Origin of the sequence: Pseudomonas oryziphila, assembly GCF_003940825.1 — a bacterium.
GTDB classification, from domain to species: domain Bacteria; phylum Pseudomonadota; class Gammaproteobacteria; order Pseudomonadales; family Pseudomonadaceae; genus Aquipseudomonas; species Aquipseudomonas sichuanensis.
In genome coordinates, this window is the sequence record NZ_CP034338.1 from 4,078,258 (window position 1) to 4,135,392 (window position 57,135).

The 57,135-nt window shown below is 63.9% G+C and carries 49 protein-coding genes and 2 pseudogenes (1 of these 51 only partly in view); 17 read left to right on the forward strand and 34 right to left on the reverse strand.

The features are described 5' to 3' along the window. From EJA05_RS19170 to EJA05_RS19210, 9 genes and pseudogenes are all read left to right on the forward strand, one after another. Positions 1-430, forward strand: the final stretch of a protein-coding gene (locus EJA05_RS19170; protein ID WP_223811857.1) for an extracellular solute-binding protein. It extends 1,403 nt beyond the left edge of the window; the window shows 430 of its 1,833 coding nt (coding positions 1,404-1,833); the start codon falls outside the window, past its left edge; it ends in the stop codon at positions 428-430. Further along, positions 427-2,253: an extracellular solute-binding protein gene (locus tag EJA05_RS19175; RefSeq protein ID WP_125859436.1), complete on the forward strand. Its 1,827-nt coding sequence runs from the start codon at positions 427-429 to the stop codon at positions 2,251-2,253. The genes EJA05_RS19170 and EJA05_RS19175 overlap by 4 nt, the downstream gene beginning before the upstream one ends. Before the next feature lies 1 nt (position 2,254). Continuing rightward, a complete protein-coding gene (locus EJA05_RS19180) occupies positions 2,255-3,328 on the forward strand; it encodes a microcin C ABC transporter permease YejB (protein WP_125464850.1) in 1,074 nt (357 codons plus the stop codon). Position 3,329: 1 nt separating this feature from the next. Beyond that, positions 3,330-4,349: an ABC transporter permease gene (locus EJA05_RS19185; RefSeq protein ID WP_125859437.1), complete on the forward strand. Its 1,020-nt coding sequence runs from the start codon at positions 3,330-3,332 to the stop codon at positions 4,347-4,349. Position 4,350: 1 nt separating this feature from the next. Continuing rightward, a complete protein-coding gene (locus tag EJA05_RS19190; RefSeq protein ID WP_125859438.1) occupies positions 4,351-5,961 on the forward strand; it encodes an ABC transporter ATP-binding protein in 1,611 nt (536 codons plus the stop codon). A 489-nt stretch (positions 5,962-6,450) separates the two neighbouring features. Beyond that, on the forward strand, positions 6,451-6,699 hold the full coding sequence (locus EJA05_RS19195; protein WP_125463316.1) for a hypothetical protein: 249 nt from the start codon (positions 6,451-6,453) through the stop codon (positions 6,697-6,699). Positions 6,700-6,853: 154 nt separating this feature from the next. After that, positions 6,854-7,123, forward strand: a complete 270-nt coding sequence (locus EJA05_RS19200; protein ID WP_125463394.1) for a DUF3077 domain-containing protein — start codon at positions 6,854-6,856, stop codon at positions 7,121-7,123. A 228-nt stretch (positions 7,124-7,351) separates the two neighbouring features. Then, positions 7,352-8,379: pseudogene (locus tag EJA05_RS19205) on the forward strand (IS110 family RNA-guided transposase). Positions 8,380-9,222: 843 nt separating this feature from the next. Next, positions 9,223-10,275, forward strand: coding sequence for a DUF2235 domain-containing protein (locus EJA05_RS19210; protein WP_125859439.1), 1,053 nt, complete (start codon positions 9,223-9,225; stop codon positions 10,273-10,275). A gap of 18 nt (positions 10,276-10,293) precedes the next feature. Here the strand turns inward: EJA05_RS19210 and EJA05_RS19215 are convergent, their stop codons facing one another. Both EJA05_RS19215 and EJA05_RS19220 read right to left on the reverse strand, forming a co-directional pair. Beyond that, positions 10,294-10,659 carry a HEAT repeat domain-containing protein gene (locus EJA05_RS19215; protein WP_125859440.1) on the reverse strand — a complete coding sequence of 122 codons (366 nt, stop codon included), beginning with the start codon at positions 10,657-10,659 and terminating at the stop codon, positions 10,294-10,296. Positions 10,660-10,706: 47 nt separating this feature from the next. Continuing rightward, the gene (locus EJA05_RS19220) at positions 10,707-11,624 is read right to left on the reverse strand and encodes a LysR family transcriptional regulator (RefSeq protein WP_125859441.1); all 918 of its coding nucleotides are present in this window, start codon (positions 11,622-11,624) and stop codon (positions 10,707-10,709) included. A gap of 262 nt (positions 11,625-11,886) precedes the next feature. Here EJA05_RS19220 and lysA point away from each other — a divergent pair, with 262 nt between their 5' ends. Beyond that, positions 11,887-13,122, forward strand: a complete 1,236-nt coding sequence (gene lysA / locus EJA05_RS19225; protein WP_125859442.1) for a diaminopimelate decarboxylase — start codon at positions 11,887-11,889, stop codon at positions 13,120-13,122. Positions 13,123-13,343: 221 nt separating this feature from the next. Here lysA and EJA05_RS19235 read toward each other — a convergent pair whose 3' ends face one another. The 14 genes from EJA05_RS19235 to EJA05_RS19300 all read right to left on the reverse strand — a co-directional run bounded on the left by EJA05_RS19235 (position 13,344) and on the right by EJA05_RS19300 (position 27,475). After that, positions 13,344-14,042, reverse strand: a complete 699-nt coding sequence (locus EJA05_RS19235; protein ID WP_125859444.1) for a response regulator — start codon at positions 14,040-14,042, stop codon at positions 13,344-13,346. Further along, positions 14,039-16,693, reverse strand: coding sequence for a sensor histidine kinase (locus tag EJA05_RS19240; RefSeq protein ID WP_125859445.1), 2,655 nt, complete (start codon positions 16,691-16,693; stop codon positions 14,039-14,041). Before EJA05_RS19240 ends, EJA05_RS19235 begins: the two co-directional genes overlap by 4 nt. Before the next feature lie 134 nt (positions 16,694-16,827). Continuing rightward, the gene (kdpC, locus tag EJA05_RS19245) at positions 16,828-17,391 is read right to left on the reverse strand and encodes a potassium-transporting ATPase subunit KdpC (RefSeq protein WP_125859446.1); all 564 of its coding nucleotides are present in this window, start codon (positions 17,389-17,391) and stop codon (positions 16,828-16,830) included. Between the two features lie 13 nt (positions 17,392-17,404). After that, positions 17,405-19,459 (reverse strand): potassium-transporting ATPase subunit KdpB, encoded by a 2,055-nt coding sequence (kdpB, locus tag EJA05_RS19250; protein WP_125859447.1) that lies wholly within the window; start codon positions 19,457-19,459, stop codon positions 17,405-17,407. Positions 19,460-19,469: 10 nt separating this feature from the next. Then, positions 19,470-21,164: a potassium-transporting ATPase subunit KdpA gene (kdpA, locus tag EJA05_RS19255; protein WP_125859448.1), complete on the reverse strand. Its 1,695-nt coding sequence runs from the start codon at positions 21,162-21,164 to the stop codon at positions 19,470-19,472. Between the two features lie 9 nt (positions 21,165-21,173). Next, positions 21,174-21,263: a K(+)-transporting ATPase subunit F gene (gene kdpF / locus EJA05_RS19260; RefSeq protein WP_033696222.1), complete on the reverse strand. Its 90-nt coding sequence runs from the start codon at positions 21,261-21,263 to the stop codon at positions 21,174-21,176. Between the two features lie 187 nt (positions 21,264-21,450). Beyond that, the gene (locus EJA05_RS19265) at positions 21,451-22,503 is read right to left on the reverse strand and encodes an AI-2E family transporter (RefSeq protein ID WP_125859449.1); all 1,053 of its coding nucleotides are present in this window, start codon (positions 22,501-22,503) and stop codon (positions 21,451-21,453) included. 11 nt (positions 22,504-22,514) lie between these two features. Then, positions 22,515-23,309: a DUF4892 domain-containing protein gene (locus EJA05_RS19270; RefSeq protein ID WP_125859450.1), complete on the reverse strand. Its 795-nt coding sequence runs from the start codon at positions 23,307-23,309 to the stop codon at positions 22,515-22,517. Between the two features lie 102 nt (positions 23,310-23,411). Next, positions 23,412-24,266 carry an alpha/beta hydrolase gene (locus EJA05_RS19275; RefSeq protein ID WP_125859451.1) on the reverse strand — a complete coding sequence of 285 codons (855 nt, stop codon included), beginning with the start codon at positions 24,264-24,266 and terminating at the stop codon, positions 23,412-23,414. Beyond that, a complete protein-coding gene (locus tag EJA05_RS19280) occupies positions 24,263-25,051 on the reverse strand; it encodes an alpha/beta fold hydrolase (RefSeq protein WP_125859452.1) in 789 nt (262 codons plus the stop codon). Before EJA05_RS19280 ends, EJA05_RS19275 begins: the two co-directional genes overlap by 4 nt. Positions 25,052-25,149: 98 nt before the next feature. Continuing rightward, positions 25,150-25,533 carry a hypothetical protein gene (locus EJA05_RS19285; RefSeq protein WP_125464872.1) on the reverse strand — a complete coding sequence of 128 codons (384 nt, stop codon included), beginning with the start codon at positions 25,531-25,533 and terminating at the stop codon, positions 25,150-25,152. A 98-nt stretch (positions 25,534-25,631) separates the two neighbouring features. Next, positions 25,632-26,090, reverse strand: a complete 459-nt coding sequence (gene sixA / locus EJA05_RS19290) for a phosphohistidine phosphatase SixA (RefSeq protein ID WP_125859453.1) — start codon at positions 26,088-26,090, stop codon at positions 25,632-25,634. Then, positions 26,087-26,434, reverse strand: a complete 348-nt coding sequence (locus tag EJA05_RS19295) for a DUF4389 domain-containing protein (RefSeq protein ID WP_110993972.1) — start codon at positions 26,432-26,434, stop codon at positions 26,087-26,089. The genes sixA and EJA05_RS19295 overlap by 4 nt, the downstream gene beginning before the upstream one ends. Before the next feature lie 15 nt (positions 26,435-26,449). Continuing rightward, the gene (locus EJA05_RS19300) at positions 26,450-27,475 is read right to left on the reverse strand and encodes an NAD(P)H-dependent glycerol-3-phosphate dehydrogenase (protein WP_125464875.1); all 1,026 of its coding nucleotides are present in this window, start codon (positions 27,473-27,475) and stop codon (positions 26,450-26,452) included. Between the two features lie 162 nt (positions 27,476-27,637). Between EJA05_RS19300 and EJA05_RS19305 the strand changes: the two genes are divergently transcribed. The 5 genes from EJA05_RS19305 (at position 27,638) to fabB (ending at position 34,551) form a co-directional block, all read left to right on the forward strand. Continuing rightward, on the forward strand, positions 27,638-29,785 hold the full coding sequence (locus EJA05_RS19305; RefSeq protein WP_190306006.1) for a TonB-dependent receptor plug domain-containing protein: 2,148 nt from the start codon (positions 27,638-27,640) through the stop codon (positions 29,783-29,785). Then, the gene (locus EJA05_RS19310; protein WP_125464877.1) at positions 29,785-30,675 is read left to right on the forward strand and encodes an ABC transporter substrate-binding protein; all 891 of its coding nucleotides are present in this window, start codon (positions 29,785-29,787) and stop codon (positions 30,673-30,675) included. Before EJA05_RS19305 ends, EJA05_RS19310 begins: the two co-directional genes overlap by 1 nt. Then, positions 30,672-32,600 carry a response regulator gene (locus EJA05_RS19315; RefSeq protein WP_125859454.1) on the forward strand — a complete coding sequence of 643 codons (1,929 nt, stop codon included), beginning with the start codon at positions 30,672-30,674 and terminating at the stop codon, positions 32,598-32,600. The genes EJA05_RS19310 and EJA05_RS19315 overlap by 4 nt, the downstream gene beginning before the upstream one ends. Before the next feature lie 206 nt (positions 32,601-32,806). Continuing rightward, positions 32,807-33,322, forward strand: coding sequence for a 3-hydroxyacyl-[acyl-carrier-protein] dehydratase FabA (gene fabA, locus EJA05_RS19320; RefSeq protein ID WP_125464879.1), 516 nt, complete (start codon positions 32,807-32,809; stop codon positions 33,320-33,322). Positions 33,323-33,333: 11 nt separating this feature from the next. Further along, on the forward strand, positions 33,334-34,551 hold the full coding sequence (fabB, locus tag EJA05_RS19325; protein ID WP_110993978.1) for a beta-ketoacyl-ACP synthase I: 1,218 nt from the start codon (positions 33,334-33,336) through the stop codon (positions 34,549-34,551). A 191-nt stretch (positions 34,552-34,742) separates the two neighbouring features. Here fabB and EJA05_RS28840 read toward each other — a convergent pair whose 3' ends face one another. From EJA05_RS28840 to EJA05_RS19335, 3 genes and pseudogenes are all read right to left on the reverse strand, one after another. Continuing rightward, entirely contained in the window at positions 34,743-35,606 is an 864-nt protein-coding gene (locus tag EJA05_RS28840; RefSeq protein WP_374045896.1) for a methyl-accepting chemotaxis protein, read from the reverse strand. Beyond that, positions 35,598-36,368, reverse strand: a pseudogene (locus EJA05_RS28845) (MCP four helix bundle domain-containing protein); the annotation flags it as partial. The pseudogene EJA05_RS28845 and the gene EJA05_RS28840, both read right to left, overlap by 9 nt. A gap of 93 nt (positions 36,369-36,461) precedes the next feature. Next, complete coding sequence (locus EJA05_RS19335; RefSeq protein WP_125859456.1) at positions 36,462-37,478, reverse strand: amidohydrolase family protein; 1,017 nt, start codon at positions 37,476-37,478, stop codon at positions 36,462-36,464. Positions 37,479-37,596: 118 nt separating this feature from the next. Between EJA05_RS19335 and EJA05_RS19340 the strand changes: the two genes are divergently transcribed. Continuing rightward, the gene (locus EJA05_RS19340) at positions 37,597-38,460 is read left to right on the forward strand and encodes a pirin family protein (protein ID WP_125859457.1); all 864 of its coding nucleotides are present in this window, start codon (positions 37,597-37,599) and stop codon (positions 38,458-38,460) included. Between the two features lie 111 nt (positions 38,461-38,571). Here EJA05_RS19340 and EJA05_RS19345 read toward each other — a convergent pair whose 3' ends face one another. From EJA05_RS19345 to EJA05_RS19360, 4 genes are all read right to left on the reverse strand, one after another. After that, complete coding sequence (locus tag EJA05_RS19345) at positions 38,572-39,297, reverse strand: dienelactone hydrolase family protein (RefSeq protein WP_125859458.1); 726 nt, start codon at positions 39,295-39,297, stop codon at positions 38,572-38,574. A gap of 151 nt (positions 39,298-39,448) precedes the next feature. After that, on the reverse strand, positions 39,449-41,356 hold the full coding sequence (gene htpG / locus EJA05_RS19350; RefSeq protein ID WP_125859459.1) for a molecular chaperone HtpG: 1,908 nt from the start codon (positions 41,354-41,356) through the stop codon (positions 39,449-39,451). Between the two features lie 107 nt (positions 41,357-41,463). Then, positions 41,464-41,922 (reverse strand): PaaI family thioesterase, encoded by a 459-nt coding sequence (locus EJA05_RS19355; RefSeq protein WP_125859460.1) that lies wholly within the window; start codon positions 41,920-41,922, stop codon positions 41,464-41,466. Beyond that, positions 41,919-42,395, reverse strand: a complete 477-nt coding sequence (locus EJA05_RS19360; RefSeq protein WP_125859461.1) for a PaaI family thioesterase — start codon at positions 42,393-42,395, stop codon at positions 41,919-41,921. The genes EJA05_RS19355 and EJA05_RS19360 overlap by 4 nt, the downstream gene beginning before the upstream one ends. A 136-nt stretch (positions 42,396-42,531) precedes the next feature. Between EJA05_RS19360 and EJA05_RS19365 the strand changes: the two genes are divergently transcribed. Continuing rightward, on the forward strand, positions 42,532-42,804 hold the full coding sequence (locus EJA05_RS19365) for a hypothetical protein (protein ID WP_125464887.1): 273 nt from the start codon (positions 42,532-42,534) through the stop codon (positions 42,802-42,804). Positions 42,805-42,871: 67 nt separating this feature from the next. Here EJA05_RS19365 and EJA05_RS19370 read toward each other — a convergent pair whose 3' ends face one another. From EJA05_RS19370 to sdhC, 11 genes are all read right to left on the reverse strand, one after another. After that, positions 42,872-43,621, reverse strand: a complete 750-nt coding sequence (locus tag EJA05_RS19370; protein ID WP_125859462.1) for a DUF599 domain-containing protein — start codon at positions 43,619-43,621, stop codon at positions 42,872-42,874. A 264-nt stretch (positions 43,622-43,885) separates the two neighbouring features. Beyond that, on the reverse strand, positions 43,886-45,199 hold the full coding sequence (gene brnQ, locus EJA05_RS19375) for a branched-chain amino acid transport system II carrier protein (RefSeq protein WP_125464889.1): 1,314 nt from the start codon (positions 45,197-45,199) through the stop codon (positions 43,886-43,888). 425 nt (positions 45,200-45,624) lie between these two features. Beyond that, positions 45,625-46,509, reverse strand: a complete 885-nt coding sequence (gene sucD, locus EJA05_RS19380) for a succinate--CoA ligase subunit alpha (protein ID WP_110993989.1) — start codon at positions 46,507-46,509, stop codon at positions 45,625-45,627. Next, the gene (sucC, locus tag EJA05_RS19385; RefSeq protein WP_008091914.1) at positions 46,509-47,675 is read right to left on the reverse strand and encodes an ADP-forming succinate--CoA ligase subunit beta; all 1,167 of its coding nucleotides are present in this window, start codon (positions 47,673-47,675) and stop codon (positions 46,509-46,511) included. Before sucC ends, sucD begins: the two co-directional genes overlap by 1 nt. A 172-nt stretch (positions 47,676-47,847) precedes the next feature. Further along, positions 47,848-49,284, reverse strand: a complete 1,437-nt coding sequence (lpdA, locus tag EJA05_RS19390) for a dihydrolipoyl dehydrogenase (protein ID WP_012273351.1) — start codon at positions 49,282-49,284, stop codon at positions 47,848-47,850. A gap of 96 nt (positions 49,285-49,380) precedes the next feature. Further along, positions 49,381-50,604, reverse strand: a complete 1,224-nt coding sequence (odhB, locus tag EJA05_RS19395; RefSeq protein WP_125464890.1) for a 2-oxoglutarate dehydrogenase complex dihydrolipoyllysine-residue succinyltransferase — start codon at positions 50,602-50,604, stop codon at positions 49,381-49,383. Between the two features lie 42 nt (positions 50,605-50,646). Continuing rightward, complete coding sequence (locus EJA05_RS19400) at positions 50,647-53,478, reverse strand: 2-oxoglutarate dehydrogenase E1 component (RefSeq protein WP_110993991.1); 2,832 nt, start codon at positions 53,476-53,478, stop codon at positions 50,647-50,649. A gap of 246 nt (positions 53,479-53,724) precedes the next feature. Continuing rightward, complete coding sequence (locus EJA05_RS19405) at positions 53,725-54,429, reverse strand: succinate dehydrogenase iron-sulfur subunit (protein WP_008091906.1); 705 nt, start codon at positions 54,427-54,429, stop codon at positions 53,725-53,727. Positions 54,430-54,440: 11 nt separating this feature from the next. Beyond that, positions 54,441-56,213 (reverse strand): succinate dehydrogenase flavoprotein subunit, encoded by a 1,773-nt coding sequence (sdhA, locus tag EJA05_RS19410; protein ID WP_110993992.1) that lies wholly within the window; start codon positions 56,211-56,213, stop codon positions 54,441-54,443. 3 nt (positions 56,214-56,216) lie between these two features. Continuing rightward, the gene (gene sdhD, locus EJA05_RS19415; protein ID WP_125859463.1) at positions 56,217-56,585 is read right to left on the reverse strand and encodes a succinate dehydrogenase, hydrophobic membrane anchor protein; all 369 of its coding nucleotides are present in this window, start codon (positions 56,583-56,585) and stop codon (positions 56,217-56,219) included. Then, positions 56,579-56,965 carry a succinate dehydrogenase, cytochrome b556 subunit gene (sdhC, locus tag EJA05_RS19420; RefSeq protein WP_110993994.1) on the reverse strand — a complete coding sequence of 129 codons (387 nt, stop codon included), beginning with the start codon at positions 56,963-56,965 and terminating at the stop codon, positions 56,579-56,581. Before sdhC ends, sdhD begins: the two co-directional genes overlap by 7 nt. Between the last annotated feature and the right edge of the window lie 170 nt (positions 56,966-57,135).

The window sequence follows — 57,135 nt, forward strand, 5'->3', positions numbered from 1 at the left end:
CAGCATCGGCGTCGATGCTCGCTTGCGCACCGTCGACCGCGCCCAGTACAAACAACGGCTCGACCAGTTCGATTTCGACATGATCCTGATGACCCTGAACCAGACCTTGAGCCCCGGCCTCGAACAGTGGCTGTACTTCCATTCAAGCCAGGCCGCGACCAAGGGCAGCAAGAACTATGCTGGCGTGAAGGACCCGGTGGTCGACCACCTGCTCGACACCCTGCTCGCCGCCCGCACCCGCGATGACCAGATCGCCGCCGCCCGGGCCCTGGACCGCGTGCTCTCATGGCAGTACTACATGATCCCCAACTGGTACCTGGACAACCATCGCCTGGCCTACCGCAACCGGCTGGCCTTCGTCACCACGCCGCCCTATACCCTCGGGCTGAACAGCTGGTGGATCAAGAAGACTTCGGAGAAAGCCAAATGACCCCGACCCTGCGCCTGGCCTGCAGCCTGCTGCTGGCCTGCCTCACGCTCCCGGCCATGGCCGCCCCGCAACACGCCCTGACCCTGTATGACGAAGCGCCGAAATACCCGGCCAACTTCAAGCACTTCGACTTCGTCAACCCGAATGCGCCCAAGGGCGGCACGTTCCGCCAGTCCAGCTTCGGCGGCTTCGACAGCCTCAACCCGTTCATCAACAAGGGCGTGCCCGCCGACAACGTCGGCAGCATCTACGACACCCTGATGCGCCAGAGCCTGGACGAACCCTTCACCGAGTACGGCCTGGTGGCCGGCAAGATCGAAAAAGCCCCAGACAACAGCTGGGTACGCTTCTACCTGCGCCCCGAAGCACGCTTCCACGACGGCCACCCGATGCGCGCCGAGGACGTGGTGTTCACCTTCAACGCCCTGATCAAGGACGGCGCGCCGCTGTACCGCCAGTACTACGCCGACGTCGCCGAGGTGGTTGCCGAAGACCCGCTCAAGGTGCTGTTCAAGTTCAAGCACACCAACAACCGCGAGCTGCCGCTGATCCTCGGCCAGCTGCCGGTGCTGCCCAAGCACTGGTATGAAAACCGCGACTTCAACCGCGGCAACCTGGAAATCCCCTTGGGCAGCGGCCCCTACAAGGTCGCCGACGTGAAGGCCGGCCGCTCGATCCGCTACGAGCGGGTCAAGGACTACTGGGCCAAGGACCTGCCGATCAACCGCGGCTTCTACAACTTCGACGTGATGACCTTCGACTCCTACCGCGACAACACCGTCGCCCTCGAAGCGCTCAAGGCCGGCCAGTTCGACTACGGCCTGGAAGTCAGTGCGAAGAACTGGGCCACCGCCTACGACGTGCCCGCCGTGCGTGATGGCCGGTTGATCAAGGAAGAGCTGCCCAACGGCACCCCCGTCGGCATGCAAGGCTTTATCTTCAACCTGCGCAAGCCGGTGTTCCAGGATGTGCGGGTGCGCCAGGCGCTGAGCCTGCTGCTGGACTTCGAGTGGACCAACAAGCAGCTGTTCAACGGCGCCTACCTGCGCACCGGTAGCTATTTCGAGAACTCGGACATGGCCGCCCAGGGCCTGCCCTCCCCGGCCGAACTGAAAATCCTCGAACCGCTGCGCGGCAAAGTCCCCGAACAAGTGTTCAGCGAGGTCTTCCACAACCCCGTCACCGACGGCAGCGGCATGATCCGCGAGCAGCAGCGCCAGGCCTACAAGCTGCTGCAGGAGGCCGGCTGGAAAATCGTCGACGACAAGATGGTCGACAAGGACGGCAAGCCGCTGGTCATTGAGTTCCTGCTGGCCCAGACCCAGTTCGAGCGCATCCTGCTGCCGTTCAAGCGCAACCTCGCCGACCTCGGCATCGAGCTGAACATCCGCCGCGTCGACGTTTCGCAGTACATCAACCGCCTGCGCTCGCGCGACTACGACATGATCGTCGGCGGCTTCTCGCAATCCAATTCGCCCGGCAACGAGCAGCGCGAGTACTGGTCCAGCGCCGCCGCCGACAACCCCGGCAGCCGCAACTTCATCGGCCTGCGCGACCCGGCCATCGACCAGCTGGTGGAGCAGTTGATCAACGCCGATTCGCGCCAGAGCCTGATCGACCACACCCGCGCCCTCGACCGCGTGTTGCTGTGGGGCTACTACGTGATCCCCAACTGGCACATCAAGACCTGGCGCGTGGCCTACTGGAACCACATCGGCCACCCGCAGGTACCGCCCAAGTACGACATCGGCATCGACACCTGGTGGATCAAGCCAGGCGTCACCCCCGCCGTGACCGACGCCCCTGCGGATGAGGCCAACTGACATGCTGGCCTATATCCTGCGTCGCCTGCTGCTGATCATCCCCACCCTGTTCGGCATCCTGATCATCAACTTCATCATCGTCCAGGCCGCCCCCGGCGGCCCGGTCGAGCAGATGATCGCCAAGCTCGAAGGCTTCGAAGGCGCCACCAGCCGTATCGCCGGCGGCGGCGCCGAAGTGTCGGTGGCCGGCTCCAACTACCGCGGCGCGCAAGGCCTGGACCCGGCCCTGATCGCCGAGATCGAGCGCATGTACGGCTTCGACAAGTCCGCCCCCGAACGGCTGTGGATCATGGTCAAGAACTACGCCCAGCTCGACTTCGGCAACAGCTTCTTCCGCGACGCCAAGGTCATCGACCTGATCATCGAGAAGATGCCCGTGTCGATCTCCCTGGGCCTGTGGAGCACGCTGATCATGTACCTGGTGTCGATCCCGCTGGGGATCGCCAAGGCGGTGCGCCACGGCAGCCATTTCGACGTGTGGACCAGCTCGGCCATCGTCGTCGGCTACGCCATTCCCGCGTTCCTGTTCGCCATCCTGCTGATCGTGCTGTTCGCCGGCGGCAGCTACTTCGACTGGTTCCCGCTGCGCGGCCTTACCTCCAACAACTTCGACGAGCTGTCCACCACTGGCAAGGTCCTGGACTACTTCTGGCACCTGGTGCTGCCCATCACCGCGCTGGTGATCGGCAACTTCGCCACCATGACCCTGCTGACCAAGAACAGCTTCCTCGACGAGATCAACAAGCAGTACGTAGTCACCGCCAAGGCCAAAGGCCTGAGCCGCACCCGCGTGCTGTACGGCCACGTGTTCCGCAACGCCATGCTGCTGGTGATCGCCGGTTTCCCCTCGGCGTTCATCGGCATCTTCTTCACCGGCTCGCTGTTGATCGAGGTGATCTTCAGCCTCGACGGCCTGGGCCTGATGAGCTTCGAGGCGGCCATCAACCGCGACTACCCGGTGGTGTTCGGCACCCTGTTCATCTTCACCCTGCTGGGGCTGTTGGTGAAACTGATCGGCGACCTCACCTACACCCTGGTCGATCCGCGTATCGACTTCGCCAGCCGGGAGCACTGACATGGCCCTCTCCCCCCTCAATCGTCGGCGCTTCGAGCGCTTCAAGGCCAACCGCCGCGGCTGGTGGTCGCTGTGGATCTTCGTGGTGCTGTTCGGCCTGAGCCTGGGCGCCGAGCTGATCGCCAACGACAAACCAGTAGCGGTGCGCTACGACGGGCAGTGGTACTTCCCGGCCTTCAAGCGCTACCCCGAGACCACCTTCGGCGGCGAGTTCCCGCTGGAGGCCAACTACAAGAGCCCGTACATCCGCGAGCTGCTGGCCAAGAAAGACGCCTTCGTGCTGTGGGCACCGATCCCGTTCAGCTACCAGAGCATCAACTACGACCTCAAGGTGCCCGCCCCCGCGCCGCCCTCGGCCGACAACCTGCTGGGCACCGACGACCAGGGCCGCGACGTGCTCGCCCGGGTGATCTATGGCTTTCGCATCTCGGTGCTGTTCGCCCTGACCCTGACCCTGGCCAGCTCCGTCGTCGGCGTCATCGCCGGCGCCCTGCAGGGTTTCTATGGCGGCTGGGTCGACCTGGCCGGCCAGCGCTTCCTGGAGATCTGGTCCGGCCTGCCGGTGCTGTACCTGCTGATCATCCTCGCCAGCTTCGTGCAGCCCAACTTCTGGTGGCTGCTGGGCATCATGTTGCTGTTCTCGTGGATGAGCCTGGTGGACGTGGTGCGCGCCGAGTTCCTGCGCGGCCGCAACCTCGAGTACGTCCGCGCCGCCCGCGCCTTAGGGATGCGCAACGGCCCGATCATGTACCGGCACATCCTGCCCAACGCCATGATCTCGACCATGACCTTCATGCCGTTCATCCTCACCGGCGCCATCGGCACCCTCACTGCCCTGGACTTCCTCGGCTTCGGCCTGCCCGCCGGCTCGCCGTCGCTGGGCGAGCTGGTGGCCCAGGGCAAGTCCAACCTGCAAGCGCCGTGGCTGGGCATCAGCGCCTTCGCCGTGCTGGCGGTGATGCTGAGCCTGCTGGTGTTCATCGGCGAGTCCGCCCGCGATGCCTTCGACCCAAGGAAATGACATGAGCCAAGACACCCTGATCGAAGTGCGCGACCTGGCCGTGGAGTTCGTTACCGGCGACCAGGTCAACCGCGTAGTCGATGGCATCAGCTTCGACATCCGCAAAGGCGAAACCTTGGCCCTGGTCGGCGAGAGCGGCTCGGGCAAGTCCGTCACCGCCCACTCGATCCTGCGCCTGCTGCCCTACCCCCTGGCCCGGCACCCGTCCGGCAGCATCCAGTACGACGGCAAGGACCTGCTGCACCTGGGCGAAAAGCCCATGCAGCGCATCCGCGGCGACCGGATCGCGATGATCTTCCAGGAGCCGATGACCTCGCTGAACCCCCTGCACAGCATCGAAAAGCAGATCAACGAAATCCTCCTGCTGCACAAAGGCCTCACCGGCAAGCAAGCCACCGCCCGCACCCTGGAGTTGCTGGAACTGGTCGGCATCCCCGAGCCGCGCAAGCGCTTGAAGGCCCTGCCCCACGAGCTGTCCGGCGGCCAGCGCCAGCGCGTGATGATCGCCATGGCCCTGGCCAACGAACCCGAACTGCTGATTGCCGACGAGCCCACCACGGCGCTCGACGTGACCGTGCAGTTGAAGATCCTCGACCTGCTCAAGGAGCTGCAGGCGCGCTTAGGGATGGCCCTGCTGCTGATCAGCCACGACCTCAACCTGGTACGCCGCATCGCCAACCGCGTGTGCGTGATGCAATGCGGCAAGATCGTCGAGCAGGCCGACTGCGCCACACTGTTCAGCAAGCCGCAGCACCCGTATACGCAGATGCTGATCAATGCCGAACCCAGCGGCGCGCCGGCAGCGAACGCCGAAGGGGCGCCGTTGCTGGAGGTGAAGGACTTGAAGGTGTGGTTCCCGATCAAGAAGGGGCTGCTGCGCCGCACCGTGGACCATGTGAAGGCCGTGGATGGGGTGAACTTCAGCCTGCCCCAGGGGCAGACCCTGGGGATTGTTGGCGAGAGTGGATCCGGCAAGTCCACACTGGGCCTGGCCATCTTGCGGTTGATCTCCAGCCAGGGCGGTATTCGCTTCCACGGGCAGAACCTGGAAGGGTTGAACCAGAAGGAAGTGCGGCCGCTGCGCCGGGAAATGCAGGTGGTGTTCCAGGACCCCTTTGGCAGCCTGAGCCCGCGCATGTGCGTGGCGGATATCGTTGGCGAGGGGTTACGGATTCACAAGATCGGCACGCCAGCCGAGCAGGAAGCGGCGATTGTGGCGGCGCTGGAGGAAGTGGGGCTGGATCCGCGGACGCGGCATCGGTATCCCCATGAGTTTTCTGGGGGGCAGCGGCAGCGGATTGCGATTGCTCGGGCGTTGGTGTTGAAGCCGGCGCTGATTTTGCTGGATGAGCCGACCTCGGCGCTGGATCGGACGGTGCAGCGGCAGGTGGTGGAATTACTTCGGAATTTGCAGGTTAAGTACAACCTGACGTACCTGTTTATCAGTCACGACTTGGCGGTGGTCAAGGCGTTGAGTCATCAGTTGATGGTGATCAAGCATGGGCAGGTGGTGGAACAAGGGGATGCGGGGGCGATCTTTAATGAGCCCAAGCATGGGTATACGCGGCAGTTGTTGGAGGCGGCGTTTTTGGGCACAACATCGATTGCCTGAAACCGGCCCCTTTCATCCAAATAGCTCGCGCGATTCCTGTGGGAGCGGCTTTAGCCGCGAACACCGGCGTAGCCGGTGCCAGTCACCGCGTCGCTTGCTTCGCGGCTAAAGCCGCTCCCACAAAAAATCGCGTTAACCGGGCCGGCCAATATCAGTGCAATATCTGCAACTGCTGACTTTGCTACCCGTCACGAAAAATCAGATTAAAGCCCTTACTTGTAGTCCATTTCCCAAACATACTCCTGCCGCCTTTTTTCCGTTGCGGTCGCTTTGGCAGCCCCCTAGTCTCGGCGAGTCGCTGAGTTTAGCGATCGACTTTGACAGGTCGCGACGGTACATGGCTACAGCTCTCCTTTATGGCAGCTGTACGTGCGGGCACGCTTGCGTGCGCCGGAACTTGCTATGTCCGCCGGTCTGTCAACCCACGTACAGCTGCCACCCTTCTGTTTGACAGCAGTCAGGTGACCGCATCTTTAAAAGGACGTAGTCATGCTGAAGATTGTTCCGGACCCACCCCACAACCATCACTCCCTCGAAGACACCCTCGTCCAGGCCACAGAGTACGCCCTGTGCGCACAGGCCGTGGCGCATCAGGCCATTTCGGTCCAGCAGCCCAAGTCCCCCGCGTCGCTTCTGATCATGGCGTTGATGCATGAGATCGAGGCGCTGCGGGTGCTGCTCGAGTCGGCGTTGATTCAGGTGCAGATGCCGCAGCTGGAGCGCCGGGCGTTCCACTAGGCCGGTAGGCGTGTTTTGCCTGGACTGGCCTCATCGCCGGCAAGCCGGCTCCCACAGGGATTGGCTTTGCCCTAGCACCGGTGCCGTAACTGTGGCGTTGGGTTGCCAGCGATAGGGGTCGTCCGGGCATCGATCATTTCAGGGAGAGTGAGCAATGAACACAGACGACACCACGCCCCGCACCACTGCGGGCAAAACCAAGTTCTACCAAGGCGAAGGGATGACCGCCCCGCTGTTCTGCATCGAGCCCGGCATCCCCTGCCAGCATGCGCGGGATCAGGCTTCGGAGCTGATGGGCTGCGTGCGCGACCTGACCATTGCCGGGATCATGGAGGAGAAGCCGCAACTGCTGTGGGCGTCGTATTACCTGAGCGCGCTGGCCAAGGCGCTGATGGATGATGCGGAGTTGGGGATGAAGCACTGAGGGGTGGATTACCTGGGCTGGATTCCACATCTGTTTAGGCTGCGGCACTCCTGTGAGACAGGCGCAGCAGCATCCGCGCGCACCACGATACCGCGTCATGCCAACAAGGCGGACAGCGATGACCTCACAGGCATGACTGGCCCGAAACAAATAATGAAATGGCTACCCCCGCCTCACCCTGTGTGAGCCCCTAAGCTTTCACAGGGTGCCTATTCGGAGTGCAACGCCATGAACACTGTCGCCATCGTCGCCATCGACTTGGGAAAGCTGAGCTTCCATGTCCACGCGCAGAATGATCGGGGTCATGAGCTTTATCACCGCAAGTTCAACCGTGAAACGCTCATGCGCCACCTTGCCAATCTTGCACCGTGCACCGTGGCGATGGAGGCCTGCGGCGGCTCTCATTTCATGGCCCGAGAGCTCACGAGGCTGGGCCATACGCCCAAGCTCATTCCTGCCCAGTTCGTTCGCCCTTACGTGAAGAGCAACAAGAACGACTTCGCCGATGCTGCCGCAATTGGCGAGGCGGCAACTCGTGACCAAATGCGCTTCGTGCAGCCCAAAACGGAAGCCCAGCAGGCGTTGGCGATGCTCAACTCACTGCGTGACAGCTTCATCAGGGACCGTACCGCCACCATGAACCGCATCCACGCGTATTTGCTGGAGGTCGGGATCAGTTTGCCGCCCAGCTTCAAAGCGGTCCGTGAACTCCCCATCGTACTGGACGACAGCACTTTCCTCACCGCTGATCAAAAAGCTGCTGCTGGACCTGCACACCCACTTCAGCTACCTCGACGATCGGGTCAAAGCGCTGGACAAAGAAGTGCATGGCCAGGCCGCTAGCGATGATCTCGCTTCTCGTTTGATGTCGATACCTTGTATTGGCCCGATCACCGCTACCGCCCTGGCTGCGGAACTGGGGGACGGCAAGCAGTTCCGTTGTGGGCGAGATTACTCAGCTTCCGTAGGCCTGGTTCCCAGGCAACATACGACGGGTGGCAAGCCTTGCCTGGGGGCGAATCAGCAAGCGCGGAGATGGCAATCAACGACGACTGCTGATCCAGTGCGCGAGGGTCTATTTGATGGGACTGGAGCGCCAATCCGGCAAGTTGGCGGACTGGGTGCGTGGTTTGCTACGCGCTCACCACCCTAACCTGGTGGTGTGCGCTGTCGCCAACAAACTGGCCCGCATCGCCTGGGCCATCACCGCACATCACAGCGAATTTGATGCAGGGGCAAGCGCGATGAGCGCTTGACCCTGCGGACACACGAGTTGTAACCACCTGGTTTTGCGATGCTGCACACAGATGACGTGAACGGTACACCGGCCTGGCGATCAACCTGAGCTCCCACTCGGCTTCAGAAGCCGAACAAATATTAAGGCTCGTCGGGCGCGACTTTCATCGAGGCGCGGGACTGACCTCCCACACGACGCCGTATAGATTGACGCAAACCAAACTCACGCACATCTCGCTACAGTATTGCAGAAATGGGGGTAACCATAGATGTGGGAGCTGGCTTGCCAGCGATGCGCCGCGCGGGCGGCGCTCGATCTTGAGAGCGCTGCAAAATTCCCGGCAAGCACCTGGTGGCCCTCCCCCCAATACCCTGACATGCACATAGCGGCCATTACCGAATGCTGACTCAACAAAACCAGCGGTGTAATTCCCAAGCGCCTGTCTTGGGGTCGCATGTGGGCCACTAGGTGCTTGGCGGCAGGTTTGCAGCGCCTATGAAATCGAGCGCCGCCCGCGCGGCGCATCGCGGCACAAGGCCGCTCCATCTGTTTCGGGCCAGTCACTCCTGTGAGGTCACCGCTGTCCGCCTTGTTGGCACGACGCGGTATCGCGGTGCGCGCTGATGCCGCTGCGCCTGTCTTGTGTCATGCGACATTCCCACGCCATAACCTCCACGGCACCCCAACAAATGTACGGCTACAGTGATCGCTGAGAACAGCACCTGCAAATGGCCCGGGGAGCATGTGTCAGCGCACCACCCGCTGTAACTTGCGCTGCACCCTGCACGAAATACCCGTTACTCACGCCCATGCCCAGTGCGGTTCAAAGCCCAGGCCGCACAGTGGCAAAGGAGAACGGACAATGCCCAAGAAAATCATCATCTCGTTTGACGGCACCTGGAACACACCGGATGTGAAGTCCGAAATCAAAGGCAGTAAAAGCACCAACGTGTGGAAGTTGCACGCAGCCCTGCTCCCACGCGACAAGGACAACACCGTCCAGCACAAATGGTACGACCAAGGTGTTGGTACCGACTGGTACGACCGCATCAGCGGGGGTGCCTTCGGGGTGGGGCTTTCAGAAAAGATCCTCGACGGCTATCGCCACCTGGCAAGCACCTACGAACCGGGTGACCTGGTCCATATCTTCGGCTTCAGCCGGGGCGCCTACACGGCGCGCAGCCTGGTGGGCCTGATCCGTAACGCAGGGCTGCTCAAGCCCGAACACCTCGACCTGACCCGTGAGGCCTATGGCCTGTACCGCACCCGCGACGAAGGCGCCGACTCGGATAGCGCGCAACTGTTTCGCAGCAACTTCTCACGCACCATCACCATCCACATGCTGGGTATATGGGATACCGTCGGCGCGCTGGGCGTGCCGCTTGAGTCCTTCGACTGGTTCAACAAGTCGTACTACGAATTCCATGACACCGAACTGAGTTCGATCGTCCACAACGCCTTCCACGCGCTGGCCATTGATGAGTGGCGCAAGAACTACCAGTGCACCCTGTGGGACCCGAAGAGCAAACCCAACCAGCGTGTGGAGCAAGTCTGGTTCTGCGGTGCCCACGCCAATATCGGCGGTGGCTACCCGGACAACAGCCTCTCGGATATCGCCCTGACGTGGATGATCAACAAGGCGGTCGAATGTGGCCTCGCAGTCGACACCAGCAAGCTCCCCAGCCTGCCCACCACGACACTGCCGATCACCAACTCCTACAAGCAGTTCCTCGGCGGTGCCTACAGCCAGTTCAATCCGCCCTACTACCGGGATATCGGGCAAACGCTGTTTGGCCGGGAGGCCATCGACCCAAGCGTCGAGGACCGGCTCAAGCACGAGCCTGAATACAAGCCGAAGAATACGGTTGGCCCGAATTTGGTCGGCAGCTTCACGCCGGTCGGGAAGGTCAGGTAGTAGGGTTCGATGGCGTCTCTACTTGAGGGGCCAACGAGCCAGCCCTTCTTCTCCATAAGCCTGGATGTCCGGGTCGGCACTGCTCGCCATGTGTTCAAGCACTGCGCGGGATTGCAGGGTGCCGATCCGCGCCAGCGCATACGCGCACTTGCGCTGGAACTCCTGCAGGTTGCCCCAGCGCACCAGGCTGGCGAACGGAATGTTCACCGCCTGCGCAATGGCAGGTACCGCCGTCGCATCGCCGAGCAGCCCGAGTTCGAACACGATGTCTTCGTGTCGCTCATGGGTTTCCTCCAGCAATAACCGGGTGAGGGTCGACACAGAATCTGGAAGGGGTTCGAGATCCCCCAGGGATTTTGCCGTCGTGGGCTGTGATCCGTTCATTGCGCTTCCTTGTGGATGGACAAAGCTGCCCCGGATTCTACCGTCACCTAAGCCCTGCTACCGCCAAGCGCCGCTGTCATTTCCCCTGCCTGCTCACGCAACGCCTGGCAAAACGGCTCCACAACCGCCGACGTCGGCCGGTGCTCAGGTTGGATCAGCATCACCCGATACGGCACCGAGATACTCAACCGCCGAATCGGTAACCCACCCTGCCCCGCCTCCAGCCCACTCAAAGGGTTGATGATCGCCACCCCCAGCCCCTGCCGGACCATGGCACACACCGAGGCCGCGCTGGTGGTTTCGATCACCGTGCGCCGGTTCACCCCGGCGGCGCGAAAGTGCTGGTCGAGCTGCTGGCGGTAAGTATCCAGGCTGGCCAGGTTGATGAAGTCGACCTCGTCGAAATCGCTCAGCTCGAGAACGGCTTTGGCCTGCAATGGGTGCCCCTGGGGCAGCACGCAAACCATGTCGGCGCTGAACAGCAACTCGCCCACCGCGCCACGCGGTACCTGCTCGACTTCGGTCAGGCCAAGGTCGTGCTGCTGGGCGACCAGCGATTCCTCCAACAGCGGCGACTCCTGGGCGGTGATGCTCACGCTCACGCCCCGGTGTTGCTGATGGAAGCGCTGGCAGGCCCTGGGCAGCAGGGTTTGCGAGAACAGCGGCAGGCAGGTAATGGCCAGCCGGCCTTGCTCGAAGTTGCGGATGGCCTGGGCAAAGCGGTCGATGCGTTCCAGGCCGACGAAGGCGCGCTCGACCTCGTCTATCAGCAGCAGGGCCTGGGCGGTGGGCGCCAGGCGCCCGCCTTCGCGGTCGAACAGGTTCAGGCCGGTGACCTGCTCCATGCGCGCCAGCTCACGGCTGACGGTGGGCTGCGAAGTGAACAGCAGCCGGGCGGCGCCGGTGACGCTGCCGGCGGCCATGATGGCGCGGAACACTTCGATGTGGCGGACGGAGAGTTTCATGGGGGTACACAGCCTGAAGTATGAACGCGGCGTCGTGGGAGCGGGCTTGCCCCGCGATGCAAGCAACGCGGTGCATGGCACCGGCCATGCCGGTGATCGCGGGGCAAGCCCGCTCCCACGCACATGCACATGCACATGCACATGCACATGCACATGCACATGCACATGCATATCAAATATGAATAGACTAAATAAAAATAGCTATTTTTGTGAATCAATCAACTCCTTCAAGATCGGTGCATCCATTACAAGGAACACCACCATGAGCACCCCTTCCACCCTCCTGGCCGACGCCGTCCGCCAACACGGCTCGCCCCTGTGGGCCTACGACGCGCAAACCATCGGCCAGCGCATCGACCAGCTGCTGCAGCACTTCGACACCGTCCGTTTCGCACAAAAGGCCAACCCCAACCTGCACGTCCTGCGCCTGATCCGCGAACGCGGCCTGGTGCTCGATGCGGTCTCGCTGGGTGAAATGGAACGTGCCTTCGCTGCGGGTGCGCAGGTAACTGGCGAACCGGCCGGGGTGGTGCTGACCTGCGACGTGCTGGACCAGCCGACCCTGGCGCGGGTGGTCGAGACCGGTATCGAAGTGAACGCCGGTTCCATCGACATGCTCCGCCAACTGGGCGAACGCTCCCCTGGGCACCGGGTGTGGCTGCGCATCAACCCAGGCTTCGGCCACGGCCACAGCCGCAAGACCAACACCGGCGGTGAAAACAGCAAGCACGGTATCTGGCACGAGCAACTGCCCGAAGCGCTGGCCTGCGTGAAGCAGCACGGCCTGCACCTGGTGGGCGTGCACATGCACATCGGCTCGGGGGTGGATTACCAGCACCTGGAGCAGGTGGCCGGGGCCATGGTCGGGCTGATCGGCCAACTGGGCATGGACATCGAAGCCTTCTCCATCGGCGGCGGGCTGTCCACGCCTTACCGCCAGGACGACCAGCCGGTGGACCTGCAGTGCTATGCCCGCACCTGGGCACTGGCGCGGGCGGAGATCGAAGCGATGCTCGGCCACCCCGTACGCATGGAGATCGAACCGGGGCGCTTCCTGGTGGCGGAGTCGGGCTACCTGGTGGCCGAGGTGCGCGCCGTCAAGCAGATGGGCAACAACCACTACATCCTGGTGGACGCCGGCTTCAACGACCTGATGCGCCCTGCGATGTATGGCGCTTATCACCGCATGAGCCTGTTCGATGCCGTGGGGCGGCCCGTCAATCGCCCGCTGCAACCGACCGTGGTGGCCGGGCCGCTGTGCGAGTCCGGGGATGTGTTTACCCAGGACGATCAGGAGCTGACGCCCCAGGTACTGCCGCAAGCCAAGGTCGGTGACCTGCTGGTGATTCACGATGCCGGGGCCTACGGCGCGTCCATGTCGTCGAACTACAACAGCCGGCCGCTGTTGCCGGAGCTTCTGATCGAGCAGGGTCAGATGCGCATGATCCGCCGGCGGCAGACTGTGCAGGAACTGCTGGCGCTGGAGCTGGGTGTCTAACACTCAGTAGCGCGATACGTGCTGATATGAACATCGTGGGAGAAACTGTCTTGTGGGTTATCCAAAAACCGACGCGATTCCTGTGGGAGCGGGTTTACCCGCGAAGATGACACCTCGGTGCCTGGCACGGGCTATGCCCGTGTTCGCGGGTAAACCCGCTCCCACAGGGAACGCGCAGCTGTTTGAATGACGAGCAAGACAGTTACCCCCACGTGTCCTCGCTACGGCTGCGCTGGCGCCACCAACCGATACCCCACCCCCGCCTCGGTAATGATGAACCGTGGCGCGGTCGGATCATCCCCCAGCTTCTGGCGCAGGTGCCCCACCACAATCCGCAGGTAATGCGTGTCGTCGGTGTGGGTCGGCCCCCAGATATCCTTGAGCAGCTGCTGCTGGGTAATCACCCGCCCAGGGTGCCCGGCCAACTGCGCCAGCAAGGCGTATTCCTTGCGCGTCAGCGCCACCTCCAGCCCCTCCAGCGTCACCTTGCGAAAGGCAAAATCCACCACCAGCGGCCCAAAGCTGGCCGTCGAAGTTGCACTGCCCACCTGCGGCGCCTGGCGCAGCAACGCGCGCACCCGGGCGAGGAATTCCTGGATGCCGAACGGCTTGGTCACATAGTCGTTGGCACCACCATCCAGCGCATCGACCTTCTGCACTTCACTGGCGCGCACCGACAGTACCATCACCGGCACCGTGCTCCATTCGCGCAGCTCACGCAGCACTTGCTGGCCGTCCATGTCCGGCAGGCCGAGGTCGAGCACCACCAGGTCAGGCTTGCTCAAGGCGGCCTGGGCCAGGCCTTCACTGCCGGTACCGGCTTCAATCACCTTGTAGCCCTGGGACGCCAGGCTGATGCGCAGGAACTTGCGGATCTGCGGTTCGTCGTCGATCACCAGCAGGGTGGCGGCTTGGCTCATGGGGCTTCACTTTCGCTATCGGGTTGGGTGGGCAGCGGCAAGCATAGTGTGATGCAGGTGCCGTGGCCATCGAGGCCCTCGCCCACCAGGATGCGCCCGCCGTGGGCGCCGATCATGCCCTGGCAGATCGCCAGGCCCAGCCCGGTGCCCTGCCCGCCGCGGTCGCCGCGGGCGGCGGTGTAGAACATGTCGAAGATCTTTTCGCGCTCGTCCTCGGGGATGCCGGGGCCCTGGTCGCTGACGGCGAAGCACAGTTGCTCGTCCTGCACCTTCACCTGCAAGTCGAGCCGCCCTTGTGGCGGCGAGAAACGCGCGGCGTTTTCCAGCACGTTCACCAGCGCCTGCTCGATCAGCGCGGCATGCACGAACAGCAGCGGCAGCTCGCCGGGCACATCGGTGTGCACGCGCAGCGGCGCCAGCACCACGCGCAGGCGGTTGAGGGCGCTGCCGACGATATCGGCGGGGGCCACCCAGTCGCGGGCGAGCTTGAGGCTGCCGTGGCCGAGGCGGGTCATGTCCAGCAGGTTCTGGATATAGCGGTCCAGGCGCTCGGCTTCGTCGCGGGTGCCTTCGAGCAACTCGCGGCGGTCGTCCGGGGGGATGGCGTCGCCCAGCGCCAGCAGGCTGTCGATGCTGCCGCGCATGGACGTGAGCGGGGTGCGCAGGTCGTGGGACACCGAGGCGAGCAAGGCGCTGCGCAGTTGCTCGGTTTCGCCGTGCAGGCGCGCGGCCTCCAGTTGCTCGCCCAGGCGGGCGCGGGCCAGGGCCTGGGCCAGGGGCTGCGCCAGGGCCATCAACAGGCGGCGGCGCTGGGCAGCCATGGGTTCGCCGTTGCGCGGGCGCACGCCGAGCAAGGCCAGGGGTTGCTCCTCCACGGCCAGCGGCCACCACCACCAACGGCCGTGGGGCAAGGTGTCGCTGCCGAAACCTGCGGCCTGGCCGTGCTGCCAGGCCCATTCGGCAGCGGCGCGTTCGTTGTCGGTGAAGGCCGGGGCATCGCCGCTGGCGACTTGCAGCAGGCCGTCGACGCTGCGTTCGAGCAGGCACACCTGTACGTCCTGCCAGCCGTTCAGGTGCTGGCCGGCGGCGCTGAACACGGCCTGGCGATCGGTGGCCACGGTCAGCCGGCGCGACAGGTCGAGCAACTGGTTGGTCTGCGCCTGGGTTTCGCGCAGGGCCTGCAACTGGCGGCGCTGGCGGGCGGCGAGGTTGCCGGTGAGCGCCGCCATCAACAGGAAGAACACCAGGGTCAGGACGTCTTCTTCGCGCTGGATGCTGAACGAGAAGTTCGGCGGGATGAACAGGAAGTCGTAGGCGAGGAACGACAGCACTGCGCAGGCCAACGCCGGGCCGAGGCTGCTGCGCACCGCCACCAGCAGCACGGCGGCGAGGAACACCAGCGAGATATTGGGCAGCGCCAGCACGCTGGACACCGCCCACGACAGGCCGGCGGCCAGCACCGTGGCCAGCAGCGCCAGCAGGTAGTGGCGCCACACCCACACGCGCTTGGCCGCCGCGCTGGCCGGTTGTGGCTGGGCGTCGCGGTCGAGCACGTTGATTTCCAGACCATGGCTTTCGCGCAGCAGGCGCGCCGCCACGCCGGCACCGAAGAAGCGGCGGCGCAGCAGGTCGCGGGACTGGCCCACCAGCACCAGGCTGGCGCGGCGTTCGGCAGCGTGCTGGATCAGCGTGCGGGCCACCTCCCCTGCCCTGAGCAGCACCACTTCACCGCCCAACCGTTCGGCCAGTTGCTGGGCGGCCTGCAGGCGATGACGGGCGGTTTCGTCGCGCAGGCGGCCGTTGTCGACGTGCACCACGCTCCACGGCAAATGGCGGCGTTGCGCAACGCGGCTGGCATGGCGCACCAGGCGTTCGGCCTGGTCGTCGCCGTCGATGCCGACCAGCAGCCGGCCGCGCAGGGCCGGCGCTTCCTGGCCGCGCTGGCGGTAGCCGCTGGCCAGGTCGGCATCTACCTGGGCGGCGGCGGTCTGCATCGCCAGCTCGCGCAGGGCGGTGAGGTTGGTCTGGGAGAAATAGGCGTCGATGGCAGCGCGAGCCTGCTCGGGCACATAGACCTTGCCCTCGCGCAGGCGCTCCAGCAGTTCGCGCGGCGGCAGGTCGATCAGCACCAGTTCGAAGGCTTCCTGCAGCACCCAGTCGGGCAGGGTTTCGCGCACCTGCACGCCAGTGATGTCGCGAACCTTGTCGTTGAGGCTTTCCAGGTGCTGGACGTTGACCGTGGTGTACACGTCGATACCGGCGGCCAGCAGCTCCTGCACGTCCTGCCAGCGCTTGGCGTGGCGGCTGCCGGGGGCGTTGCTGTGGGCCAGCTCGTCGACCAGTACCAGCGGGGGCTTGGCCTTGAGCAGGCCGTCGAGGTCCATTTCTTCGAGCAGCACGCCACGGTATTCGCTGCGCAGCAACGGTTGCTGGAGCAGGCCGCCGAGCAGGGCCTCGGTTTCGGCGCGACCGTGGGTTTCGACCACCCCGGCCACCACCTGCACGCCTTGGCGCTGCTGGGCGTGGGCGGCCTGGAGCATGGCGAAGGTCTTGCCGACCCCAGGCGCGGCGCCGAGGAATACCTTGAGCCTGCCCCGGCCTTCGCGGGGCAGGCCGGCCAACAGCGCGTCGGCGCGGGTGGGGTTGCTCATGTTTGATCCTTCACAAATTGCGAATGTGGGCCTGCTGCGCAGGCCTTCGCGGGTAAACCCGCTCCCACAGGGGAGGCGGCGCTATCCCTGTGGGAGCAGGTTTACCCGCGAAGGGCCGCAAAGCGGCCCCTTTGTCAGTGCTGGTTAACAGGTGCCAAACGCTCAAGCGCCTGGTTCAGCGCCAGCACATTGACCACCGGCGGCCCGACCAATGGGCGAAGGGTGGCGTCATTCACCAGCACTTGCAAGCGCTCCACCGGCACCTGCCGCGCCGCCGCCACTCGCGCCAGCTGGTAGGCGATGGCTTGCGGCGGCAGGTGCGGGTCCAGGCCGCTGCCGGAGGTGGTCAGCAGCGCCAAGGGCACCGGCCCTTGCTGCGCCTGGTATTGCGCGGCGGCCTCGCCCTTGACCCGCTCGGCCAGTGCCGGGTTGCTTGGCGACAGGTTGCTCGCGCTGCTGGCCACGGTGGCATACGCCCCCGCCGAAGGCCGCGACTGGAACCAGCCGTCGCCCTTGAACTCCTGGGCGATCAGCGCCGAGCCGCGCACTTCACCTTTGTCATCGCGCACCAGGCTGCCATTGGCCTGGTCGGGGAACGCCACCTGGGCAATCCCGGTCACCGCCAGCGGGTACAAGGCGCCAGTGACCACGGTCATCAGCAGGATCAGGCTCAAGGCCGGGCGTACATAAGCAGTCATGTCAGTCTCTCCTTCAAACCAGGTGCAAGGCGTTGAGCAGCAGGTCGATCAGCTTGATCCCGGCGAACGGCACGAGGATGCCGCCCAGGCCATAGATCAGCAGGTTGCGCCGCAGCAGGTGGGCGGCGCTGGCGGCCTGCACACGCACCCCGCGCAGGGCCAGGGGGATCAGCACGATGATGATCAGCGCGTTGAACACGATGGCCGAGAGGATCGCGCTCTGCGGGCTGGCCAGCTGCATCAGGTTGAGCACGCCCAGTTGCGGGTAGATGGCGGCGAACAGCGCCGGCAGGATGGCGAAATACTTGGCCACGTCGTTGGCAATGGAAAAGGTGGTCAGCGCGCCACGGGTGACCAGCAGCTCCTTGCCCACCTGCACCACGTCCAGCAGCTTGGTCGGGTCGCTGTCGAGGTCGACCATATTGGCGGCCTCGCGGGCGGCCTGGGTGCCGTCGTTCATGGCCATGCCCACGTCAGCCTGGGCCAGGGCTGGCGCGTCGTTGGCGCCGTCGCCGCACATGGCCACCAGGCGGCCGTCGTTCTGCTCCTGGCGAATGCGCGCCAGCTTCTTCTCCGGGGTGGCTTCGGCGAGCACGTCATCCACGCCGGCCTCGGCGGCAATGGCCGCGGCGGTCAGCGGGTTGTCGCCGGTGACCATCACGGTACGGATGCCCAGCTTGCGCAGCTCGGCGAAGCGCTCACGGATGCCGGGCTTGACCACGTCCTTGAGGTGGATCACGCCGAGCAGGCGCTTGTCGACGCACACCAGCAGCGGTGTGCCGCCGCTCTGGGCAATGCGCTCCACTTCACGGGCCAGGGGCACCGGCATTTCCAGGCGCTGCATGCCGACGAAGGCCAGCACCGCATCGACGGCGCCCTTGCGGTAGCGGTGCTGCTGGAAGTCGATGCCCGACAGGCGCGTCTCGGCGCTGAAGGCAATGGCCTGGTACTGGCTGCTCGAGGGTTCATCGAAATCATGCAACTGGCGCAGGTACTCGACGATGGATTTGCCTTCGGCAGTGTCGTCGGCCAGCGAGGCGAGCAAGGCACCCTCCCCCAGTTCCTTGGCGGTCACGCCCGAGGCGGCGTGCAGGGCGCTGCAGCGACGGTTGCCGAAGGTGATGGTGCCGGTCTTGTCGAGCATCAGCGTGTGCACGTCGCCGGCCGCCTCCACTGCGCGGCCGGAGCGGGCGATCACGTTCAGGCGCACCAGGCGGTCCATGCCGGCGATGCCGATGGCCGACAGCAGGCCACCGATGGTGGTGGGGATCAGCGTCACCAGCAAGGCGGCGAGGAAGATCAGCGACAGGCTGCCGCCGGCGAAGCGGGCAAACGGCTGCAGGGTCACCACCACGATCAGGAAGATCAGGGTGAGGCCGATCAGCAGGATGTCCAGGGCGATCTCGTTGGGGGTTTTCTGGCGCTTGGCGCCTTCGACCAGGGCGATCATGCGGTCCAGGGTCGATTCGCCAGGGTTGCTGGAGATGCGGATCAGCAGCCAGTCGGAGACCAGCCGGGTGTTGCCGGTGACGGCCGAGCGGTCGCCGCCGGACTCGCGGATCACCGGCGCGGACTCGCCGGTGATGGCGGCCTCGTTGACCGCGGCGATGCCTTCGAGCACCTCGCCGTCACCGGGGATCATCTCGCCGGCCACCACGCGCACCACATCGTCCTTGCGCAGCTGGCTGGCAGCGACGGTCTCAAAGCTGCCGTCGCTCTTGCGCCGCTGCGCGGTCAGGCCCTGGCTGCCGGCCTTGAGGCTGTCGGCGCGGGCCTTGCCACGGCCCTCGGCGAGGGCTTCGGCAAAGTTGGCGAACAGCACGGTGAACCACAGCCATACGCTGATCTGCACCGCCACGCCGGTGCTCACGCCGCTTTCGGGGGCGAAGCACAGCACCGTGGTGAGCAGCGCAGTGAGGGCCACCACCAGCATCACCGGCGAGCGTTTGAGCTGGCGCGGGTCGAGCTTGACGAAGGCCTGCAGCAGCGCCGGGCGCCACAGCGCGGCGAAGCGGGTCTGGTCCTTGGCGCTGCGTTGCGCCTTCACGTCAGGAATGGGCATGTTCATCAATGATTCCTCAGAAACCCAGGCTCAGGTGTTCGGCGATCGGCCCCAGGGCCAAGGTCGGCAGGAAGGTCAGGCCACCGACCAGCAGGATGGTCACCAGCAGCAGCGTGGTGAACAGCGGGCCGTGGGTGGGGAAGCTGTTCAGCCCCTGCGGTGCGCTCTTCTTTGCCGCCAGGCTGCCGGCCAGGGCCAGCACCGGCAGGATGTAGCCGAAGCGGCCGATCAGCATGGCCAGGGCGATCATCACGTTGTGGTAGGGGGTGTTGGCGCCGAAGCCGGCGAAGGCCGAGCCGTTGTTGGCGGTGCCGGAGGTGTAGGCGTACAGCAACTGGCTGAAGCCGTGGGCACCGGGGTTGCTCACCGCGCCGGCCGGGCCTGGCAGGCTGGCGGCGATGGCGCCGAGCACCAGCACGCCGACCGGCATCACCAGCAGGGTCGCCACCAGCAGTTGCACTTCACGGGCCTGCAGCTTCTTGCCCAGGTACTCCGGGGTGCGGCCGATCATCAGGCCGGCCAAAAACACCGCGATCAGCACGAACAGCAGCATGCCGTACAGGCCTGCGCCGACGCCGCCGAAGATCACCTCGCCGACCATCATGTTGACCATCGCCACCATGCCGGTCAGCGGGTTGAGGCTGTCGTGCATGGCGTTGACCGAGCCGTTGGAGGCGGCGGTGGTGGTGACCGTCCACAGCACCGAGCCGGTGGTGCCGAAGCGGCTCTCCTTGCCTTCCAGCGGCGCGCTCTGTTGCACCTGGGTACTCTCCAAGGCCGGGTTGGGCTGGTACTCCGACCACAGCGCGGTGCCGCCGCCGATCAGGAACAGCGCCAGCATGCAGGCGATGATCGCGCGGCTTTGGCGCAAGTCCTTGACGTAGTGGCCGAAGGTGAACACCAGCGCCACCGGGATCAGGATGATCGAGGCCACCTCGAACAGGTTGCTCCAGGCCGTGGGGTTCTCGAACGGGTGCGCCGAGTTGACGCCGAAGAAGCCGCCGCCGTTGGTGCCCAGCTGCTTGATGGCGATCTGGCTGGCGGCCGGGCCGAGCGGGATGGTCTGGTCGGCCCCCTGCAGGGTGACGGCGTGGGCGTAGTCGGCGAAGGTCTGCGGCACGCCCTGCCACACCAGCAGCAGCGCCAGCACGAGGCACAGTGGCAGCAGGCCGTAGAGGGTGGCGCGGGTCAGGTCGACCCAGAAGTTGCCCAGGGTGGTGGTCGAGCGGCGGGCGATACCACGGCACAGGGCGACCAGCACGGCCAGGCCGGTGGCGGCGCTGACGAAGTTCTGCACGGTCAGGCCGAGCATCTGGCTCAGGTAGCTGACCGAGGCCTCACCGCTGTAGGACTGCCAGTTGGTGTTGGTCATGAAGCTGACCGCTGTGTTGAACGCCAACGACCACTCCTGGCCCGGCAGGTGCTGCGGGTTGAGCGGCAGGCTGCCTTGCAGCAGCAGGACGGCGAACAGCAGCCCGAAGCCGGCCAGGTTGAAGGCCAGCAGGGCCAAGGTGTACTGCTTCCAGTTGTGCTCTTGCCCGGCGTTGACCCCAGCCAGGCGATAGCAGCCCCGCTCCACCGGGCCGAGCACCGGCGTGAGCCAGGTGCGCTGGCCTTCCATCACCTTGAAGTAGAAACGACCAAGCCAGGGTGCCGGTAGCAGCACGATGGCGAAGAACGCCAGCAGTAGCAGGTAATCGTAACTGTGCATGGCCGCCCCTTAGCTGCGATCGGCGCGCAGCAGCGCCACCAGCAGGTAAACCGCCAACGCCACTGCCAACAGCAGTGACAGCCCATCGAGCATGTACATGAGCCCATCTCCCTTGATGCGGCATGAGGGCCGCTTTGGGGAAATTGTCCGAGGGAGGGGCGTAAAGGGGCGAGATGGGGGGTGGGGTCAGGGCATAAAGAAGGCGTAAAGATCGACCAACCATCGCGGGGCAAGCCCGCTCCCACGCCCGTTACCTCGTGGGAGCGGGCTTGCCCCGCGATGGGCGCTAGTGCTGCGAAGTGTTCTGCGCAGAGTGGCGGCTCCAGTCCAGCAGCAGGCTGTAGCCCACCGCCAACAGGGTCGGCCCGATGAACAAGCCGATAAAGCCAAAGGCGAGCAAACCGCCGAACACCCCGAGCAGCACGATCACCAATGGCAGGTTGCCGCCGCGGCTGATCAGGTACGGTTTGAGCACGTTGTCCACGCCACTGATGACGAAGGTGCCCCACACGCCGAGGAACACCGCCATGCCGTAATCGCCCTTCGACACCAGCCAGGCAGTGGCAGGGATCCAGGCCAGCGGCGGGCCCATGGGGATCAGGCTGAGCATGAAAGTCACCAGGCCCAGCACCACTGCCCCCGGCACGCCGGCAATCAGGAAGCCGATCAGTGCCAGCAGGGCTTGCGCCGCCGCCGTGCCGATCACCCCGTTGACCACCCGTTGCACGGTACCGGCCACCAGTTCGACGTAGTACTCGGCGCGCTCGCCCACCAGCCGTTGCAGCAGGCGGAGCACGAACGCCGCCAGGCGCGGCCCGTCGCGGTAGAAGAAGAACACGAACACCAGGCTCAGGGTCAGCTCCAGCACCCCGCTGCCGATCTGCGCGCTGCGCGCCAGCAACCAGTTGCCGACCTGGCCGAGGTAAGGTTTGGCCGACGCCAGCAGCGCCGCACCTTGCTGGTCGAACGACTCCCACCAGCCGACCAGGCGCGCACCCACCAACGGAATACCTGCCACCCAGGCGGGCGCATCGGGCAGGCCTTCGACCTGCACGTCGCGCACAAAGGCGGTGGCATCGCGGATATGGTCGGCCAGGTTGAAGCCCAGCCACACCAGTGGCAAGGCCACGATCAGGATCCAGGCCGTGGTCAGCAAGCTGGCGGCCAGGGTTTCCCGCCCGCCCAGCACACGCGTGAGCAAACGCATCAACGGCCAGCTGGCGAAGGCCAGGATGGCGCCCCACAGCAGTGCCGAGATGAACGGCGCCATCACCCAGAGTGCAGCGCCGAGCAGCGCCAGCAGCAGGATCTGCACCAGCAGGCGGTCGGTGTTGGGCATGGGGCGCTCACTCAACGGATCAGCTCCAGGTGCAGGCCATCGGTGGGTGCGTCGCCGACTTCGAGCCGGCCGCTGCGCACGCCGGCCTTGGTCAACTGCTCGCGCCAGGCCTCGGCGCCCTTGCCACTGAGGCTGGCGCGCAGGGTGCTGTCCAGGTTCAGGCTGCGCGCCAGCAGCGACACCCACGCGGCCTGGGGCTCGGCCAGGTCGGGGTAGTCGAGCTTGCCGGTGTCGCGCAGTTCGCGCAGGACGGTGGCGGCCGTGGGCAGGATTTCTCCCAACGGGCTGCCGGCGACGAACTCTTCCACATGCAGGTAGGCGCGACGGTTGCCTCGGGTGACGCTGTACAGCGCGACCAGGGTGTCGGCCTCCTCGGCCGAACGGCGCAACAGGATGAACGCCTGCTGCTCGTCGCCGCCATTGAGGCGGGCGTTGGCGAACACGTCGTTGGCCCACAGGCTGGCTTCGCCGCAGTCGCGGCCCTGGCACCAGAACAACGGGTAACCGCCGTCTTTTTGCAGGGTTTCGCGGGCGCTGGTGAAAGCCTCTCGGGCGCTGCGCTCCAGCGGCAGTTCGTAGGTGACCGAGCTGACCTGGCCACGGCTTTCGACCTTGTCATCGACCCGCAGGCGACCGCTGATCTTGCGCAGCGGCCCCATCGGGTAGACCCGTTCCTGCTCCACCGCGGGGCGTTGATCGACCACTTTGGCGTCAACCGGAACGGGCAGCTCACCGGCCCACAGCCAGGGGCTGGCGAAGGCGAGGCAGGCAGCAATGGCGCTGCGGGCGTAAACGGGTACGCTCATCGGCAGCCCTCGTGGCCGCGGGTTTGGAATACGTGAGTGTCTGGCATGTACATGGTTGTCTCCCTTTCAACCCGCCAAGCCTCGACACTTGCCCGGTGCAAGTCAAGGAATGCCAAAGAAGCGATTGAAACAGTCTGCAACAAGGGCCGCACCCTGCTCATCGTTCAAGTGCAGGTGATGGCCACCCGGCAGCGTGATCTGCTCGAAGGGTAGCTGCTCCAGCAGCTCCGTGTGGCGCGCCAGCATGCCGTCGGCCGCCACCACCAGGCAGGCCGGGCAGGCCACGCGCTTGACGAAGGCCATGGCCTGGGCCTGGTTCAGGCGGGTGGGTGAAGGCAACGTGAGGCGGCTGTCGCTGCGCCAGCTGTAACCGCCGGGTACCGGCATCAGGCCGCGCTGGGCCAGCAGTTCGGCCGCTTCACGGCTGACCGCGACCATGCCTTTCATGCGCGCCTCGACTCCCTCCTCCAGCGTTGCGTAGACCGTCTTGCGCTTGCCGTCCAGGCGCAGCTGGGCCTGCAGGGCCATCCCCAGGCGCTCGGCGGCATCCTGTTCGGTCACGGTGGGCGGGATCACCCCGTCGATCAGCGCCAGGTGGCTGACCCGCTCGGGCAAGGCGCCGGCCAGCTGCACCGAGATGATCGCCCCCAGCGAATGACCGAGCAGGCCGAAGCGCTGCCAGCCCAGTTGCTCGGCGACCCGCAGCACGTCGTGGGCGTAATCGGCCAAAGCGTAACCAGCCCCGACCGGGCGGTGCTGCGAATAGCCGTGCCCGGCCAGGTCGAGGGCGACGATACGCAGCCCTTCGAGCTGGGGCGCCAGGCGGGCGAAGCTGTTGGCGTTGTCCAGCCAGCCGTGCAGGGCGATCACCGGCAGGCCGTCGTCGGGGCCGAACAGGTGGGCGGCCAGTTCGATATGGCCCAGGGTCAGGCGAACTTCTTCAACCTGGGCGCTCATGCCTGGCCCCAGCGGTCGAACAGGCCTTTGATCAGGCTGGCGGTGTCAAGGGGGCGCTCCAGCGGGAACATGTGCCCGCCCGGCAGGCTGTGATATTCGCCCCGGGCCATGCCCCGCACGCCCAGCGCATGGTGCCGGCGGATCACCCGGCTTTGGGCGCCGCGCACCACCGCCAGCGGCACCTGCAACTGGCGCGGCGGCAGCGGGCTGGCATGGGGGATGCTGCGGTAGATGCTGATCTCGGTGGCCGGGTCGAAACGCAGGCGCAGCCCGTCTTGCGCGCGCTCCAGACCATGCTCCAGATAGGCCTCGAGGCAGTCCGGGTCGAAGTGGCGGAACAGGCTCTTGCCGGCGAAGTAACTGCGCGCGCTGTCGCGGTCGCTGAATGCCTCACGCCGGCCCAGGGTGCGCCCGGCCGGGGTGATGCGGTCGATGAAGCCCAGGCGCTTGGCCGCCTGGATCAGCCATTCATCCACCCGGGTCAACACCGGCGAGTCGAGCATCACCACGCCACGGTAGAGTTCCGGGCGGCGCAACGCCGCGTGCAGGTGCAGCACCCCGCCCAGCGAATGGCCAACACCCCACACCGGGGCGTCCTGCTGTTCGAGGTGATGCAGCAGCTCGTCCACCAGGCTTTGCCAGTTGTCGTTCACCGGGAAGCGCGGGTCGTGGGCATGCTGGGCCAGGTGGCGCACCTGGTAATCCGGCGCCAGGGCGGCGAACAGCTTGCCGTAGGTGGCCGAGGGGAAGCCATTGGCGTGGGCGAAGAAGATCTGCTGCGACATGGCCGCCTGCTCTGCACGGGGAAGGATGGCCCATTGTCGGCAAGCCGGTGGGTGGCGGCAACGTCCGGAAAGGTCATCGCCAAGGGCGATCAGGTCATTCAGAATTCGCCGAAGCTGGCCATCGAGCGCCGCAGGCAGGCCTGCATATAGGCCAACTGATACTCCAGCGCCTCACGGGCCAGGTGTTTGTCCTGCTGCTCCAGGCCAAGCCTGCGCAAGGCCAGGCAGCTGGTTTGCAACAGATGGGCCATGCGCATGCTGGCTTCCTGCAGGCGCCGCAGATCTTCTTCGCCGTCGAACAGCGTGGCGGGGGCCAGGCCTTGCCCGGCACGGACCTTGTTCATCAACTGGTAGAGCTTGGCGTCGGCCGACTCTCGCAACATGCTGTACTCGGCAAATTCCAGCACGTCATCCTTCTGCACTTTTTCCAGCGTTGGTTGCAGGTCAACCGAACCTACCAACGCCAGCCTTCGGCTATTCATTCGACGCTCCCTTGGCCTGCCGCACATTCACTTGCTGTTGCCGACGCTAGCAAGCGCCTCGGCGGCGCGACAACTGGCAAAAATACCAGTTGCCGCCTTCACGCCGAATGATGAAGGGCCCGCAGGGTCATCAGCCCGGCCAGCGGCCAGTCGCCGTCCAGCATGGCCAGGCTGGCGGTGCTCAAGGGCGCCGGTTGCTGGGCATGGCCATGCTCCAGCATGCCCACCAGCGAACCCACCAGTGGCTGGTGGCTGACCAGCAGCACATGCTCCAGCCCCAGGCGTTCGAGCTCGCCGATCACTTGTTGCACATTGCTCTCGGGGGTCAGCCAGGGCACGGTGCGCACGGGCTCAGCGAAGCCCAGGGCATCGTGCACCAGCGCTGCGGTTTGCTGGGCGCGCACGTAGGGGCTGGCGATGATCGCCTGCAGCGGCTGGCCCAGCAGGTGCGCGGCACTGCGCAGCACCTGCTCGCGGCCGTGGGCGGTGAGGGGCCGTTCGGCGTCGGTGTTTGCGCGCGGCTGGGCCTCGCCGTGGCGCAGCACCCACAGCTTCACAGCTTGGGCTCCTCGTCACGCACCGGGTGCGGGGCCGGGGCCACGGCGTGGGCGGCCTCGCCTTCAGGGGCGCGGGGCGTGGGCCAGTCGGCGAACGGCCAGGGTTTCTGGTCGCTGTGGAAGCTGCCGAAGCGGCCGATCTGTGCCAGGTACTGGCTGAGGCTGTCGCCAAAGTTCATCAGGCTGGCGCTGGGCGCGCCGTAGATCAGCCGGTAGATCAGTTGCACCAGGACCAGGCCGCCCAGCAACAGCTCGGCGAGCTGCCAGACCACCAGGAACACCAGCATCCACAGCACCCGCAGGATGATCGACTCGCGCGCGGCGCTTTGCGGGGTATCGTTCATGTGTCGCTCCTTCGTTCAGTTGAAACCGCTGGTGGAAATGAAATCGATGTCGGTCTTGGGCTCGGCGCGCATCAGGTGCTCGATCACCTGGTTGAGGGTGCGGCCTTCGAACAGGATCGCATGCAGGCCGGCTACCAGGGGCATGTACACCTGCACCTCCTGGGCCTTGGCCTTGAGCACCTTGATGGTGTTGACCCCTTCGGCCACCTCGCCCAGGCGGCTGACGGCCTGCTCCAGGGTCAGGCCCTGGCCCAGGGCATGGCCGACCTGATAGTTGCGGCTCTTGGGCGAGGAGCAGGTGACGATCAGGTCGCCGACCCCGGCCAGGCCAAGGAAAGTCATGGGGTTGGCACCCTGGCTCACGGCGAAACGGGTCATCTCGGCCAGGGCGCGGGTGATCAGCATGCTCTTGGTGTTTTCGCCCATGCCCAGTGCCACCGCCATGCCGGCAATGATCGCGTAGACGTTCTTCAGGGCGCCGCCCAGCTCGACGCCGAAGCGATCGCTGCTGGCATAGACGCGGAAGGTGCGGCCGTGCAGCACGGCCTGCACCTGCTGGCACAGCGCTTCATCTTCGCTGGCGACCACGGTGGCGGTCAGCGCGTGCTCGGCGATCTCGCGGGCTAGGTTCGGCCCCGACAGCACGCCGATGCGCGCCTGGGGGGCGATCTCTTCGAGGATCTGGCTCATCAGCTTGAAGCTCTGCGCTTCGATGCCCTTGGTCAGGCTGACCAGGCCTTTGCCACGCAGCAGCTCTGCGTGGGGCGCCAGCACGCTGCGCAGGGCGCTCGACGGCAGCGCGACGAAGATCAGGTCGCTGGCCTGCAAGGTGGCGAGCAGGTCGTTGACCGGCTCGACGCCGTCATGCAGACGAATGCCCTTGAGGTAACGCGGATTCTCGCGGTTGACGCGCATCGCCTCGGCCTGCGCCGGGTCGCGCATCCATTGGCGCACCGGGTGGCCGTTTTCCGCCAGCAGGTTTGCCACGGCGGTGCCGAAGCTGCCACCGCCAAGAACTGCAACAGGTTGCTGTTCAGTCATATCCAATCCGTTAACCCATAAAATAAGTGGCGACTGGCGCATTATAAAGGCAAGCCGCAAGCGTCAAGCTACAAGCGACAAGAAAACCGCGATGGTCGCCTGCTTTTGCTTTTGCTTGCAGCTTGAGGCTTGCAGCTTGCAGCTTGAGAAAGGTCGGTTAACATGCCTGATTCATTTCTGAAACAAGGCCGTACCGTGTTCCCTGGCACGCCCCCTTACCCACGCCTGCTGATACTGACCGCCCTGCTCGGCGGCCCGGCCATGGCCGATGATCTGTTCACCGACACCCAGGAGCTGCCTCAGGTTCTGACCGCCACACGCCTGAAACAATCCCCGGCCGCAGTGCCGGGCAGCATGACCGTGCTCGACAGCGAGCTGATCCACGCCAGCGGCGCCCGGGACATCCCCGAGCTGCTGCGCCTGGTGCCGGGCATGATGATCGGCTATGGCGCCGGCAACCAGCCGACGGTCAACTACCACGGCAGCAACGTCAACGATGCCCGGCGCATGCAGGTGCTGATCGACGGCCGTTCGGTGTACCGCGCAGGCCTGGCCACGGTGGACTGGAGCGACATCCCGGTGGCCATCGAGGATATCGAGCGGATCGAAGTGTTCCGCGGCCCCAACACCGTCAGCTACGGCGCCAACGCGCTGATGGCGGTGGTCAACATCCTCACCCGCAACCCCGCCGACAGCCACGGCACGCGAATGAAGCTGACCCGTGGCCAGGACGGCATCAACGACTATTACGCCAGCCAGGGCATCGGCTGGGACGGCGGCGACCTGCGCCTGTCGCTGTCGGGCCAGCAGGACGACGGTTTCGACAAGGACCAGTTCGGCCGCGACTACCGCGACAGCCGCCGGCTCAACCGCATCAATATCAATGCCAGCCACAGCCTGGCGCCGGACCAGACCCTGGAATGGCAACTGGCGGCCAAGGAGGGCAGCAACCAGCGGCCCTATACCTACCAGCCAGTTTTCGGCAGATACGCCGCGGGCACGGATGCCGACGTCAACGCCAAGGACTACGCAGGCTCGGTGCGCTGGAGCATCGACCTCAACCCCAATCACAGCCTGTATGTGCAGGGTTCGGCGCAGCACTTCGACCGTCAGCAGGTCTGGCGCGCCTGCGACGCCTCCATTGCCTTCAGCCCGGAGCTGACCCGGCTGTGGCAACTCAATCCGAACTTTGCCGAAGGGGTTGCACGCAATCTCTTCACCGGCAACCTGCCGACCACCAGCGATCCGCTGCTCGCCTCGCTCAAGCAGCAAGTGCAGGATCAATGGAATGCCGGCGGGCGCAACACGGTGTGCGGCGATGTCGACCAGAGCACCCGTGAAACGCGCTACGACCTGGAGATCCAGGACACCTTGAGCCTGAACGAGAGCCTGCGCCTGGTCACGGGCATGAACTACCGCTACGACCGCGCAGACTCGCAGACCTACTTCAACGGCAGCCTCGACGACCAGACCTGGCGCCTGTTCGGCCAACTGGAGTGGCGCGCCGACGAACACTGGGTCGTCCAGGGCGGGGCGATGTACGAGAACGCCCAGCTGTCCGGCAATTCGTTGACCCCGCGCGTGGCGGTGAACTACCTGATCACCCCGCGCCACGGCTTGCGCGCGGTGTACTCCGAAGCGGTTCGCTCGCCCGACATGTTCGAGAACAACGTCAACTGGAGCTACACGGTCAAGGGGCTGTCCCCCAACCGGTACGGCTTGCAGGACGGCCAGTACTTCGTCAAGACCCGCGGCCCGGGCAACCTCGACCAGGAGCGCATGCGCTCGCGGGAGCTGGGCTACAACGGCTACTTCAGCGACATCGACCTGAGCATGGACGTGAAGCTGTTCTACGACGAGATCACCGGGATGATCAGCGAGCCCCTGAAGAACAACCAGTACATCGCCAGCAACGCCAACAAGGCGCGCTTCACCGGCAGCGAGGCGCAGTTTGACTGGCGCGCCACCCAGCGCGACCGCCTGCGCATCACCTACGCCTATGTCGACGCCTGGGCCAGCAACCCCGCAGACCGGCGCCTGAGCGCCCGCAACAGCGGCTCGGCCGGCTGGCTGCGCGAGTGGGGCCTGGGCTGGTCGAGCGCCCTCTTCTATTACGGTGACGATGCGCTCAACCAGTACCGCTACGAGCGCGTCGACCTGCGCGTGGCCAAACGCTTCAAGGTGCAGGGCAGTGACCTTGAGCTGGCGGCCCTGTGGCAGCAGCGCCTGGATGACGAACCGACCACTGCCGTGCAGAACCGCTACGACAGCCGCCACCGCCTGAGCGTGAGCGCGGAGCTGGCGTTCTGATGGTCGTGCTGCTGCGCTTGCTGCTGCTGTGCATCCTGCCACTGGGTTCGCTGTCGGCCAGCGAAATCCTGTTGGTGGGTGCCGACGACCAGCCGGGCATCCGCAGCTTCGTCGCCGCCCTGGCGCAGCGCCGCCCGCACGACCATGTGCATTTCCAGACCGTAAGCGAACTGCCGCGCCCGGAGCAGCTGAAAAGCGATACGCGCCTGGTGCTGCTGGACGGCCCGGCGCTGGAGTGGCGCCTGGGCGAAACTGCCGGCCCACCGGCGCTGGCCCTGAGGGTCAGCCGGGTGCAGGCCGAGCAACGCCTGGGAAAGTCGCGGCCGGCGTACCTCAGCCTGCTGTGGAGTGACCCGCCGCTGGCCCGGCAATTGCGCCTGGCCCGCTACCTGTTGCCGCAGGCCCGGCGCATTGGCGTGCTGTACGGTGAGCACAGCCGCTTCCTGCTCGATGAACTGCGCCAGGCCGCCCAGCCCATGGGGCTGGAGATCGTCGCAGAAGGCTGGCCTGATTTGCGCGACAGCCGCCCGCTGCAGAACCTGCTGGCCAACAGCGATGTGCTGCTGGGGCTCGACGACCCCGAGCTGTACAACTCCAAATCGGCCAAGAACGTGCTGCTCAGCAGTTACGGCCGGCAGATGGCGCTGATCGGGCCGAACGTCGGTTTCGTCCGTGCCGGTGCCCTGGCCAGCACCTACAGCGACCAGGACGACTGGCTGGCAGTGCTCGACCAACTGCTCGAGCAACCCCCGGCACGCTGGCCACGCAGCCTTTACCCCAAGCATTTCGCCGTCAGTGGCAACCAGCAGGTGGCACGTGCCCTGGGCCTGGAAGCCATCGACCAGGACGCCGCCGCGCTGGCGTTGGCCGCAGGAGAACCCACCCCATGAGCAAACGCCTGAGCTGGGACATCCACACCCGCACCCAGATGATCAGCCTCGGCCCTGCCCTGCTGCTGACCTTGCTGCTGATCAGCTTCTTCACCTTCGTGCGTATCCAGGACTTGCGCCAGGAGCTCAACCACACTGGTCAATTGATCGCCAACCAGCTGGCGCCCGCCTCCGAGTACGGCGTGATCTCCGGCAACAATGAAGTGCTCGAAAGCCTGATGCGCGCGACCCTGAGCATCCCTCACGTACGTTTCCTCGAGGTGCAGGACAGCCGCAACCACATCCTGGTGTACGTCGAACAACCGGACGAAAGCCTCAGCCGAGCGCAACGGGTGGAAGTGTTCCAGGCGCCGATCCGCCTGCAGCAAATCCGCCTGGACAATGACTTCCTGCAGGGCAAGCCGCAGTTGCCGAGCATCGGCGACGACTACCTGGGGCGAGTGATCGTGGGCATGTCTGACGACGCCTTCAGCCAGCGCCAGCAGGAGATCGTGATCAAGGCCGGCATCCTCGCCCTGTTCGCGCTGCTGTTCACCTTCCTGCTGGCCCGGCGCCTGGCCATGAGCCTGTCCAAGCCGATCAGCGACATGGGCCATGCGGTCAAGGCCATCCAGCAAGGTGATTTCGATGCCCCGTTGCCGGTGGTCGATGACAGCGAACTGGGCCACCTGGCGCGGCACATCAACAACCTGGCCAGCGCCCTGGACCAGGCCTCCCATGAACAACAGCAGGCCATGAGCCAGCTGATCCAGGCCCGCGAAGAGGCCGAGCAGGCCAACCGTGCCAAGTCGGACTTCCTGGCCATGATGAGCCATGAGCTGCGCACCCCCATGAACGGTGTCCTGGGCATGCTGCAGCTGCTGGAGACCACCCGGTTGACCAGCGAGCAGGCCGAATACGCCGCAGTGGCAAGCGAGTCCACCGGGCACCTGCTCAAGGTGATCAACGACATCCTCGATTTCTCGCGGATCGAACGCACCACGCTGCAACTGGAGCACATCGACTTCAACCTTGGCGATCTGGTCGCCAGCAGTGTCCAGTCGTTCCAGCACAGCGCCCAGCAGCGCGGTCTGGCGCTGCACCTGCAGTTGCCGCCCGGCATGGAGCTGCTGCAGGTGGTCGGCGACCCGACCCGGATTCGGCAGGTCCTGCTCAATTTGATCGGCAATGCGCTGAAGTTCACCGAACGTGGCGAAGTGGCGGTAGAGGCGAGCTGGCAGGTGCTCGATCAGCAGATGATCTGGCTGACCTGCACCGTGCGCGACACAGGGATAGGTATCGACAGCAACCGCCTGGAAATGATGTTCGTCGCCTTCCAGCAGGCCGACAGCTCGATTTCCCGGCGCTACGGCGGTACCGGGCTGGGCCTGTCGATCGCCCGCACCCTGGCCGAACGCATGGGCGGCCATCTGCGTGGCGAAAGCCGCGAAGGGGCGGGCTCGACCTTCACCCTGGAGATGCCGCTCGCCCTGGCCAACGCCCCAGCGGCCCTGCCTGCGGGCACGGCGGCGGCCGGTGCGCTGGGTGGCAATGGCGAGCGGATCCTGCTGGTGGAGGACAATCCGGTCAACCAGAGCGTCATCGAGGCCATGCTGCGCAGCCTCGGCTTCGAGGTCAGCCTGGCGATGGATGGCGCCCAGGCGGTCGACCTGGTGCAGCAGCAACGCTTCGCCGCCGTGCTGATGGACTGCCGCCTGCCGCAGGTGGACGGTTTCGAGGCCACCCGGCGCATCCGCCAGCTGGCGCAGGGCGACGGGCTGCCGATCATCGCCCTCACCGCCAGTGTGCTGGAGGGGGACCGCGAGCGTTGCCTGGCCGCCGGCATGAACGATTACCTGAGCAAGCCATTCAAACGCACCGAGCTGCAACGCATCCTGCACCGCTGGTTACCCGCTCGGACAGCTGCGACTGGCGATAAATGCTAAAGTGCGGCAGTCTTAAAGACTGGACAGGACCTTCGCAGGCCCGGAAAATAACATTTCAGTGCACACCTGTACTTCTTTTGCCAGGTGCGCTGTGACTTTCACCACAACGCAATAGTCTACCTGTAGGCTGCCGCCTCGAACGCACAACGCTTCGGGCCGGCCGGGAAGATTCATCCCCTGCCACAGGGGGTTATTGAGGAGCTCGCATGACCAAACAAAACGCCTTTACCCGGGAAGACCTGCTGCGCTGCAGTCGCGGTGAGCTGTTCGGCCCCGGTAATGCGCAACTGCCCGCCCCGAACATGCTGATGGTCGATCGCATCGTCCATATCAGCGAGGAAGGCGGCAAGTTCGGCAAAGGTGAATTGGTCGCCGAGCTGGATATCAACCCGGACCTGTGGTTCTTCGCCTGCCATTTCGAAGGCGACCCGGTGATGCCAGGCTGCCTGGGCCTCGATGCCATGTGGCAGCTGGTCGGCTTCTTCCTCGGCTGGCAGGGCCTGCCGGGCCGCGGCCGTGCGCTGGGTTCGGGCGAAGTGAAATTCTTCGGCCAGGTACTACCCTCCGCCAAGAAAGTCACCTACAACATTCACATCAAGCGCGTCCTGAAGGGCAAGCTGAACATGGCCATCGCCGATGGCTCGGTCAGCGTCGACGGTCGCGAGATCTACACCGCCGAAGGCCTGCGGGTCGGCGTGTTCACCTCCACTGACAATTTCTAAGGGTTATTCGCATGCGCCGCGTCGTTATCACTGGTCTGGGCATCGTTTCGTGCCTGGGCAATGACAAAGCTACCGTCACCGAAAACCTGCGCAACAGCCGTCCGGGCATTCGTTACAACCCGGAATACAAGGAAATGGGGCTGCGTAGCCAGGTTTCCGGCTCCATCGACCTGAACCTCGAAGAGCTGATCGACCGCAAGGTGTATCGCTTCGTTGGCCACGCTGCTGCCTACGCGTACCTGGCGATGCAGGATGCGATCAAGGACGCGGGCCTGACCGAAGAGCAAGTGTCGAACCCGCGCACCGGCCTGGTTGCCGGTTCCGGCGGCGCTTCCACGCTGAACCAGATGGAAGCCCTGGACACCCTGCGCGAGAAAGGCGTCAAGCGCGTTGGCCCATACCGTGTCACCCGCACCATGGGCAGCACCGTGTCGGCGTGCCTGGCCACCCCGTTCAAGATCAAGGGCATCAACTACTCGATCTCGTCGGCCTGCGCCACCTCGGCACACTGCATCGGCACCGCCCTGGAGCAGATCCAGTGGGGCAAGCAGGACATCGTCTTCGCCGGTGGCGGTGAAGAAGAGCACTGGAGCCAGTCGTTCCTGTTCGATGCCATGGGCGCCCTGTCGACCAAGCGCAACGAAACCCCAGAGCTGGCCTCGCGCGCCTACGACGCCGACCGTGATGGCTTCGTCATCGCTGGCGGTGGCGGCATGGTGGTGGTCGAGGAGCTGGAACACGCCCTGGCCCGTGGCGCCAAGATCTACGCCGAAATCGTCGGCTACGGCGCGACCTCCGACGGCTACGACATGGTCGCCCCGAGCGGCGAAGGCGCAATCCGCTGCATGCAGCAGGCGCTGTCCACCGTCGACACCCCGATCGACTACCTGAACACCCACGGCACCTCCACCCCGGTCGGCGACGTCGCCGAGATGAAGGGCGTGCGTGAAGTGTTCAAGGACAAGGCTCCGAAGATCAGCTCGACCAAGAGCCTGTCCGGCCACTCGCTGGGCGCCGCTGGCGTGCACGAGGCGATCTACTGCCTGCTGATGATGGAGAACGACTTCATCGCCGGCTCCGCCAACATCGACGAGCTGGATCCGGAAGTTGCCGACCTGCCGATCGTGCGCAAGACCGAAGACGCCAAGCTCACCACCGTGATGAGCAACAGCTTCGGCTTCGGCGGCACCAACGCTACCCTGGTGCTCAAACGCTGGGAAGGCAAGTGATCGCTTGATCTGCTGAACGAGAACGCCCGGGCCTTGGCCCGGGCGTTTTTGTTTGTGCCGTGCGGTATTCAGCATCATAACGGCACCGCCCTCATCGCTGGCAAGCCAGCTCCCACAGGCATGACACAGGCCTTGAGGATGGCGCGATCAATGTGGGAGCCGGCTTGCCGGCGATGAGGCAAACACAGCCTTCAGACCGAAAACCGCTGCACCAGGGTATTCAAGTCCACCGCCAGCCGCGACAGCGACTGGCTCGCCGCCGAAGTTTGCTCGGCGCCGGCTGAAGACTGATGCGCCAGGTCGCGAATGGTGGTGAGGTTACGGTCCACCTCCCGCGCCACCTGGGCCTGCTGTTCCGACGCACTGGCGATCACCAGGTTGCGCTCGTTGATCTGGCCGATGGCCCCGGCAATCGCTTCCAGCGCCGCACCGGCGGCATGGGCGCCATCGAGGGTCGAGCGGGCCCGCGCATCGCTCTGCTGCATGCCCTGCACGGCACGTTCGGCACCGCCCTGGATAGCCACGATCATCTGTTCGATCTCGCGGGTTGAGGCCTGGGTGCGATGGGCCAGCGCCCGCACTTCGTCTGCCACCACGGCAAACCCGCGCCCGGCCTCGCCGGCCCGTGCCGCCTCGATGGCAGCGTTGAGCGCCAGCAGGTTGGTCTGCTCGGCGATCGACCCGATCACCTCCAGCACCTTGCTGATATCGTGCACCTGCTGGGCCAATTGGCCGACCTCTTCGGCATTGCCGGCAACGCCGCTGGCCAGCGCCTCAATGGCGGTGACCGTGGCCTGCACCTGTTCGCGGCCCTGGCGGGCGATGCGGTCGGACTCGGCAGAAGCCTCCGAGGTGGCCACGGCATTACTCGCCACCTCCTCCACCGCCGCGGTCATCTGGTTGACCGCCGTGGCCGCCTGTTCGATCTCCAGGCTCTGCTGCTGCAGGCCGCGGGTGGCATCCTCGGTCACCGCGCTGAGCTCTTCGGAGGCCGACGCCAACTGACTGGCCGAGTCGGAAATCCGCCCGATGGTCTCGCGCAGGCTCTGCTGCATAATTTTGAGCGCCGCCAGCAAGCGCGCCGGCTCGTCGTCGCCCTGCACGGCGATCTGCGGCGTCAGGTCGCCGGTGGCAACCGTCTCAGCCACTTTCAGCGACTGCCCGAGCGGGCGCACGATGCTGCGGGTCAGGGCCATGGCCAGCACCACGGTCAACGTCAGGGCCACCAACAGCAGCCCCATGACCCAGACCCGCGCGGCACTGTAGACCGACTCGGCCGTGGTGGTGGCCAGCCCGGCATGGTGAGTGTTCAGGGCGATCAATTCGTTGAGGCTGGCCGTCATCTGATCGGCGATCTGGTTGATCTCGCCATTGACCAGCGCCGCGGCCGCTTCGATGCGGCCATCGCTGGCCAACTGCACCACCTGGCCCTGCAAGGTCATGTACTGGCGTTCGAGGCCCAGGTAGCGGTCGAACAGGGTGCGCTCCTCCGGCAGCACGATCAGCGCGTCATAGCGCTGCTGGGCCTTGCTCAGGCCTGCCTTGATCTCCTCGATGCGGGCACGGTTCTGCTGCTGCGCCGTGCTGTCGGTGTTGACCAGCAGGCGCAGGGTGAGCGCGCGAATGCGCAGCATGTCCTGGGTCATGCTGCCCACCGAGATGATGCTGGGCAGCCAGTTGTCGTCCACCTGCTCGGCCTGCTGACGCATGTTGGTCATCTGTTGCAGGGCGAAACTGCCCAGCGCCACCACCAGCAAGGCCATGATGCCGAAGCCGATCCCGGCGCGCGGGGCGATATTCAAGCGTCTGAGGCTCATTTCAGGATCCCTCCCAAAGGTATTGTTCCGTCGCTTAAAGAAGGTATCGGGCGGCTCGAAATTTGCGTAAGACAAAAACGCGATATCAAAACGCTACTTGTCCTGCTTTGCCGCCTTGGGTAGCACGGCAAGGAAATTGTCGCGTGCCACCTTGTTCGCGACCGCCTCCGGCAGGGCATCGAGAAACGGCTTGAAACCATGAAGCTGCTCGCCAAGGCTGTCGAAGCGCCCCACCAGGTCAGAGCCAAGCATGAACCGCTCAGGGAAGCGCTCTACCAGCTGCAGCCAGGCTTGGCGAGGCACGCCTTCGGCATCCAGCAAGTAAGGTTGGAGCACGCTCCAGGACAGGTCGACGTACAGATTGGGATAATCCTCGAGCAGCCGGGTCAGTACCGGCAAAAGAAAATCCATCTGCGTCTGGTGCCGGTGAATTTCCAGGCTGCTGCCCGCATGGGCCCAGATGAACCGGGTATGCGGGTGGTTACGCAGAGGCTCCTCGATTTCGGCCAGGTACAGTGGGTTGCGCTCGCGCTTGGACGTGATGTTGGAATGCAGCAGTACCGGCAGGTCGCGCTCGGCGGCCAGGTGGTAGATGCGGGTCATGGCCTCGTTGTTGGCCCGTGGCGTATCGCCGCTGGTCAACGCAGTGAGGTCATCGTGGCGGGTAAACACTTCGCCGATGCCCTGCCACAGCCCCGGATACAACTCGAGCATGCGTTCGATGTGGCTGACGGCGTTCTTGTCCACCGGGTTGAAACCGGTGAGGAACGGGTGGAAACGCCGCCGTTGCGCAGGCAGCAGCTTTGCCAGCGCCGTGGCCACGTACAGGTCGGTGGCGCTGTACCAATAGGCGTCGGCATCATCGCCCGCGTAGTAACGCGGGCGCTTGGGCTCATCCTCATGCCATTTCTTGGCCACCGGGATACCAGAAATCATCGACTGCTCGACCCCGGCCGCGTCCATGGCCTTGAGCAGCGCCGGCATGCCCTCGGTTTCCTGGAAGAAGTCCACGTAGTGCAGGTGGGCATCGCTGTAACGATAGTCGCGGGCCTGGGCCGACGGATACAGGCATCCGTAGAGCAGCAGGCCGGCGAGGATGCGCGCGATCATCGTCGCCTCCTTTGCAAGGTATGGAAAGGGTAGACCGACCGGCCGCTTCGGCGGTTCAGCGCCAGCCCGCGAACCGCTATGCTTGGGGCAGTTCCCCTGCCCACTCCGGAGTAACCCCATGAGCAGCCCCTTGGTCATCCGCCCCCGCGCCGAATCGGTCGAGGGCCAGCCGATCCTGCGCCCGCTGCCCTCGGCCCAATGCCGCAGCGTCGGGCCATTCGTGTTCTTCGACCATATGCTCGAGACCGACTACGCCCCGGGCAGCGGCATGGATATCCGCCAGCACCCGCATATCGGCCTGTCGACCCTTACCTACCTGTTCGAGGGCGAGATTCAGCACAAGGACAGCCTTGGCTCGGACCAACGTGTGCGGCCAGGGGATGTGAGCTGGATGACCGCGCGAGGCGGCGTGGCCCATGTCGAGCGCACCCCTGCCGACCTGCTGGCCAAGGGTTCACGGCTACACGGGCTGCAGGTGTGGCTGGCATCGCCCCGCCAGCACGAGCAGGGCATGCCGAGCTACAGCCATCATCCGGCGGCGAGCCTGCCAGTCAGTGACAGCCTTGGGGTGCAGATCCGCATGATCGCCGGCAATGGTTTTTGCCTGGAGTCGCCAGTGCCGGTGCTCTCCCCTACCCTGTATGCCCACGTGCACATGCAATCGGCCACGACTCTGACAGTCCCTGCCGAGCATGAGCAACGGGCCTTGTATGTGCTGGACGGTGAACTGTCGCTCAACGACGAGCGCGTGGAGGTCTGCAGCCTGGTCGTGCTGCCGGAGGGCGAAACCATGGTTCTGTACGCCGAAGAAGCGTGCCAGCTGGTGCTGATCGGTGGCGCGGCGCTGGATGGGCCGCGGCGGATGAACTGGAATTTCGTTGCCAGTGACCCGGAGCTGATCGAGCAAGCGCGAGCGCGTTGGGCGGCGGGCGATTGGCCGGTGGTGCCAGGGGAAAACGGACGGATCGAATTGCCGCGTTGATGTGGGGCCGCTTTGCGGCCTTCGCGGCTAAACCCGCTCCCACAGGGATCGCGTGACCTTCTGTGGGAGCGGGTTTACCCGCGAAGGGCTGCGCAGCAGCCCCTCTCGCATTCAACCGCGGAACACTTCAGCAAGCAGGTTATGCATCGAACGGAATGCCCGCTCCGACGTGCGTCGGTCGTACTGCATCTTGCCCGGCACATTGGCATTCGGGTCGGTGAACGAGTGCACCGCACCGCCGTAGCTGAGCAACTGCCAGTCGACCTTGGCGGCATTCATCTCGTCTTCGAAGGCTGGCAACTGTTCTTTCGGCACCAGTGGGTCGGATGCACCGTGCAGCACCAGCACAGCGCCTTTGATGAGCTTGGCATCCGCCGGGTTCGGCGTATCCAGCGTGCCGTGGAACGACACGGCCGCCTTCAGATCGGCACCGGTGCGCGCCAGTTCCAAGGCGCAGCAACCACCGAAGCAGAAGCCGAAGGTAGCCACCTTGCCCGGTTCCAGCAGGGCCTTGGACTGGCCCACCAACTGCGCCAGGGCTTCCTGCATGCGCTTGCGCAGCTCGGCGCGATCGTTCTTCAGCGGCATCATCGCCGCCCCGGCTTCATCGGCATTGGACGGCCGCACCGATTGCCCGTAAAGGTCGGCAATCAACACCACATAGCCCTGCTCCGCCACTTCCTTGGCGATGCGCTCGGCACCTTCGCCAATCCCCATCCAATTGGGCGCCATCACCAGGCCCGGCTGCGGCAGTGCGCCGGGGGCATAGACCAGGCGGCTTTCATAGGTCTTGCCCGACAGGTGATAAACCAGCGACTCGACGATGACCTTGCTCATTCAACACTCCTTGGCATTCACGGTTGTGCGAATTCTAGACTCTTTCACTCTTTTCGCGGGGCAAGTCGCATCGGCGCACCGCCGCTCCCACGGTTGGGCATTTAGGCATGAATAAAAAAGCCCGCCGAAGCGGGCTTTTCTGTGCATCAACTCAAGCAGACAGCTCGACCAGCAGCTTGTTGAGGCGTCGGACATAAGCCGCCGGGTCCTTCAGGCTGTCACCGGCCGCCAGTGCCGCCTGGTCGAACAGGATGTGCGACAGCTCGGCGAAGCGGTCTTCGCTCTGCTCGCCATCGAGCTTCTCGATCAGCGGGTGGCTTGGGTTGAACTCGAAGATCGGCTTGGAATCCGGCACCTTCTGCCCGCTGGCCTCGAGGATCTGGCGCATCTGCAGGCCCAGGTCCTGCTCGCCGATGGCGAGGATCGCCGGCGAGTCGGTCAGGCGGTGCGAAACACGCACTTCGGCAACGCTGTCACCCAGCGCGCCCTTGAGGCGCTCGACCAGGCCTTCTTTGTCCTTGGCCACTTCTTCCTGGGCTTTCTTGTCCTCTTCGGAGTCCAGCTTGCCCAGGTCCAGGTCGCCACGGGCGACATCGACGAAGGCCTTGCCATCGAACTCGCTGAGGTAGCTCATCAGCCACTCGTCGATGCGGTCGGTGAGCAGCAGCACTTCGATGCCTTTCTTGCGGAAGACCTCCAGGTGCGGGCTGTTCTTGACCTGGGCGTAGGATTCGCCGGTGAGGAAGTAGATCTTGTCCTGGCCTTCCTTGGCGCGAGCCAGGTAGTCAGCCAGGGCGACGCTCTGCTCGCCACTGTCATCGTGGGTCGAGGCAAAGCGCAGCAGGCCGGCGATCTTCTCTTTGTTGGCGAAGTCTTCGGCCGGGCCTTCCTTCAGCACCTGGCCGAAGTTCTTCCAGAAGCCCTTGTACTGCTCGGGTTCGTTCTTGGCCAGTTTCTCCAGCATGTCCAGCACGCGCTTGGTCAGCGCGGTCTTCATCGAATCGATGATCGGATCCTTCTGCAGGATCTCGCGGGAGACGTTCAGCGACAGGTCGTTGGAATCGACCACGCCTTTGATGAAACGCAGGTACAGCGGCAGGAACGACTCGGCCTGATCCATGATGAACACGCGCTGTACATAGAGCTTCAGGCCGCGTGGCGCTTCGCGCTGGTACAGGTCGAACGGTGCGCGGGCCGGCACGTACAGCAGCGAGCTGTACTCGAGCTTGCCTTCGACCTTGTTGTGGCTCCAGGCCAGCGGGTTCTCGAAGTCATGGCCGATGTGCTTGTAGAACTCCTGGTATTCCTCGTCTTTCACCTCGGTGCGCGAACGGGTCCACAGGGCGCTGGCGCGGTTGACGGTTTCCCATTCCTGCGCCGGTTGCTCTTCACCCTCGGCGGCTTCGGCCTGCTCCTTGGGCAGCTCGATCGGCAGGGCGATATGGTCGGAGTACTTCTTGACGATGTTGCGCAGGCGCCAGCCATCGGCGAACTCGTCTTCACCACTTTTCAGGTGCAGGACGATGCGGGTGCCGCGCTGCGGCTTGTCGACAGTGGCGACTTCGAACTCGCCCTCGCCCTTGGACGACCAGTGCACGCCTTCGGCGGCCGGCAGGCCGGCACGGCGGCTGAATACGTCGACTTTGTCGGCGACGATGAATGCCGAGTAGAAGCCCACGCCGAACTGACCGATCAGGTGCGAGTCTTTCTTCTGGTCACCGGTGAGGTTCTTCATGAAGTCGGCAGTGCCGGACTTGGCGATGGTACCCAGGTGCGCGATGACGTCTTCGCGGCTCATGCCGATACCGTTGTCCTCGAGGGTCACGGTGTTGGCGGCCTTGTCGAAGCTCACGCGGATCTTAAGGTCAGCGTCGCCCTCGAGCAGTTCAGGCTTGGCCAGGGCTTCGAAGCGCAGCTTGTCGGCAGCGTCGGAGGCGTTGGAAATCAGCTCGCGGAGGAAGATTTCCTTGTTCGAATACAGGGAATGAATCATGAGGTGCAGCAGTTGCTTGACCTCGGTCTGGAAGCCCAGGGTTTCTTTTTGAGTCTCCACACTCATCGTCTTCAAACTCCAATCTGTTGGTAGGTGACGCCTGGCGACCCCGTGGGCCTGCATTTCTTGGCGGATGTTCAGCAGATGGGGGCTTGCCCGACCATTTCAAGGGGCTATTCGAGCGGTTTCTCGGGTTCGATCTTGAAGTGCGCACGGGCGGTGGCGATGGGCGTGTCACGGTCGGCCTGCCAGGCGGTGATGGCGACGTTGGTCACACGCCGGCCCTGGCGCCACAGCTGGCACTGGGCGAAGGTGTCGCGGTAGTGCCCGGCACGCAGGTAGTCGATGGAAAAATCGATGATTTTCGGGATGCTCGCACTTTCGCTGTAGATCAGCAGGTACAGCGCCGCAGACAGCTCCATGAAGCCGGCGATGACGCCACCGTGGATGGCCGGCAGTAGCGGGTTGCCGATGTTGTTCTCGCAGGCGGGCAGGCGGAAAAACAGGTCGTCGCCCTGGCGCTCGCACTCGATGCCGATCAGCCCGGCGTAGGGAATCAACGCCAGCAACGGGCGGTAATCGCCACGGGCATGGGCTTCATTCAACTGCTGGCGAGTGCCTGCGGGGATCATTGGCGTGGCTCCTTGAGGCTGTTGCCGAAGCGGATGCCGCCCTTGATGTCCTGGCCCAGGCGCATGAAGGTGCCGACCACCTGGCAGATCGGCTGCGACGGGTCGTCCTGGTAGGCACTGCCACGGGTAAAGATCACGTCGCGGGTGACTCGGTAGCACTGGGCATGGCCATAGATGTCCTTGCCGGCTTCGGCCGGGTGCATGTAGTCGATGCGCAGGTCCAGCGTTGGGCACACCTCGAAACGCGGCAGCGCGCATAAAGTCGCCATGCCGCAGGTGGTGTCCATCAATGTGGTCAGCGCACCGCCATGCACCGCGCCGTTCTGCGGGTTGCCGACAATCGCCGGCGACCAGGGCAGCACCAGGGTCATGCCTTGGGCATCGGCATGCTGCACGCGCATCTGCAATAGCTGGCAGTGTTTCAAGGCCGAGAGAAATCGCTCGGCCATGGCCATCAATGGCGTATCGTTCATACACCCTCGCTGCATAAAATCAGTGAAAAGTCTATATAGGCCAGGCAGTTATATATCTTTAACATTCGTGGAACTTATCCGCCCGCGGTGAACTCTTAGGAACAAGTAAAGTTATTCCACCCAGGAGAGACACCCCATGCGTAAACCTTTTGCTTTTGCTCTGATGCTGGCCGCTGCCATGGGCCTGGCTGCTTGCGATAAAGCGAGCGAAGACAAAGCCCAGGACGCACAGCAACACGCCGAGCAAGCCCAGGAAAAGATGGGCGAAGCTCAGGATAAGATGAACGAAGCCGCCAAGGAAAACGCCGAAGCCGCCAAAGATCAGGCCGAAGCGCAACAGAAAGCCGCCGAAGAAGCTGCCCCGGCTACTCCGGCTGCCCCAGCGCCGAGCGAGCCTGCCAAGCAGTAATTGGCCAAAACAAAAAAACCCGACAATGTCGGGTTTTTTTGTGCCTGTTGATTCTAGATGAAACGCTTCAGTTGTTGATTACCAAAGTTTCCTTGCCCGCCTCTACCGCTGCACTTTGCGTGGGCGTGAACACCATCACTTCAAGCACATGGGAGTGGAACTCGCGGCGATACAGAATAAACACCACCCCGACACTCATGACCATGAACAGCCACGGGCTGATGAACCAGCTCAACATGGCCATGCCGAAGTAGTACGAACGCAGTCCGAGGTTGAACTGGTTGGCCGCCAGGGATAACACCCGCGCCGCTCGCGACGCGAAGGCATTGCGCTCCAGTTCACTCACCTGGCGCTCGCCGATCATCGGTGCCGACCCCACCAGCACCGCAGCGAAGTTGTACTGGCGCATGCACCAGCTGAAGGTGAAGAAGGCGTAGACGAACACCATCGCCAGGCACAACAGCTTGATCTCCGACATCCCCTGGGAGGCCTGCTGTACCAGCGGCAGGTCGGCCAACAACGACAGCGCCCGGTCCGAGGCACCGAGCACGGTGAGGATGCCGGCGAGAATGATCAGGGTACTGGAAGCAAAGAACGATGCATTGCGCTCCAGGTTGCCAATCACGCTGGCGTCGGCGATGCGGTTGTCGCGCAGCAGCATGCGGCGCATCCAGTCTTCGCGGTACAAGTGCAGCACGCTGGCCAGGCATGCCGTGTCGCGGCCCTTCCATAGCGCATAGCGGGTGTAACCGCCCCAACAGATGGCGAACCAGCACACGGCCAGCAGATTGCCGAGGTTGTTTTGGATGAAGCTCATGCAGATACCCGCACAGAAAAGAGGTAGACCGGCTTTCGACGCCTGGATTCGGCAAAAGGCACGCGGCAGGCAAAAAATCGCGGGCAAGCCCGCTCCCACGCTCCGGGACTGTGACGCAAACGTGGGAGCGGGCTTGCCCCGCGATAGTGTGGGGGCAGGCAATAAAAAACCCCGCGCCTTCACAGGCAGCGGGGTTTTCGGTTTTCACCTGCGGCTGGCACCCTGTTGGCTTGTGGCCGGTGCCAGCCCTCAGGCTTCAACGCATCAGGCCAGCACTTCGCGCGGCTTGCCGAGCATGCGGTCACAGGCCACGGCAACGCCGAGGGTGACCACCGATGGCACCAGCCAGGCCAGGCCCTGCTCGCTCAGCGGCAGGTGGGCCATGGCGTCCGGCAGCATGTGCGCGAGGCTGCTGCCCTTGATCGCATCGACCATGCCGAACAGCAGCGACACCAGCATCACCGGTGCCAGGATGCGCACCGGCGAGTTCCACAGCTCTTTGACGAAGCTCAGGCCCACCACCACGATGCACGGCGGATAGATCGCGGTGAGTACCGGGATCGAGAACATGATCAGCTTGGTCAGGCCGAGGTTGGAGATCAGCAGCGAGAAGCCGGCCAGGATAACCACCAGGGCGCGGTACGACAGCGGCAGGATCTGGCTGAAGTACTCGGCGCAGGCGCAGGTCAGGCCAACCGCGGTCACCAGGCAGGCCAGGGCGATCAGCACGGCGAGGAAGCCGCTGCCCAGGGAGCCGAAGGTGTGCTGCACATAGGCATGCAGAACGGCCGCACCGTTGGTGGCGCCGGCGGCGATTTCATGGCTGCCCGCGCCCAGGCGGAACAGGCTGATGTACACCAGCGCCAGGCCCACACCGGCGATCAGGCCGGCGATGATGGCGTAGCGGGTGATCAGCTTCGGCGAGTCCACGCCGCGCGAACGGATGGCATTGACGATGACGATGCCGAAGACCAGCGCACCGAGGGTGTCCATGGTCAGGTAGCCGTTGATGAAGCCCTGGGAAAACGGCGCGGCAACGTATTGCGGCTGTGCTTCACCGATGGTGCCCGCCGGCAGCATGAACGCGGCAATGCCGAGGGCGGCCAGGGCGATGATCTTCAGCGGGGCGAGGAAGCGGCCGACGGTATCGAGCAGCTTGCCCGGATACATCGACACAGCCAGCACCACGAGGAAATACACCAGGCTGTAGATGAACAACGCCAGCGGGCTTTCACCGGTCAGCGGGGCCACGCCCACCTCGAACGAGACGGTCGCGGTGCGCGGTGTGGCGAACAGCGGGCCGACCGAGAGGTAGCACACGGCCGCCAGCAGGCCACCGAAGAACTTGCCGATCGGGCTGCTCAGGGCGTCCATGCCGCCGCCGACCTTGGCCAGGGCGACCACGGTGATGACCGGCAGGCCAACCGCGGTGACGAGGAAGCCCAATGCCGCCATCCACACGTGTGGACCGGACTGCAAGCCAACGATGGGCGGGAAGATGATATTGCCGGCGCCAACAAAAAGCGCAAACGTCATAAAGCCAAGCGCCAGGATATCCTGGCCTTTTAACACTTTCATTTAAGGTAGTACCACACTGCTGAAATCGGGGTTCGTGAGGGAATTTCCCCATGAATGAGGGAAATGTTGCCCGGCTTGATGAGCCAGACCCGTTTAGCGTGTCGTTCCCTTTTGGGGCACGGGCACAGAGTGAACGCGTAGGGTAACCGTTTTACCCACTAAACGCACTGCAACGGTGCTGCTTGTCCGATGTGCGTATGTGTTTGTCGTCTGGATGACTCTGTGACGGCAGAAATTTTGTCAGGCATCTAGCGCGTTGTCTGTGCGAAAAAACCTATGAAACTGATCAGCGCAATCGGCATCGCCTTGGTAATGACTGTAATACGACCAGAGGGTCTTCAGGATGCCGAGCAAACGTCCCACCCAGAAGCGACAAAGGCCACCCGAAGGTGGCCTTTGTGCGCGTGGGGGGTACTACGTGTTACTTACTTCTTGGCTTCCCAGCCAGTCAGCTCGGCCAGGGCCTTGCCGATGTCAGCCAGGGAACGCACGGTCTTCACACCAGCGTCCTGCAGCGCGGCGAATTTCTCGTCCGCAGTGCCCTTGCCGCCGGAAATGATGGCGCCAGCGTGACCCATACGCTTGCCCGCAGGAGCGGTCACACCAGCGATGTAGGAAACCACTGGCTTGGTCACGTGAGCCTTGATGTAGGCCGCGGCTTCTTCTTCAGCCGAACCGCCGATCTCACCGATCATGACGATCGCTTCGGTCTTCGGGTCTTCCTGGAACAGCTTCAGGATGTCGATGAAGTTGGAGCCTGGGATCGGGTCACCGCCGATGCCGACGCAGGTCGACTGGCCGAAACCGGCGTCGGTGGTCTGCTTGACAGCTTCGTAGGTCAGGGTGCCGGAACGCGACACGATACCGACCTTGCCTGGCAGGTGGATGTGGCCTGGCATGATGCCGATCTTGCACTCGCCCGGAGTGATGACACCTGGGCAGTTAGGGCCGATCAGGGTAACGCCCAGCTCGTCGCACTTGACCTTGGCGTCCAGCATGTCGAGGGTAGGGATACCCTCGGTGATGCAGACGATCAGCTTGATGCCGCCGAAGGCAGCTTCCAGGATCGAGTCTTTGCAGAACGGAGCCGGAACGTAGATCACCGAAGCGTCAGCGCCGGTAGCTTGTACGGCTTCCTTGACGGTGTTGAACACCGGCAGGCCCAGGTGGGTGGTGCCACCCTTGCCTGGGGTTACGCCGCCGACCATCTTGGTGCCGTAGGCGATGGCCTGTTCGGAGTGGAAAGTACCCTGCGAGCCGGTGAAGCCCTGGCAGATGACTTTGGTGTCTTTATTGATCAGGACGCTCATTACTTGCCCTCCGCAGCTTTTACAACTTGTTGAGCAGCGTCGGTCAGGCTGGTTGCCGCAATGATGTTCAAACCGCTTTCTGCCAGTACTTTAGCGCCCAGTTCAGCGTTGTTGCCTTCGAGGCGAACGACGACCGGAACTTTAACGCCGACTTCTTTCACTGCACCGATGATGCCTTCGGCAATCATGTCGCAGCGAACGATGCCGCCGAAGATGTTGACCAGAACGGCCGCGACATTGCTGTCGGACAGAATGATCTTGAACGCTTCGGTAACGCGCTCTTTGGTGGCACCGCCGCCAACGTCGAGGAAGTTGGCTGGTTTGCCGCCGTGCAGGTTGACGATGTCCATGGTACCCATGGCCAGGCCGGCACCGTTGACCATGCAGCCGATGTTGCCTTCCAGCGCGACGTAGTTCAGCTCGAAGCTGGCTGCGTGGGCTTCACGAGGATCGTCCTGGGACGGGTCGTGGAAGGTTTTCAGCTTAGGCTGACGGTACATGGCGTTTGCGTCGATATTGATCTTCGCATCCAGGCAGTGCAGGTCGCCGTCGGCCTTGATGACCAGCGGGTTGACTTCCAGCAGGGCCAGGTCGTGTTCTTTGAACAGCTTGGCCAGGCCTACGAAAATCTTGGCGAACTGTGCAACTTGCTTGCCTTCCAGACCCAGCTGGAATGCCAGTTCACGACCCTGGAACGGCTGAGCGCCGACCAGCGGATCGATAGTCGCCTTGATGATCTTCTCAGGAGTTTCGTGAGCGACCTTCTCGATGTCCACGCCACCTTCGGTGGAAGCCATGAACACGATGCGGCGGCTCGAGCGATCGACTACAGCGCCCAGGTACAGCTCTTTGGCGATGTCAGTGCAGGATTCGACCAGGATCTTGGTCACTGGCTGACCGTTGGCGTCGGTCTGGTAGGTCACCAGACGCTTGCCCAGCCACTGGGCAGCGAACGCCTTGGCGTCTTCCTTGCTGCGAACCAGCTTGACGCCGCCCGCTTTACCGCGACCACCCGCGTGAACCTGGGCCTTAACAACCCACTCGGAACCGCCGATCTTGTCGCAGGCTTCTGCTGCAGCTTCAGGGGTGTCGACTGCGAAACCCTTGGAAACTGGCAGGCCGTATTCAGCGAACAGCTGCTTACCCTGATACTCGTGAAGATTCATGCTTTTTACCGTCTTCGTTAGGTACTGCGCTTCGGCGCTGCGCCATTACTGGCGCCGCGCCACCTGTGACCGTTGACCCCGGGTTTTCCCGTGTGATCCGGTCCGGCGGACGTTCCGCGGTGAGTCTTGCACGCAAGACCCACGACGGGCAGCCCGCCGTGGTTTCTTATAATTAACGCTTCTTACGGTTGGCGACGTGAATGGCACCGCCATTCACTGCCAGCGCTGCTTCATGCAGCGCTTCGGACAGGGTTGGATGGCTGAAGACCATCATGCCCAGATCCTCGGCACTGGTGCCGAATTCCATTGCGATCGCGCCCTGCTGAACCAGCTCGGCAGCGGACGGGCCGATCACGTGCACACCCAGTACACGGTCGGTCTTGGCATCGGCGATGACCTTGACGAAACCACCGGTGTCGTTGGCTGCCATCGCACGGCCGCTGGCCGCGAACGGGAAGGTGCCCACGTTAACCTCAACGCCTTCGGCTTTCAACGCCTGTTCGGTCTTGCCGACCCACGCGATTTCCGGGTGGGTGTAGATAACCGACGGGATCAGGTCGTAGTTCATCTGGGCTTTGTGGCCCTTGATGCGCTCGACGACCATGATGCCCTCTTCCGAGGCCTTGTGTGCCAGCATCATGCCGCGAACCACGTCACCGATGGCGAATACGCCCGGTACGCTGGTGGCGCAGTGATCGTCGACGAAGATGTAGCCACGCTCGTCGATGGTCACGCCGCTGTCGGCAGCCAGCAGGTCGGTGGTCACCGGACGACGGCCGACCGCGACGATCAGCTTGTCGAAGGTGATCTTCTGCTCGCCTTCGGCGTTGGTGTAGGTCACTTCGACTTCGTTGCCGTTGACTTTCGAGCCGGTCACGCGAGCGCCCAGCTTGATGTCCAGGCCTTGCTTGGTCAGGGTCTTCTGGGCTTCTTTCGACACGGCGGTGTCGGCAGCCATCAGGAAGGTGTCCAGGGCTTCCAGCACGGTGACTTCAGCACCCAGGCGAGCCCAGACCGAACCCAGCTCCAGGCCGATCACGCCAGCACCGATAACGCCCAGGCGTTTCGGAACGGTCTGGAATTCCAGGGCGCCGGTGGAGTCGACGATGACGTTCTGGTCGACCGGAGCCGGCGGAATGTCGATCGGACGCGAGCCGGAAGCCAGGATCACGTTCTCGGCTTCGATGACTTCGGTGGTGCCGTCAGCCTTGGTGACTTCGACTTTCTTGCCAGCCAGCAGCTTGCCGTGGCCCTGGATCGAAGTAACGCCGTTGGCCTTGAACAGGGTGGCAACACCGCCGGTCAGGTTCTTGACGATACCGGCCTTGCGGCCAACCATCGCAGCGACGTCCATCTTCACTTCGCCAGTGGAGATACCGTGGACGTTGAAGCTCTCTTTGGCTTCCTTGTATTTCCAGGAGCTGTCCAGCAGCGCCTTGGAAGGAATGCAACCTACGTTCAGGCAGGTGCCACCCAGGGCCAGCTTGCCCTCAGCGTCGGTGTACTTCTCGATACAGGCAGTCTTCAGACCGAGTTGGGCAGCCTTGATGGCAGCTACATAGCCGCCAGGACCTGCACCAATCACCACTACGTCGAATTTCTGGGTCATAAAAGATTCCTTTTTAGCTTCAAGCGGCAAGCTGCAAGCTGCAAGACCGGCAGGCTTCTACTTGAAGCGTGCGGCTTGCGGCTTGCAGCTGCGCGATTAGATGTCCAGCAGCAGGCGAGACGGATCTTCCAGCAGGTTCTTGATGGTTACCAGGAAGGTTACCGCTTCCTTGCCGTCGATCAGGCGGTGATCGTAGGACAGCGCCAGGTACATCATCGGGCGAATTACCACTTGGCCGTTGATGGCCATCGGACGCTGGATGATGTTGTGCATGCCGAGAATGGCAGCCTGTGGCGGGTTGACGATCGGGGTCGACATCATCGAGCCGAAGGTACCACCGTTGGTGATGGTGAAGGTACCGCCGGTCATCTCTTCGATCGACAGTTTGCCGTCACGGGCTTTCTTGCCGAAGGTGGCGATGCCGTTCTCGATTTCTGCCAGGCTCATCGACTCGGCGTTACGCAGAACCGGAACCACCAGGCCGCGGTCGCTGGAGACGGCAACGCCGACGTCAGCAAAACCGTGGTAGACGATGTCGTTGCCGTCGATCGAGGCGTTGACTGCCGGGAAGCGCTTCAGCGCTTCGGTGGCCGCCTTGACGAAGAACGACATGAAGCCCAGGCGTACGCCGTTGTGGGTCTTCTCGAACAGGTCCTTGTACTTCGAACGCAGGGCCATGACTTCGGTCATGTCGACTTCGTTGAAGGTGGTCAGCATGGCCATGTTCGACTGGGCTTCGACCAGACGCTCGGCGATCTTGGCGCGCAGGCGGGTCATCGGCACGCGCTTCTCGGTGCGGTCGCCAGCGGCAACTACAACAGCGGCGGCAGCGGCAGCAGGCTTGGCAGCAGGAGCTGCGGCAGGAGCCGACTTCTTGTTGGCAACGGCTGCAACCACGTCTTCCTTGGTGATGCGACCGCCTTTGCCGGTGCCGGCAACGGCAGCCAGGTCGATGCCGTTCTCTTCAGCCAGCTTGCGCGCGGCAGGAGCGGCGACCGGGTCGTCTTCGCCAGCGTCGGCGGCAGCGGCAGCCGGGGCAGCGGCCGGGGCAGCGGCGGCGGCAGGCGCAGCGGCAGCAGCGCCGCCTTCAACGATCGAACCCAGCACTTCGTCGGACAGGACGGTGTCGCCCTCGCCCTTGACGATGGCGCCCAGCACGCCGTCGGCGGTGGCCAGCACTTCCAGGACGACCTTGTCGGTCTCGATGTCGACGATCAGCTCGTCACGCTTGACGGCGTCGCCCGGCTGCTTGTGCCAGGTGGCAACGGTGCCATCGGCAACCGATTCCGGGAAGGTTGGGGCTTTGATCTCGATAGCCATTATCTGTGTTTCCTTAAATTCGGTTTCAGGTGCGCGAAGGCGTTAGACAGTGAAGGCGTCTTGCAGCAGTTTTTCCTGCTGTTCGGCGTGCTTCGAAGCGTAACCACAGGCTGGCGCGGCAGAAGCGTCGCGGCCGGCGTATTCCAGGACCAGTGCCTTGTTGTGGCGGCCCAGGATACGGCGCATGTGGTGCTGGCTGCTGTACCAGGCGCCCTGGTTCATCGGCTCTTCCTGACACCACACTGCATGCTTGAGGTTGGTGTAAGGCGCGAGGATTTCGATCAGGTCGTCCTCAGGGAACGGATACAACTGCTCGATACGCACGATGGCGATGTCTTCGCGGCCTTCGGCACGGCGTTTTTCCAGCAGGTCGTAGTAGACCTTGCCGCTGCACAGGATCAGGCGTTCGACCTTGGCCGGATCGAGGGTGTCGATTTCCGGGATCACGGTCTGGAACGAGCCTTCTGCCAGGTCTTCCAAGGTCGAGATGGCCAGCTTGTGGCGCAGCAGCGACTTTGGCGTCAGGACGATCAGCGGCTTGCGCAGCGGACGGATGACCTGGCGACGCAGCAGGTGGTAGATCTGTGCCGGGGTGGTCGGTACGCAGACCTGGATGTTGTGCTCGGCGCACAGCTGCAGGTAACGCTCCAGACGCGCGGAGGAGTGCTCCGGGCCCTGCCCTTCATAACCGTGCGGCAGCAGCATGGTCAGACCGCACAGGCGGCCCCACTTGTGCTCGCCGCTGGTGATGAACTGGTCGATCACCACTTGCGCACCGTTGGCGAAGTCGCCGAACTGGGCTTCCCAGATCACCAGCGCGTTCGGCGTGGTGGTCGAGTAGCCGTATTCGAAGGCCAGTACCGCTTCTTCCGACAGGAAGGAGTCGTACAGCTCGAACTTCGGCTGGCCCGGGAACAGGTTCTGCAGCGGTACGTAGGTGCTGGCGTCCTTCTGGTTGTGCAGCACCGCGTGACGGTGCGAGAAGGTGCCACGGCCGATGTCCTGGCCGGTCATGCGGATCGGGTGACCTTCGAACTGCAGGGTGGCGTAGGCCATGGTCTCTGCATAACCCCAGTTGATCGGCAAGCCACCGGCCTGCATCTTCTGACGGTCTTCGTAGATCTTCGACACCTGACGCTGAACCACGAAGCCTTCCGGCAGCTCAAGCAGCTTGGCCGACAGGTCCTGCAGGGTCTTGAGGTCGAAACGGGTGTCGTGACGCGCAGTCCAGGCGTGGCCCAGGTACGGACGCCAGTCGACGAACAGCTCGCGGTTCGGCTCCTTGACCAGGCTTTTCACCACGTGCAGGCCGTTGTCCAGGGCGTTGCGGTATTCGTCGATCTTGGCCTGAGCACGCTCGGCGTCGATACGGCCGGCGCTGATCAGCTGATCGGCATACAGCTCGCGGGTGGTGCGCTGCTTGGTGATCTGCTGGTACATCAGCGGCTGGGTGCCGTTCGGCTCGTCAGCCTCGTTGTGGCCGCGACGACGGTAGCAGACCAGGTCGATGACCACGTCACGCTTGAACTGCATGCGGTAGTCGATGGCCAGCTGGGTCACGAACAGCACGGCTTCCGGGTCATCACCGTTCACGTGCAGGATCGGCGCCTGGATCATCTTGGCGACGTCGGTGCAGTACTCGGTGGAACGCGAGTCCAGCGGGTTGCTGATGGTGAAACCAACCTGGTTGTTGATCACGATGTGCACGGTACCGCCGGTCTTGAAACCGCGGGTCTGCGACATCTGGAAGGTTTCCAGCACCACGCCTTGGCCGGCGAATGCGGCGTCACCGTGGATCGAGATCGGCAGTACCTTGTCACCGACCGTGTCGTTGCGACGGTCCTGACGGGCACGCACAGAACCTTCCACCACTGGCGAGACGATTTCCAGGTGGGAAGGGTTGAACGCCATGGCCAGGTGAACTTCGCCACCCGGGGTCATCACGTTGGAGGAGAAGCCCTGGTGATACTTCACGTCACCGGAGCCCAGCTCGTTCATCTTCTTGCCTTCGAACTCGTCGAACAGCTCGCGCGGGTTCTTGCCGAAGGTGTTGACGAGCACGTTCAGGCGGCCACGGTGGGCCATGCCGATCACGACTTCCTTGGTGCCGTACGAGCCGGAACGCTGGATCATCTCGTCGAGCATCGGGATCAGGCTTTCGCCGCCTTCCAGGCCGAAGCGCTTGGTGCCTGGGTACTTGGTGCCCAGGTACTTCTCCAGGCCCTCACCGGCCGTGACGCGCTCGAGCAGGTGTGCCTGCACGTCGGCGGAGAATTCAGGACGGCCACGCACGCTTTCCAGACGCTGCTGGAACCAGCTGCGCTGCTCGGAATCGACGATGTGGGTGAACTCGGCGCCAATGGTGCGACAATATGTCTTCTGCAGCGCTTCGAAGATTTCGCGTAGGCTCGCTTCCTCTTTGCCGAAGAACAGGTCGCCGGCACGGAAGGTCGTATCAAGATCGGCATTGGTCAAGCCGTAGTGATTGATCGACAGGTCTACGGGCGCAGGACGCTGCCACAACCCCAACGGGTCGAGCTTGGCAGCCTGATGGCCGCGCATACGATAGGCCTGGATCAGTCGCAGCACTTCAACCTGCTTCTTCTCGTGTTCACTGCTCACGCTCCCGGCGGAAACCGGTTGGGCGCGGCGCTGGTTCTTTGCCAGCAGTACGAAATGGTCGCGGATTGTCGAGTGCGATACATCGGTAGCGGTGCTGCCGTCGGCGGGCAACTTCTGGAAGTAAGTGCGCCACTCTTCTGGCACAGCGTTAGGGTCGTGCAGGTAGAGCTCATAAAGCTCTTCCACATATGCAGCGTTACCACCTGAAAGGTGGGCGCTATCCCACATGCGCTGCATCACGCTTTCTTGCATGCTTGGTCACCCTCGGTTAGGGGACTGATCGGCGAGAGCCACAGCAAACCTGGAAAAGTCCGAACACAGCGACTGAACCACGCCACTTGGATCTTGCTGATTTTCCGGGTACCAGCCCGGAAAGCCCCTGCTGGTCTCATATCTTCATAGGTAATGGGCGCGGGCTTTGTGGGCCCTTGCCCGAGTTTTACCTCAGTGCGGGCTCACCACCCGCACCTCGGCTTACTGCAGGTACAACGCTTTGAATCAGGTGCCGCTTTGCAGCAGCATGTTACGTACGTGGCCGATTGCCTTGGTCGGGTTCAGACCCTTGGGGCAAACGTTCACGCAGTTCATGATCCCGCGGCAGCGGAATACGCTGAACGGGTCATCCAGGGACGCCAGGCGCTCCTGAGTCTTGGTGTCGCGGCTGTCGGCCAGGAAACGGTAGGCCTGCAGCAGTGCGGCGGGGCCCAGGAACTTGTCCGGGTTCCACCAGAACGATGGGCAGGAGGTCGAGCAGCAGGCGCACAGAATGCACTCGTACAGACCGTCCAGCTTGTCACGCTCTTCCGGCGACTGCAGACGCTCGATGGCCGGAGCCGGGGTGTCGTTCTGCAGGAATGGCTTCACCTTCTCGTACTGCTTGTAGAAGATGCTCATATCGACCACCAGGTCACGAATGACCGGCAGGCCTGGCAGCGGACGCAGCACCAGCTTGTTGCCCTTGACCACGCCCGACAGCGGGGTGATGCAGGCCAGGCCGTTCTTGCCGTTCATGTTCATGCCATCGGAACCGCACACGCCTTCACGGCAGGAGCGACGGTACGAGAAGCCCTCGTCCTTTTCCTTGATCAGTGCCAGCACGTCCAGAACCATCAGGTCCTTGCCGCCGGTATCGACGTCGAACGACTCCATCTTGGGCGCCGAGTCGGTGTCGGGGTTGTAGCGGTAAACTTCGACTTTCAACATAGCAGCCACCCTTAGTAAGTCCGGATTTTTGGCTCGAAGGCCGGAACGGTCTTCGGCGCAAAGTTGACGCCACGCTTGGCAACGCGCTTCTCACCCGGGTAGTACAGGGTGTGGCACAGCCAGTTCTCGTCGTCACGGTCTTCGAAGTCTTCACGGGCGTGCGCGCCGCGGGACTCTTTACGGGCTTCGGCCGCAATGGCGGTAGCTTCGGCAACTTCCAGCAGGTTCTGCAGCTCCAGCGCTTCGATACGCGCGGTGTTGAAGGCCTGGGACTTGTCGTTGATCTTGACGTTGGCGATACGGTCACGCAGACCGGCCAACTGCTCGATACCCTTCTGCATGTATTCGCCGGTACGGAATACACCGAAGTAGTTCTGCATGCAGCTCTGCAGCTCGCGCTTCAGGCTGGCAACGTCTTCACCGGTGGTGCGCTCGTTGAGCTTGCTCAGGCGGTTCAGGGCAACGTCGACGTCAGTGTCGCTGGCATCGCGGTACTCGACGCCATCGCTCAGGGCTTTTTCCAGGTGCAGGCCGGCAGCACGGCCGAACACCACCAGGTCGAGCAACGAGTTGCCGCCCAGGCGGTTGGCACCGTGAACCGATACGCACGCCACTTCGCCTACGGCGAACAGGCCCGGAATGATGTGGTCCTTGCCTTCGGCGTCCATGGTGATGGCCTGGCCATGAATGTTGGTGGCAACGCCACCCATCATGTAGTGGCAGGTCGGGATGACCGGCACCGGCGCGACCACAGGGTCGACGTGGGCGAAGGTCTTGGACAGTTCGCAGATACCTGGCAGGCGGCTGTGCAGCACTTCCTCACCCAGGTGGTCCAGCTTCAGCAGTACGTGGTCCTTGTTCGGGCCCACGCCGTTGCCGGCGATGATCTCTTTGACCATGGAACGGGCAACCACGTCGCGGCCAGCCAGGTCCTTCGCGTTCGGCGCGTAACGCTCCATGAAGCGCTCGCCGTGGGCGTTGATCAGGTAGCCACCTTCACCACGGCAGCCTTCGGTAACCAGTACACCGGCGCCGGCGATACCGGTCGGGTGGAACTGCCACATCTCGATGTCCTGCACCGGAACACCGGCACGCAGGGCCATGCCGATACCGTCACCGGTGTTGATCAGGGCGTTGGTGGTGGAGGCGTAGATACGGCCCGCACCGCCCGTGGCCAGTACGGTGGCCTTGGACTTGATGTACATGGTTTCGCCGGTTTCGATGCAGATCGCGATCACACCGACGAAGGCGCCGTCCTGGTTCTTCACCAGGTCTACGGCGTAGTACTCATTAAGGAAGGTGGTGCCTGCTTTCAGGTTGCCCTGGTACAGGGTGTGCAGCAGCGCGTGACCGGTACGGTCGGAAGCTGCGCAGGTACGGGCGGCCTGGCCACCTTTACCGAAGTCCTTGGACTGGCCACCGAACGGACGCTGGTAGATACGACCGGTTTCGGTACGCGAGAACGGCAGACCCATGTGGTCCAGCTCGAAGACCGCAGCCGGGCCTTCCTGACACATGTATTCGATCGCGTCCTGGTCACCGATGTAGTCGGAGCCCTTGACGGTGTCGTACATGTGCCAGCGCCAGTCGTCGTTCGGGTCGGCCGAAGCGATGGCGCAGGTGATGCCGCCCTGGGCGGAAACGGTGTGCGAACGGGTCGGGAACACCTTGGTGACTACGGCAGTCTTGTGGCCGCCTTGAGCCAGTTGCAGCGCTGCGCGCATGCCTGCGCCGCCGCCACCGATGATGATGGCGTCGAACGAAATGGTTGGAATGTTAGCCATGAATCAGATACCCCAGAGAATCTGCACACCCCAGACGAAGTACGCGAACATCGCAACGCCGCATACAGCCTGGAACAGGAAACGGATCGCAGTCGCCGACTTGCCGAACGCCATCGGCGTCAGGTAGTCGGTGGCAATGGTCCACATGCCGACCCAGGCGTGAGCGCCCAGAGCGACGAGTGCCAGCAGACTGAAGATGCGCATCGCGTTGTTGGTGAACAGACCGTGCCACTGGGCATAGTCGATCCCTGGGTGAACGGCGAGGTAGCCGATCAGGAAGATGAAATAAGCCGCGAGAACGACCGCCGAGACGCGCTGCGCCATCCAGTCGTAGAGGCCCGAACGCGAGAGGCTCGTGACGTTAGTTACCATACCCAAACTCCTGCCAGAACGATCAGCACCACGGAGATGACGATCACGATTTTCGAGCCCAGCTTGCCGCCTTCCAGCGTCTCACCGACACCCATGTCCATGATCAGGTGGCGCACACCTGCGACGAGGTGGTACAGCAGGCCGGACAGCAGGCCCCAGGTCACCAGTTTGGCCAGCGGACTGGTCAGACACGCCTTCACCTCGGCAAAGCCTTCCTCGGAACCCAGCGAATTGCCCAATGCGTAGAGCATGATGGCAATGCCGAGGAACAGGATGACGCCGGAAATACGGTGAAGAATGGACGTGTATGCGGTGATCGGGAGTTTGATGGTCCTTAGGTCTAGGTTTACAGGTCGTTGGCTTTTCACGGCTTTTTTCACACTGAAGAGCCCCTAGCGAACAGGGCAAAGTTGTTGGTAAGTGTACTGGTCAGGTACCCACCACCCAGGAGAGCACGACACCCAGCAGGGCAGGCTTGAAAGCCTCTGGGAGTCGGCTGCCGAGTATAGACAGTTAGGCTGCTTATGACAACGCAAGGGACTCGCCCGAA

Excerpts from the sequence above, each read along its gene's own strand:
- EJA05_RS19175 (WP_125859436.1), top strand. The coding sequence starts at position 427 with ATGACCCCGACCCTGCGCCTGGCCTGCAGCCTGCTGCTGGCCTGCCTC.
- EJA05_RS19180 (WP_125464850.1), top strand. The coding sequence starts at position 2,255 with ATGCTGGCCTATATCCTGCGTCGCCTGCTGCTGATCATCCCCACCCTG.
- EJA05_RS19185 (WP_125859437.1), top strand. The coding sequence starts at position 3,330 with ATGGCCCTCTCCCCCCTCAATCGTCGGCGCTTCGAGCGCTTCAAGGCC.
- EJA05_RS19190 (WP_125859438.1), top strand. The coding sequence starts at position 4,351 with ATGAGCCAAGACACCCTGATCGAAGTGCGCGACCTGGCCGTGGAGTTC.
- EJA05_RS19195 (WP_125463316.1), top strand. The coding sequence starts at position 6,451 with ATGCTGAAGATTGTTCCGGACCCACCCCACAACCATCACTCCCTCGAA.
- EJA05_RS19200 (WP_125463394.1), top strand. The coding sequence starts at position 6,854 with ATGAACACAGACGACACCACGCCCCGCACCACTGCGGGCAAAACCAAG.
- EJA05_RS19210 (WP_125859439.1), top strand. The coding sequence starts at position 9,223 with ATGCCCAAGAAAATCATCATCTCGTTTGACGGCACCTGGAACACACCG.
- EJA05_RS19215 (WP_125859440.1), bottom strand. The coding sequence starts at position 10,659 with ATGAACGGATCACAGCCCACGACGGCAAAATCCCTGGGGGATCTCGAA.
- EJA05_RS19220 (WP_125859441.1), bottom strand. The coding sequence starts at position 11,624 with ATGAAACTCTCCGTCCGCCACATCGAAGTGTTCCGCGCCATCATGGCC.
- lysA (WP_125859442.1), top strand. The coding sequence starts at position 11,887 with ATGAGCACCCCTTCCACCCTCCTGGCCGACGCCGTCCGCCAACACGGC.
- EJA05_RS19235 (WP_125859444.1), bottom strand. The coding sequence starts at position 14,042 with ATGAGCCAAGCCGCCACCCTGCTGGTGATCGACGACGAACCGCAGATC.
- EJA05_RS19240 (WP_125859445.1), bottom strand. The coding sequence starts at position 16,693 with ATGAGCAACCCCACCCGCGCCGACGCGCTGTTGGCCGGCCTGCCCCGC.
- kdpC (WP_125859446.1), bottom strand. The coding sequence starts at position 17,391 with ATGACTGCTTATGTACGCCCGGCCTTGAGCCTGATCCTGCTGATGACC.
- kdpB (WP_125859447.1), bottom strand. The coding sequence starts at position 19,459 with ATGAACATGCCCATTCCTGACGTGAAGGCGCAACGCAGCGCCAAGGAC.
- kdpA (WP_125859448.1), bottom strand. The coding sequence starts at position 21,164 with ATGCACAGTTACGATTACCTGCTACTGCTGGCGTTCTTCGCCATCGTG.
- kdpF (WP_033696222.1), bottom strand. The coding sequence starts at position 21,263 with ATGTACATGCTCGATGGGCTGTCACTGCTGTTGGCAGTGGCGTTGGCG.
- EJA05_RS19265 (WP_125859449.1), bottom strand. The coding sequence starts at position 22,503 with ATGCCCAACACCGACCGCCTGCTGGTGCAGATCCTGCTGCTGGCGCTG.
- EJA05_RS19270 (WP_125859450.1), bottom strand. The coding sequence starts at position 23,309 with ATGAGCGTACCCGTTTACGCCCGCAGCGCCATTGCTGCCTGCCTCGCC.
- EJA05_RS19275 (WP_125859451.1), bottom strand. The coding sequence starts at position 24,266 with ATGAGCGCCCAGGTTGAAGAAGTTCGCCTGACCCTGGGCCATATCGAA.
- EJA05_RS19280 (WP_125859452.1), bottom strand. The coding sequence starts at position 25,051 with ATGTCGCAGCAGATCTTCTTCGCCCACGCCAATGGCTTCCCCTCGGCC.
- EJA05_RS19285 (WP_125464872.1), bottom strand. The coding sequence starts at position 25,533 with ATGAATAGCCGAAGGCTGGCGTTGGTAGGTTCGGTTGACCTGCAACCA.
- EJA05_RS19295 (WP_110993972.1), bottom strand. The coding sequence starts at position 26,434 with ATGAACGATACCCCGCAAAGCGCCGCGCGCGAGTCGATCATCCTGCGG.
- EJA05_RS19300 (WP_125464875.1), bottom strand. The coding sequence starts at position 27,475 with ATGACTGAACAGCAACCTGTTGCAGTTCTTGGCGGTGGCAGCTTCGGC.
- EJA05_RS19305 (WP_190306006.1), top strand. The coding sequence starts at position 27,638 with ATGCCTGATTCATTTCTGAAACAAGGCCGTACCGTGTTCCCTGGCACG.
- EJA05_RS19310 (WP_125464877.1), top strand. The coding sequence starts at position 29,785 with ATGGTCGTGCTGCTGCGCTTGCTGCTGCTGTGCATCCTGCCACTGGGT.
- EJA05_RS19315 (WP_125859454.1), top strand. The coding sequence starts at position 30,672 with ATGAGCAAACGCCTGAGCTGGGACATCCACACCCGCACCCAGATGATC.
- fabA (WP_125464879.1), top strand. The coding sequence starts at position 32,807 with ATGACCAAACAAAACGCCTTTACCCGGGAAGACCTGCTGCGCTGCAGT.
- fabB (WP_110993978.1), top strand. The coding sequence starts at position 33,334 with ATGCGCCGCGTCGTTATCACTGGTCTGGGCATCGTTTCGTGCCTGGGC.
- EJA05_RS28840 (WP_374045896.1), bottom strand. The coding sequence starts at position 35,606 with ATGCAGCAGAGCCTGCGCGAGACCATCGGGCGGATTTCCGACTCGGCC.
- EJA05_RS19335 (WP_125859456.1), bottom strand. The coding sequence starts at position 37,478 with ATGATCGCGCGCATCCTCGCCGGCCTGCTGCTCTACGGATGCCTGTAT.
- EJA05_RS19340 (WP_125859457.1), top strand. The coding sequence starts at position 37,597 with ATGAGCAGCCCCTTGGTCATCCGCCCCCGCGCCGAATCGGTCGAGGGC.
- EJA05_RS19345 (WP_125859458.1), bottom strand. The coding sequence starts at position 39,297 with ATGAGCAAGGTCATCGTCGAGTCGCTGGTTTATCACCTGTCGGGCAAG.
- htpG (WP_125859459.1), bottom strand. The coding sequence starts at position 41,356 with ATGAGTGTGGAGACTCAAAAAGAAACCCTGGGCTTCCAGACCGAGGTC.
- EJA05_RS19355 (WP_125859460.1), bottom strand. The coding sequence starts at position 41,922 with ATGATCCCCGCAGGCACTCGCCAGCAGTTGAATGAAGCCCATGCCCGT.
- EJA05_RS19360 (WP_125859461.1), bottom strand. The coding sequence starts at position 42,395 with ATGAACGATACGCCATTGATGGCCATGGCCGAGCGATTTCTCTCGGCC.
- EJA05_RS19365 (WP_125464887.1), top strand. The coding sequence starts at position 42,532 with ATGCGTAAACCTTTTGCTTTTGCTCTGATGCTGGCCGCTGCCATGGGC.
- EJA05_RS19370 (WP_125859462.1), bottom strand. The coding sequence starts at position 43,621 with ATGAGCTTCATCCAAAACAACCTCGGCAATCTGCTGGCCGTGTGCTGG.
- brnQ (WP_125464889.1), bottom strand. The coding sequence starts at position 45,199 with ATGAAAGTGTTAAAAGGCCAGGATATCCTGGCGCTTGGCTTTATGACG.
- sucD (WP_110993989.1), bottom strand. The coding sequence starts at position 46,509 with ATGAGCGTCCTGATCAATAAAGACACCAAAGTCATCTGCCAGGGCTTC.
- sucC (WP_008091914.1), bottom strand. The coding sequence starts at position 47,675 with ATGAATCTTCACGAGTATCAGGGTAAGCAGCTGTTCGCTGAATACGGC.
- lpdA (WP_012273351.1), bottom strand. The coding sequence starts at position 49,284 with ATGACCCAGAAATTCGACGTAGTGGTGATTGGTGCAGGTCCTGGCGGC.
- odhB (WP_125464890.1), bottom strand. The coding sequence starts at position 50,604 with ATGGCTATCGAGATCAAAGCCCCAACCTTCCCGGAATCGGTTGCCGAT.
- EJA05_RS19400 (WP_110993991.1), bottom strand. The coding sequence starts at position 53,478 with ATGCAAGAAAGCGTGATGCAGCGCATGTGGGATAGCGCCCACCTTTCA.
- EJA05_RS19405 (WP_008091906.1), bottom strand. The coding sequence starts at position 54,429 with ATGTTGAAAGTCGAAGTTTACCGCTACAACCCCGACACCGACTCGGCG.
- sdhA (WP_110993992.1), bottom strand. The coding sequence starts at position 56,213 with ATGGCTAACATTCCAACCATTTCGTTCGACGCCATCATCATCGGTGGC.
- sdhD (WP_125859463.1), bottom strand. The coding sequence starts at position 56,585 with ATGGTAACTAACGTCACGAGCCTCTCGCGTTCGGGCCTCTACGACTGG.